Below are 44,654 nucleotides of genomic sequence, written 5' to 3' on the forward strand. Positions count from 1 at the left end.
TCGCCTTTTGGTTGGCATCAGTGTCGCGGTCATTCATTTCGCGGCGCAGCTTTACCCGCCACTCTGTGACCGTGAAGGTAAACCAGACATAGAGAGCGATCGTTCCCACAACCACTGCCAAATACCAGACGTCAAACAGAAAGAAGAATATCCCCGCAACAAGCAGCAATTCCAGAACAAGCGGGCCAACAGAAAACAATAGAAAACGTAGCAAGAAATCAACGCCCTTGACCCCACGTTCAATAATGCGGCTTAGACCACCTGTTTTGCGCGTAATATGATAGCGCATCGAGAGCCTATGAATATGGGTGAAGGTTTCAAGCGCCAGTTTGCGCAGAGCTCTTTGGGCCACCGCCGCAAAGACGCCATCTCTTAGCTGTTGAAATCCTGACGTAAATATACGTGCCATCCCATAGGCGACGGTCAGCCCGACGGCACCGAGAAGGAGGTCTGAAACCCCCTCTTCAGACAAAGCGTTGACAGCGTCACGGTAAATGATTGGCGTGTAAACGGCGATCAGCTTGGATAGGAGCAAGGCCGCCATAGCAATCAACACTCGCCGCTTTACCCAGACTTCACCGTCCGGCCAAAGATAAGGAATGACACGCTTGATGGTGCGCGCACCTGATGCACGTTCTTGTTTTTCTACATCGTCACTCATGCCGATAGGGCCTCTCGCAATTCAAGGCGCAGAGATAGTCCCCTTTCAGGCCGATTGCCAGCCGTGCTCAGTCCGGAAGATCAAAGACTTGCCCGGGATAAATCAAGTCTGGATCACGGATTTGATCTTTATTGGCCTCATAAAGCTGTAGATAAAGCTGTCCTTCGCCATACCTGTCACGCGCAATGGCCCAAAGCGTAGCTCCGGGTTGGACGGTAACAAGCGCCACACCAGCCTCTGAAGTCACTTTTTCGGGGACTTCGCGCTTGAAGGGGGTCTCAACTCGACTTTTTACGAGTCCATCCTCGTCGACCTCGTCGACCCGCAATGTGTATATTCCAGAGTCGACATTGGGCAATTCAGATCGCCACAAGCCATTCGCCTCAATACGCTCTGTCGTCACAGGACGGTTATCGAGGTAGACGCGGACATAGCTATCATTGGAGGCACGGCCTGAAAGCTGGACTTCCCCACTTTCAGAGTAACTAATCGCATCAAGCGCGACTTGGCTCATGATGCTCGGCGCGGCGGGCTGAAGTATTGTAACCCCCTCCGCATCCGCCAAAATCACGGTATTTGACTGGATAGGCGCCGCTGCCTCACGCGTTGTCTGCGTGTTTTCCACAATCGGGTTACCTGCTTGTGTTGGCGCTACGATAATTGTGTTCAGGCTCTCCTGACCACCAGAAGTTCCACGCAAGCTCAAAACACGGGCATCTTGACTGGCAGGCAAATCAGCAAACGCCACAAACTCCCCTGTCGAACCGGCTTGCACCGTCACAACGACATTCCCATCAAGTAAGACCTCAACCAACTCCCCCGGCAAAGCAGTACCAGCAATGAGTGTTTGTCCATTCGGTTCAACCCGTGCGACATCGAATTTGGGCGCAGATTCTCTCAAAGTAGACACGTTTGTCTTTTCTTCAGAAGGCGAAATGGACACGTCTTGTGCAGCGGTGTGCTCTGCCGCTTGGCTGGATGGTTCTTCCAAAGGGCCATCTTTCAAATACATTCCGACCCCTGCCAAAACCAAAACAGCCGCGCCTGATAACGCCAACACAGCCCCATTACTCGCAAAGAAACCCGTTAGTTTGCTCATGGAGTTCCCCAATATTTCCAACCGCGTCTCGCGCGGGTTGAGAGAGCATAGCAAGATGGGTATGAAGGGTCAAAACAAGTCATCAAAAGTGTTAGTGCACCATGACGAAACGATCAATCTGTGTCTATTGCGGCTCACGCGAAGGTGAGAAGGCAGCTTATAAAACGGCAGCGACAGCTCTTGGAGCAGCCTTGGCTGACGAGGGCTGGCGCCTCGTTTATGGGGCTGGAGACATTGGCTTAATGGGCGCCGTGGCCCGTAGCGCTCAAAATGCTGGCGGTGAAACATTCGGAGTGATCCCAACTCATTTGTTAAAGAAAGAGGTCGGCAAAGTTGATCTCACAGAATTCATTGTCACCGAAAACATGCATGAACGTAAGAAAGTTATGTTCATGAATGCTCAAGCAATCATTGTCCTGCCAGGTGGAGCGGGATCGCTTGATGAGTTCTTTGAAGTCTTAACTTGGGGCCAACTTGAGCTTCATTCAAAGCCGATCGTACTGCTAAATGTCGAAAACTATTGGGCCCCACTGATCGCCCTGATGGATCATATCATTGCTGAAGGCTTTGCCGACCCGAGCCTAAAAACTCTTTTTACGGTCTGCATGAGCGTCGATGAAACCGCCGACTATCTACGCGGCGCTCTGTCCTGAAGAAGGCTGGAAGCAGAATATAGTGTTAGGGCGAGCCAAATCAGGCCAAAGGCAATCCCATGCCACAGTCCAAAGGGCTCCCCAAAAATCACCACCGCACAAAAAAATTGCGCAGTCGGGTTGATGTATTGCAACAACCCGACCGTAGAAAGCCTGTTGCGATGCGTCGCATATGAAAACAGCATCAGCGGAGCCGCTGTCAGCACACCTGAAAAAATAAGCATCCCATTTTCCCAAGCTGCGGTTCCAAAATGCCCCTCACCTTTTGAATGAACAAAAGCGAGAACGCCTAATGCGATCGGGAACAAGAGAGCGACCTCTGCAGTAACGGAGACAACTGGCCCCACTAACAGGCGCTTTTTTAAAACGCCATAAATCCCAAAGCTCCCCGCCACCAAAAGCGAAATCCATGGCGCAACTCCTAAACCATAAGTAAGAGTAACAACTCCCAGTGCGGCCAACCCGACAGCGGCCCATTGCGTAGATTGTAATTTCTCTCCAAAGACGAGACGCCCCAGAAGCACGGCAACCAACGGGAAAATATAATACCCCATAGCCGCCTCGACCGCGTAGCCAGCCTGTATCGAGAAAATAAAGGCGAACCAATTTGTGGAAATCATGATCGCCGACAATCCAACCACAAGGACGCCGTTACGGGTCGACAGAAGCGTAAACAATGCCGACAAGCGCCCTTGCGCCAACAAGAGAATAGCAAAGAGAACAAACGACCAGATTGTCCGATGTGCTAAAATTTCAATAGGTGGAATATGCGCCAAGACCTTGTAATATAGAGCTGAGAACCCCCAAATCAGGCAGGCTATGACCATCGCCAATACACCTTTTGTACTTTCGGTCATCATCTTTGATTGTTTCTTTCTGGCTCTGGCTTGCAAATTAAGGTTAACCTGATTTAATTGTTGGAGAATTTTCAACTCGTCGTTATCGTTTGTCGAAATCAGACAGGACATTGGTAAATGCGACACACCTTGCCGCTTGCGCCCCAATTCTACGTGACAGCGCCACAGCCGTGCCCGTATCTCGCGGGGCGGATGGAGCGCAAGCTGTTCACATCGCTTCAGGGCGAGAACGCACAGCAGCTTAATGATGGTTTATCCCAACAAGGTTTTCGCCGCTCCCAGAATGTGTTGTACCGCCCGTCTTGCGCAGATTGTGCTGCGTGCTTATCAGCCCGAATTATTGCGACTGACTTCAAGCCAAGCAAAAGCCAAAAACGTGTCCTAAAAAAGAACACGCATCTTGAGCGCAGAGTCACCTCGCCATGGGCCACAGAAGAGCAATATGATCTCTTCCGTCGCTATCTGGACAGCCGCCACGCAGATGGTGGAATGGCCGATATGGACGTGTTCGAGTTCGCCGCGATGATCGAAGAAACGCCTATTCGCTCGCGTGTGATTGAATACATAGACACAACAACCAAGACTCTCGTTGCAGTCTGCCTCACAGATGTCCTGCAAGACGGGCTTTCAATGGTCTACTCGTTTTTTGACCCTGATTATGAGAGTAGTTCTCTTGGGACATTCATCATCCTTGACCATGTCGAAATCGCTCGTTCAGGCGATTTATCGTATGTGTATCTTGGCTATTGGGTCCCCGGCAGCCCGAAAATGGACTACAAAGCCAAATTTTCAGCGCTTCAGATATACAAACATACCGAATGGACACCGATTGGCAATATCGCCCGTCATGAAGCCGAAACGCACCCACTGTCGACTGCACCGATCGCAGAGCAGGTGGCAAACATATCACTCCCTGACTTGCCAGCCCACAGGATCAAACCTTAACCCTGCCCCAAGGTCTTTGAGCCCTTATTCATCATTTTTCTCAGCCCTCGGCCAGACAGCCCCAAAGCTGATATCCCAAGTACCAGTAAACCACGCAGGTTTGCGGCTGGTAGCGTGCGATTGAGTTCGCAACTGTTATGGCCGAATCCCAAGATCACGCCCCTTTTTTAGATTTTCTGTCCAAAATATTGCCCGCGGCGCAACTTTTGAACAAAAAACATGGCTCCAGAGTTCGATTATTCAGGTTTTGGCGGTTGACGCCCCTAGCAGGCACTTCTAATGTCTCGCAAACGCAGCAAAAAGGCACCCAGCATGGTAGAGCTAGTGGTCATCGTGAGAAAAAGGCGCATGGGCCGGTAACGGAAACCCTTAGGTAACCCCATGCGCCCCCGAAAATCGGGGGTTTTTTTATGCGTAAAACGAAGTTGGAATGGAGCTTGTATATGACACGTCAAATGACCGGCGCAAAAATGATCGTAGAATGCCTGAAAGATCAGGGCGTGGAGGTTATCTTCGGCTACCCTGGTGGAGCTGTGCTTCCCATTTATGACGAGGTGTTCCAACAAAACGGCATTCGCCATGTTCTCGTGCGCCACGAGCAAGGCGCTGTACATGCCGCAGAGGGATATGCCCGCTCGACAGGCAAACCAGGTGTTGTTCTTGTAACATCAGGCCCAGGCGCTACCAACGCCGTAACCGGACTGACGGACGCCCTACTTGATTCAATTCCGATCGTTGTCCTGACAGGACAAGTTCCGACCTTTATGATAGGGACCGACGCATTCCAAGAAGCCGATACGGTTGGCATTACTCGACCCTGTACAAAACACAATTGGTTGGTCCAAGATACGGCCTCCCTTTCAGCAACAATCCACGAGGCGTTCCATGTTGCTACGTCAGGCCGACCGGGCCCAGTTCTGATTGATATCCCCAAAGATGTTCAATTTGCTTCGGCAGACTACACACCCAAGCAGAAAGTCAAAGTAAGCCGCTATCAACCGCCTGTAAAAGGCGACATGGCATCCATCGAGGAACTTGTTGACGCAATCGAAAAGGCTGAAAAGCCAATATTTTATACAGGTGGCGGCGTTATCAACTCGGGCCCAGCAGCCAGCCAACTCTTGCGTGAGCTCGTGGAAGCCACTGGCTTTCCAATCACCTCCACCCTCATGGGCCTCGGCGCCTATCCAGCTTCGGGCGAAAAATGGCTCGGTATGCTCGGAATGCATGGGCTCTATGAAGCCAATATGGCAATGCACGGCTGTGACTTGATGATCAACATTGGCGCGCGATTTGACGACCGCATCACAGGCCGCCTCGACGCCTTCAGCCCCAATTCTCAAAAGGCACATATCGACATTGATCCGTCATCGATCAATAAGGTTATACGTGTAGACATCCCTATTGTTGGTGATGTCGGCCATGTGCTTGAAGATGTTCTCAAAGTGTGGAAGGCGCGCGGCCGCAAAACCAACCGCCCTGCACTTGAGAAATGGTGGTCTAAGATCGAAAACTGGCGCAATGTTGACTGCCTTAAGTTCGAGCAAAAAGGCTCGATCATCAAGCCTCAGCAGGCCCTTGCGCGCCTTGAAGCCCTGACCAAGGATCATGACCGTTACATCTGTACGGAAGTTGGCCAACACCAAATGTGGGCCGCCCAATACCTTGGCTTTGAAGATCCAAACCGCTGGATGACATCAGGTGGCCTCGGGACGATGGGTTATGGCTTCCCTGCGTCAATCGGTGTCCAAATGGCGCATCCTGACAGCTTGGTAATTAACGTAGCTGGTGAAGCAAGCTGGCTGATGAATATGCAAGAAATGGGCACAGCAATTCAGTTCCGCCTGCCCGTCAAGCAATTCATTCTCAACAATGAACGCCTCGGTATGGTCCGTCAGTGGCAAGAATTGCTGCATGGTGAGCGCTATTCGCACTCTTGGAGTGAAGCCCTCCCCGACTTTGTTAAGTTGGCAGAAGCTTTTGGCGCAAAGGGCATCCGTGTGGACGATCCCGCTGATCTGGATGAAGCCATCAAAGAAATGATAGCCTATGACGGTCCCGTTATTTTGGACTGCCTCGTTGAGAAGCACGAAAACTGCTTCCCGATGATCCCGTCAGGAGAGCCTCACAACAAGATGTTGCTCGGTGAATCAAGCACCAAAGATGCAATCGGCACAAGTGGCGCAGTGCTCGTTTGAGCCGCCGAACAGTGTAGAGAAGGAAGGAAGCACAATGTCTGCTCTCAAAATCAAAAAAGGCTCTAACAAGCACTCCGCTTACAACCTGCGCCCAACTTTTAGCGACCACGTTGAAACGCATACTCTCGCGGTCGTGGTGGACAACGAAGCTGGAGTGCTGGCGCGCGTAATCGGTCTGTTCTCAGGGCGAGGCTACAATATCGAAAGCCTGACCGTCGCTGAAATTGATCACGCAGGTCACCGCTCGCGTATCACCATCGTCACAACAGGTACGCCTCAAGTGATTGAACAAATCAAAGCGCAACTGGGACGGATAGTGCCTGTCCACGAGGTGCATGACCTAACAGTGGAAGGCGCGTCAGTTGAGCGTGAGCTTGCATTGCTGAAAGTTGAAGGTACCGGAGATCGCCGCGTTGAAGCGATGAGGCTGGCCGACATTTTCCGAGCCAATGTCGTAGATAGCACGCTTGAGAGCTTTGTTTTTGAAATTACAGGTACACCAGAGAAAATCGACGCCTTTAGCGAACTGATGCGCCCGCTTGGCCTAAGTGAAGTGGCCAGAACCGGTGTCGCAGCGCTCGCACGGGGTAAAATCGCAGGCTAATCCCTTATCTCAGTAAAGTGCAGTTCTAGGCTGTTCGCAATATTGGAAACGGAACAACATTTGAAACAGTTACCTTCAGGGCTTACGAACTTGGAAGCATTGAAGGTGAAGGTTTTTTTGATGTGGGTTCAAGCGCTGCCTTCAAACGTTCGGCGATAGCTGGAGCGTGTTGTTCAGAAATAAGTTCTGGATTGCGCGCCAAGCGCATTGTGTCACCCTCCAAAACTTGGAAATGGACAAGATCTCCAGCGTCCAAAACAGGACCATCGAATACGGAAGAGACGCAGCCTCCATAGAAAGCTAGATCGCCATGATCTTCGCACCAGATCACAGCTTTTTGTTCGTCCGGATCACTCCAAAGAACAACGCCATACATCCAAAAACCCAATCTTTGACAACACATCCTGTTAACACAATTTTTAGAAAATATTCCGCGAAGTGAAACTCTGAAATGAGTGTCGCACTCTTCAAAATTGTGACTCATTCGGAGGCGCCCGACGCTGATTAGCGTCAATGACGACGCGTAATCGCATCGAAAATCATGCAGTTCTTGTTACCATTTAGGTCAATCCCGCGTAAGATTAGATTCGGACAGTGTTAGTATCTCAAGAGTTGATGTTTGTGTCCAAATCACGCGTGCCCCAAAACCCCATTGATCCCGTTCAACTACGAGGTGTGTTCGGCGACAATCTCAAAAAGCTGACAGCGCGCTACCCTTCAGTTGCGAGCCTATGCAGAGAACTCGGCATAAACCGCACGCAATTTAACCGCTACCTAGCGGCCGAGAGCTTTCCACGCCCCGACGTCTTACATAAAATATGCACTTTTTTTTGAAGTTGATGCGCGTATTCTCTTGGAACCCGTCGATAAAGCCCGCGAGGAGCATGACGTTCTTTTCCATCACCCTGCAGTAATAAATTTCCTTGGCAAAACAACTGATCCTGTGTCCTTGGATGAATTTCCAAGTGGATTCTACCGCTTCAGTCGCCCCAGCTTTGTGGAAGACAATCGTTTCGTTATAGGAACCTTTTACGTTTTTCGCACAGACGGACGGGCCTTTGTTAGAGGGTTCGAGTTGCCCGAAGCTATGAATGATCAAGGTCTTTCAATCAGTTCCTACAATCGTGAATTTCGCGGCATCACCCTTAAGCAAGAACAAGGTCTTGTCATATTGGCCGCGCGCCGTGGCGCGACAACATGTTCGTTCAGTTACCTTGCGCGCGTACCGTCTTTTCACAATAATTTCTGGGAAGGCTATGCCACCAGAACTGTCACCGAAAGCATTACCAGCCAGCGCGTGGTTCGCTTTGTCGTCGAACATATCCAAGGTGGTTGGCGAGAAGCTCTTAAAATCACGCGCACCGCAGGTTTTTGCACAGCCGAGGAATTACCAGGCTATCATTCCCGCCTGATGAGAGCGGGGCACCCGTTTCGCTAGGCCCGCGCTTCGGATGCACGGTACAGATGCCAACTGGCATGGCCAAAGAGAGGCAAGACCAGATAGAGGCCTAGGAAAGCAGGCACCATGGCCGCAAACGTGCAAATCGCAATGAATGCGCCCCAAAGCACCATCAGTACCAAATTGCTTTTGACCGCAATAAAGCTAGCAATCATAGCGGTCACAAAATCAACTTCACGGTCCAGCAACATTGGCATGGCGAAAACTGTGATCATAAACAAAAGCAGTGCAAAAAGCCCTCCCACTGCGGTACCCACAGCAAGCATCGTCAGGCCATCAGCAGTGAAATAAACTTCCAAAGAGCTCGACACATTTGTCATCGTGGAAAGCCCTAAAAACAAAGCAAAGATCATGTGAGCGATAAAGAACCAGAATAAGAAAACCATCAAAATAATCACACAAAGGGAAGGCAGTTGGCGGGCAGCCTGGTGCCGCACAACTCCGAATATCTCTGAGAAAACGAGAGGTAGCCCATAGTCTAGGCGATGGCTTACCTCATAGAGCGCAACCGCGGTAAACGGGCCAAAGAGCGGAAACCCGACAGCCGCGAATACAAGCCAATAGCTTTTGCCAGTCGCCATAGTGATCCAGCCCAGCAAAAATCCGAAGGCCACACAGATACTCGCGACGATAACTCCGTATGCTGGAGCCCGCCGCATATCACACCAGCCTTTGTAAATGGCTGCTTTTATGTCGGAAAATGTAACTTGCCCCAGTTCTGGCGCGCCTTGCTCTTTGATGATCATAAGGCCCTCCCCGCCTGCGTTGATCCAGCATAAGACGCAAAGCTGACAATCCCAAAGATGTTTGTTTCAGTCAGCTTTTAACCAAACAATCTCGCGTCAGACACTTATCTCCTAGATCAAGAAAGTGGCGCGCGTGAAAGCGAGTAGTGATAAGCTTTGTGCCAAGCTTGGCCAAGCTGCATGAGCGCAGCATCACTATCACGCGGACCGAAGAGGGAGAGCCCCGCAGGTAGCCCGTTTGCTCCCATATCGAGAGGAATGTTGATACAGGGCAAGCCAATCAGGCCGACAGGCGTAACGATATGCATCCAACGGTGGTAGGTGTCCATCGCCTGCCCTCCTACCTCGTTAGGATAGGTCCACTCGACAGGGAATGGATATAGCTGGGTGGTCGGCAAGACGAGCGCGTCGTATTGCTCAAAAAGCGTTGAGCAAATCTTAAACCAGTCCGAGCGCAGCACTGAAGCACGATGTACGTCCATAGCTGAGAAAGAAAGCCCACGTTCGATCTCCCAGATCGCCTCAGGCTTGAGCTGGTCGCGCTTGGAGGCATCATTGTAAAAAACAGACAGCCCTCCTGCGATCGCCCAAGACCGCAAAGTTGTCCAACTCTCCCAGATCGCGTCAGCTGAAAACGGCGGGGCAACAGGCTCCGCTATGATGCCAAGAGCCTCAAGCTGGGGGATAGCTTCTTCGGAATGAGACATAAGCCCCGCTTCCATTGGAAAGGCTCCACCCCAGTCGCCAAGCCAGCCAATGCGGCGCCCTTTGACAGGCGCATCGATGCTCGGCAGCGTCAAGTCGTATGAAGCCCCATGTGGTTGACGCGGATCAGCACCAGCTTGTGTATCAAGGAGCGCCGCCATGTCACGCGGCGTTCGCGCCATTGGACCCAATGTTGCAAGTTGGTGTAAAAAATTGTCTCCAACAGGCTCGGAAGGCACACGCCCATATGTCGGGCGGAAACCATAGACGTTATTCCAAGCCCCAGGGTTGCGCAGGCTACCCATCATGTCAGACCCATCTGCAACCGAGAGCATCCGCGCGGCAAGCGCCGCTGCAGCCCCGCCAGAAGAGCCGCCTGCGCTCCGTGACAGATCATAGGGATTCCGCGTGGCGCCATGAACAGGGTTGAACGTGTGTGACCCAAGGCCCCATTCTGGTGTATTGGTCTTCCCGATAATAATAGCGCCGGCAGCACGCATGCGCGCAACCACGAGGTCATCTTTGGGTGCAATAGAGTTTGCGAACATTGGGTTTCCCATCGAGGTGGGTAGCCCTTCGGCATTGGCAAGGTCTTTCACGGCCAATGGGATACCATGAAGCCAGCCCTTACGAGGCGTCTCATCCATCACGCGAGCCTCAGCCATCAGTTCATCAGCATCGCGTAAGGACACAATGGCATTGACCTGAGGGTTGACCCTGGCGACCTGAGAAAGTGTCGCTTCCATCAGTTCAGCAGCGCTTAGCTGTCCCTCAGCAATGGCCTGTGACTGATCAAGGGCTGTCATATTTGTGATATCATTCATCGCCGTGTCCTTCTCGCGCATGGTTTATGCTGGCGCGGGTTGGAGCGGAGCGCAAGATACAATCAGACGAAAGCTTCTAAGGCACTAAAGCATTCACTTCAGGTCAGTTAGAAGCTCGCACAAGACAGGCTGTGTACTGGGTTCGGCATGATACTTTGGAGAGCAACAGCGAGCGCTGTTTAAGCAAGCCTCTTGTTAAAAGTCGCCCTGAGCTTCTGAACGAGACTTACCTGCAACATCCATCGCCAGCGTTGCGGCCATCAAGCCGTCAAGATCACCGTCCAAAACCCCTTTGGTATCAGACGTTTCAAAATTGGTGCGCAGATCTTTGACCATCTGGTAGGGTTGCAGGACGTATGAGCGGATTTGGTTTCCCCACCCCGCATCACCTTTGTTCTCATGCATTTCGTTCACAGCAGCGTTGCGGCGATCAAGCTCCATTTGGTAAAGGCGTGATTTGAGCGCTTTCATCGCGATATCGCGGTTTTGGTGTTGGGATTTCTCCGAGCTGGTCACAACAATACCTGTCGGTGCGTGGGTGATACGCACAGCAGAGTCAGTCGTGTTTACGTGCTGCCCGCCTGCCCCAGACGAGCGGTAGGTGTCGATACGGATATCGGCTGGGTTGACTTCAATTTCGATATTGTCATCGACAACAGGGTAAACACCAACTGATGTAAAGGAGGTGTGGCGCTTGGCGGCGCTGTCAAATGGACTAATCCGCACGAGACGGTGCACGCCGCTCTCTGACTTGAGCCAGCCATAGGCATTGTGCCCAGAAATCTTATATGTCGCCGATTTTATGCCAGCCTCTTCTCCCGCGCTCTCGGCTTGGAGTTCGACTTTATAGCCCTTCTTCTCGGCCCAACGCACATACATTCGCGCAAGCATTGAAGCCCAATCGCAGCTCTCCGTGCCCCCTGCACCGGAATTAATCTCCAGGAAGGTGTCATTGGCATCAGCCTCACCATCCAACAGCGCCTCAAGTTCTTTTTCGGCCGCCTTTTTCTTGAGTGATTTCAGAGCCTCTTCAGCCTCTTTTATCACCTCGGCATCGCCCTCCATTTCGCCCAATTCGATCAACTCGATGTTGTCGGACAGATCTCCAGCAATCGTATCATAGCTTTCCATCGCATCAACAAGCGCCTGCCGCTCGCGCATGAGCTTCTGAGCGTTCTCTGGATTGTCCCAAAGAGTTGGGTCTTCCACGCGAGCGTTAAACTCTTCAAGCCTGTGTGGCGCAGTCTCACGATCCATCCGCTGTGCCAAAAGCACCAATGACTTTTCGACTTCGGCAACAATGCCCTGAATTTCTGCGCGCATGGGTCTTCCTTGGATCACGTTTCAGGGACTGATAGCGCAGCCCCGAGCCAGCGGCAAGCGCAGGCTCAGACGCCCGCCTGTTTAATAAAGTCCGCCCGAGCTGAGCGTTCCAAAGCCAGCTTTGGGTCCAACAACGGCTTTTTTGCCCGTTGAGGTCGTGACTTGCTTAGCCGCACCTGTTTCGCGAACGAGAGGCAGATTAGCTCCCATCGCGAAACCACCATCAAAGGTGATCCCGAAGTCGATCTGCTCACCCTCGCGGAAGCATTCGATAACAACATGATCGCCTTCAGCGCTCTCTGACAAACGCGCACCCGTAAAACGGTCGATTTTAATGAATTCGCATTCTTTCGGCGCACGGAATTTACCCGCCCCATACTTCTTGATCGCAGAACTCATGAATCTCTGGAAAACTGGGCCACACATCCCACCACCTGACGCGCCGCTGCCCATCGAGCGCGGATTATCAAAACCAATGTAACAGCCCGCCACGATATTGTTTGTGAAGCCGATGAACCAAACATCTTTGGCATCATTGGTTGTACCGGTTTTACCCGCAACAGGCACACCCAGGTTCACCGATTTGCTCGCCGTTCCGCGAGACACAACTCCTGTCATCATGGATGTGAGCTGATACGCTGTCACAGCGTTCATGACGCGCTCACGGTTGTTTACAATTACAGGCGCTTCAGAGCGTGGCAACGTTGGGTTGACACAGTCCGTACACACTCGGTCATCGTGTCTATAGACGGTCTTGCCATATCGGTCTTGAACGCGGTCAATCAATGTCGGCTCAACACGCTGCCCACCGTTGGCAAACATGGCATAGGCCGACACCATTTTGTAGAGCGTGGTCTCTTCCGAGCCGAGCGAGTTCGCCAAAAAGCGTCCCATTCCGTCATAGACCCCAAAACGCTCAGCATAATCAGCTACCACGTCCATCCCAACTTCCTGAGCAAGACGGATGGTCATCAGGTTTCGCGATTGCTCGATCCCAGTGCGCAGCGGAGTGGGTCCGTAGTAGCGGTTCGAAGCGTTTTGCGGCCTCCAAAGGCCTTGTGGCGTGTTGATCTCAATCGGCGCATCCACAACAATCGTTGCAGGCGTATATCCGCTATCAAGTGCCGACGCATATACAAATGGTTTAAACGAAGACCCTGGCTGGCGCCTCGCCTGTGTGGCGCGGTTGAAAACAGAATGCTGGTAAGAAAACCCACCCTGCATAGCAATCACGCGGCCTGTGTTCACATCCATAGCCATGAAACCGCCCTGCACTTCAGGTACCTGTCTTAGCGTCCAGCGGATAAAGTCTCCGGCTCCTTCGTCGCCGGTTGTCATGCGCCGAACAAGCACAACATCTCCAATTTTGAAACTGTCACCAAAACCGCCGCGCAACCATGAAATATCTTTACGTGGGATAACAAAAGGCTCTGCCTCTGTCTCGCTGATGCCTTCGATACCGATGCGCATGGATTGGTCCGCAATTTCAAGCACAACGGCGGGGAACCAATGGCTCTCCAGACTGATGTCTCGCGGCACGTTGGTTCCGGCCAAGGCCTCTCGCCAATCCGCCTCAGTTCCCAGGTTTTGGGCCGAAATGCTTTTGCCAGTCCCGCGCCAGCGGCCAACACCACGGTCAAACTGCTCCAGCTGGCGCTGAAGAGCCGCCGCCGCAACTTCCTGCATCTCAGGATCAATCGTTGCGCGCACCGTCATACCACCCGTGAAAAACTCTTCTTCACCGAAATCATTTGAGAGCTGCCGGCGGATTTCATCTGTAAAATAGTCGCGCGGAGGCAAGCCGTCTTTGAAGGGCTCAAAGTCGCCGTTCTGAACCGACCGAAGTGGAAGCTCGCGCTCAGATTTGTACACAGCTTCCGAAATGTAGCCGTTCTCAAACATTTCCTTCAGAACAAAATTTCGCCGTTGAAGCACACGCTCTTTGTTTCGAACGGGGTGAAAACGCCCGGGAGCCTTTGGCATAGACGCCAAGGTGGCAGCTTCATGTGGGGCGAGTTCGCTCAAGGTTTTGTTAAAATAGGCCTGCGCGGCTGCAGTCACCCCAAAAGAGTTCTGCCCAAGAAAAATTTCGTTTAGGTAGAGCTCGAGAATACGCTCCTTATCCAGTGTTTCCTCAAGCCGAGTAGCAAGGATAATCTCTTTGATCTTACGTTCGGCTTGGCGGTCGGCCGACAGTAGAAAATTCTTAACGACCTGCTGGGTAATGGTCGAAGCTCCACGCACGCTTCCACCCTTCATCGCGTCAACCGCAGCTGACGCGATACCGCGCGTGTCGTAGCCTTGGTGCACATAGAAATTCTTATCTTCCGCGCTGATAAACGCATATTTCACAAGCAGCGGGATTTCTTCGGCTGGTGTAAACAGGCGGCGTTCGCGCGCGAATTCATCCAGCATGCGCCCCTCACCCGAATAGATGCGGCTGATAGTGGGCGGCTGATACTGTGAGAGGCTCTCATGGCTTGGCAAGTCTTGGCCATAAATGTAAAAAATCGCACCAATAGAAAGCGCCACAGCCATAAGACCGAGGGTGATGAGGCTAAAAAGGCCCCCGAGAGCCGAGAACAAGAATCTAATCACGTGTTTCCCCTGATGCGCGCGCCCTGTCTATACGCCCAAGGCACGACGAGGTCAAAATCAACTGACAGTGAATTTGGGCTGGTTTTCGCCAGTTCCGCCCCCGTGTTGGCAAGCGTGATCATTGACGGACCACGCGACGGATGGCTTCATCTGCGAGGATCCAGGCTTGAATACCATCTCGGATCCCTTCGGCCATTTTACGACGCCATAAAGGATCGACAACATTTTTAAAATCGCGGTCACTCGACAAAAATCCGATCTCCAGCAAGATCGAAGGAATGTCAGCCGCTTTGAGCACAGAAAAAGCAGCTGCACGATATGGCCGCCGGTTGAGAGGCGCCCCCTTTATCTCGAGACCGCCGACAATCGCTTTGGCCAAACGGTCCGTCCTTGGCTGTGTCTCCTGTCGCGCAAGATCGAGCAAAACATCAGCCACCACATCATCTTGACCAGTGAGGTCTGTCCCTGAAAGCATATCTGCCCGATCATGCCGCTCAGCCAACAGAGCCGAAGCCTCGTCACTGGCGTCATCGGCCAACGTGTGGACAGTCGCTCCATGCGCATGACCTTCGCTCAGCGCATCGGCATGTAGCGAGATAAAGATATCAGCCTCCGCTTGATGGGCCATAGCCACGCGGCGCTCAAGTGACACAAAGCTGTCGTCCGTGCGCGTCAAAAGCACGTCGACATTGGGGAGCCGTCTAAGTTCTTCCTCTATTTCACGCGCAAAAGCGAGCATAAGCTCTTTTTCTGTTTGGCCGTCCCGCGAGGCTCCAGGGTCAATGCCGCCATGCCCGGGGTCAAGGACAACCAGAACGCGTCCCGTTTGCTTACGCGGCAGAGAAGCGACGGGATCAGGCCAGACATCGCCCTTGGGCGGACCTGCGCGGCCTGCAAACGTCTCCTCATCGGATTTATCGAGAACAACCGTGAGCACAGCAGTTCCCCTCTGGTCGTCACGGCTCATCTCTGCTGTTCTTAGCGTAAAAGCACCCCCAAGCTCCGCAACCATGCGTGACCATCCGGGACGAAAGCCGCCAAAACGCACGCCCGTCAACGCTTTGGCTTCGGCAAAAAGCTCTTCAGAAACCCCAGCCCAATCTACCTCACGAAAATCAAGCACAAGGCGGCGTGGTTCATCCAACGTATAAACACGATAGGGTACGGGCTGACTGAGCGTCAGTTTGAGCGTCAAGGTCCCTCTCTGCAAGCTTGCATCGCTCAGTGACGGATCAACGCGCGCTAAGCCACTCAGGGACTGGGCGCTCGCAGACGGCACAAGCCAAGAAACCCCACCGATTAGGCCAAACACCACCGTAATAACTGCTAAAAGCCTGCTCATAACCGCCTATTTCTTTTGCTTGAGCATAGCGCCAAAGCCCCCTTCAGGGAAGCTTCTATCTATCAAAATACGCTTTCAGCCGTAGCAAACCTTCGCGGATCTCTTCAGTTGAACGCGCATATGACAAGCGTAGTGTTGTTTGTCCTCGTTCAGGATCAAAATCGATACCAGGCGTCACGGCAACACCAGCTTCTGCGAGTATGTCAGTGGCCAGCGCACGACTATCATTGGTGAGGTGGCTCACATCTACATAAATGTAAAACGCCCCGTCAGGTGGAGCGAAGTTGCTCAAGCCCACCTTGGGGAGCTCTTCAATCATCAACTCTCGATTGGCCGTATAGACCGCCAAATTCGCCTCAAGCTCTTCAGTACACCCAAAAGCCGCGAGCGCCGCAACTTGGCTGGCATGCGGCGCGCAGATAAACATGTTCTGCGCCAGCCTCTCGATCAGACGTACGTGCTCCTCAGGTACAACCATCCAGCCAATGCGCCAGCCTGTCATAGAAAAATACTTGGAAAATGAGTTAATCACATAGCACTCATCGGTAAGCTCAAGTGCCGAGACAGCCTCGCCTTCATACTCAATACCCTGATATATTTCGTCCGAAATAAAAGCTGTTTCGCTCTCAGCACATGCAGCAATAAGGGCCTGCATCGCCTCACGTGTCAGCATCGTGCCGGAAGGGTTCGCTGGCGAAGCCACAAGAAGGCCATCAAGTTCAAGCCCAGCAAAGTCACTCGGCACAGGCTGGAAACGGTTTTCAGCGCTTGTCGGCAATCCGACGGGCTTCACATCGAGCGCTTTCAGGATCTGGCGATAGCTCGGATACCCGGGCTCCCCGAGCCCGACCCGCGCGCCCGCTTCAAAGAGCGCAGTGAAGGCCAATATGAACGCCCCAGAGGACCCAGACGTGATAATCACACGCTCGGGAGACAAGTTCACACCATGTTTGTCATGGTAATGCCGGGCAATACGCGCCCTCAACTCGGGCAGCCCAAGTGCAACCGAATACCCAAGCGGCGAGGCTTCCATCGCCTGAGCCAAATGCGCCCGCGCACCTCTGGGCGCAGCCGTTCCGGGCTGTCCCACTTCCATATGGATAATCGAGCGCCCTGCTGCCTCCGCAGCACGGGCTTCCTCCATGACGTCCATCACAATAAAGGGATCAACCGCGCCGCGCCTTGAGTTCCGCATAACTTTTCTCCTATTCTCTCTTCAAGCTTTTGGAGCGGGTGTCAGGTAAGGTCAATGCAACGCAGTTTGAAATCAACGCTGGCCGCATGCCTGATGGTGGCTCTGACTGCATCTCATGCATGGGCCGTATCGCTGTTGCGTGACCCTGATATCGAACAGAGTCTCAAACAGCTGGCCACCCCCGTGCTCAATGCGGCAGGCTTACCCTCCGGGCGCATGTCCGTTCTTGTCGTCGATGACTCCTCACTCAATGCCTTCGTGATTGACCGCGAACATATCTTTATTCACGCAGGGCTTTTGCTCAAACTCGAAACGGCAGAACAGCTTCAGTCCGTCATTGCGCATGAAGCTGCTCATATCGCCAACGGTCATTTGGCCCGACGCCCTGCCAACGCGCGCGCAGCTCAAAGCCTTGCCGCCTTCGGGCTCGCTTTGGCGGCCGCAGCAGGCGCGGCTGGTGGCTCCGAGGCTGGTGTCGCAATCGGGATCGGCATGCAAAGCGCAGCACAACGCTCGTTCTTCTCCCATACACGTGCCGAGGAAGCCTCAGCAGATCAGTCAGCGATCCGCTACCTGACACGCGCGGGCGTTGATCCTGCAGGCTCAGTTGAAGTGATGGATATCTTTGCTGGTCAAGACTTGCTCGTAGCTGGCCGGCAAGATCCATACGCTCGTTCACATCCGTTGTCGCGCGACCGCCTGCGCGCAATGCAAGCAGCCACCTCAGCTTACCAAGGCCAGTTTGCGAGCAACCCGACGGCAAATTACTGGTTTGCCCGCGCCAAGGGAAAGCTTGGCGCTTTTTATCGCGCCCCAAAATGGACACTGCGCCGCGCAGGTGACAGTGGCCATAAAGACATTACACAAATGCGCAAAGCCATAGCTTGGCATCGGTCAGGCAAAGGCAGTGACGCCCTCAAGACGATGGCGAGCTTGATTGCCGCCGCTCCAAATGATCCATATCTGCACGAACTTCACGGCCAGATACTCTTGGAGCAGCGCCAATATAATGCTGCCCTCTCCGCCTATGCAAAAGCCGTGGCGCTTGCTCCAAGAAACGCCCTGATCGTAGGGCAATATGGACATGCTCTGCTGGTCTCAGGCAATCCCAAAGCCGCCCTGCCCCATCTTGAACGCTCCGCCAATATTGAGCAGCGCGATGCGCGCGTCTTGCGGGATCTTGGTGGAGCATACGCCCAATTGGGCAATGCTGGGATGGCCTCACTGCTGACAGCTGAGCGGTATGCACTGCTCGGGCGGCCAAAAGACGCCACCATCCACGCCAAGCGCGCATTTGACCTGCTCAAACGTGGCTCCCCTGGTTGGCAACGCGCACAGGATGTGCTCTTTGCCTCAGAAAGCGCCATAAATTCACGGAGAAAAAAATGACAAAAACAACAGCAGCCTTTGCTCTTATGGCAAGCCTTACAACAAGCCCACTTGCAGCGCTTGATCTCGCAGCGATGACGGCAGCCGAGCGCGCTGCCTTCCAAAACGAAATTCGCACCTACCTTCTGGAAAACCCAGAAGTAATAATGGAAGCCGTCGCTGTTTTGGAAGAACGTCAGGCAGGGCAGCAAGCCAATGCTGACGCCTCACTTGTTCAGGTGAACGGTGCTGATCTTTTTGAGGATGCCAATTCTTTTGTGGGCGGAAACCTTGAAGGCGGTCTGACACTGGTCGAGTTCGTCGACTATCGCTGCGGCTACTGTCGCAAAGCCCACGACGAAGTCGCCCAGCTCATTGAGGCAGATGGAAACATTCGATTTATCGTTAAGGAATTTCCAATCTTGGGCGAAGCCTCTGTTGTCTCCTCGCGCTTTGCTGTTGCCACCAAATTGGTCGCAGGTGATGAGGCCTATAAAGCTGTCTCAGATGCATTGATCAAATTGAAATCAGACGTTGAGGAGCCGGTATTGAGGGCCTTGGCGAGCTCCCTTTCGCTCGACCCCGACGCAATCCTTGCAAAGATGGAGAGCGACGAGGTGACGGCTGTCATTGCTGAAAACCGCGCTCTTGGGCAGCGCCTCAATATTTCAGGAACGCCGACCTTTGTGATGGGGAACCAAATCTTGCGCGGCTACATGCCACTTGCCCAAATGCAAGAGATCGCAGAAGACATTCGCTCCGAATGAAAAAGAGCCTCTGCGCAGCACTAACGTTTTTCGCAGCACCTGTGTCTTCGCAAACTGACTTCACGGCGCTTTCCGATGGGGAGCGCCGTTTGTTTAGAGAAGAGGTGCGCGCCGTCTTACTCGCACACCCAGAAATCGTAGAGAGTGCCCTGACACCGCAGCCTTATGCAGACGAAATCAACTCAGATCTTGCTTTAATCAGGCTCCACGGACCAACGCTGTTTGCTGGTCACGATATAGCGCTCTTTGTCAGTTCAGACTGTGCAGTATGTGCACGCGCCGAAAAAGAGCTCAGCGCCCTAGCCCAAGCACAAGGCTTGAGTATCAACGTCCTGATCGTCGAGCGGCACGCTGGCCTGCAAGCCGCTCTCGAAATCGACAGTTTGCCGTTTTATGTGCTGCCCGACACAATGTTACGCGGCATGATGCCCGCAACCGTCCTACAGCGGTTTTTAAGCGGCCTTTAAGCCTCGCTAGTAGCGTCGAGCTCCGCAGCACGCTTCTCAACGAGATCAACGATATGGTCGACCATATCATAGTTCCCAAGCTTGTGATCCTGCTTGCCCGCCATATAGACCATTCCAGTCCCAGCGCCTGCGCCGCCACCAGTAAAGCCGACATCAGTCATCAAGGCCTCACCTGGACCGTTCACAACACATCCAATAATCGAGAGGCTCATCGGTGTTTTGATATGCTCTAGCCGTTTTTCCAAAGCCTCGACAGTCTTGATCACATCAAACCCCTGCCGCGCACAGGACGGGCAGGAAATAATGTTCACACCTCTATGGCGCAGCCCAAGCGACTTCAAAATCTCATAGCCAACCTTCACCTCTTCGATTGGATCAGCCGAGAGAGACACACGGATCGTGTCCCCAATACCCATCCACAGCAGACTACCCATACCAATCGATGATTTAATCGTGCCTGAAGTCAGCCCACCAGCTTCTGTGATCCCAAGGTGAATAGGCGCATCGGTAGCATCAGCAAGCTGCTGATAGGCTGCTGCAGCCATAAAGACATCCGAGGCTTTGACAGAGATCTTGAACTCGTGAAAGTCGTGGTCTTGAAGGATTTTGATATGATCAAGCCCACTCTCAACCATGGCATCAGGGCAAGGCTCTCCGTACTTATCTAAGAGGTGCTTTTCAAGGCTACCAGCATTTACACCGATGCGGATCGAGCAATTGTGGTCTCGCGCAGCGCGGATCACTTCTGCCACGCGCTTCTCGTCACCAATGTTACCTGGGTTGATACGCAGACAGGCAGCGCCAGCTTCCGCAGCTTCAATCCCGCGTTTGTAGTGAAAGTGAATATCCGCCACAATCGGAACAGGGCTCTCGCGGACAATTTCCTTGAGCGCTTTGGCACTGTCCTCATCTGGGACAGACACCCGTACAATATCTGCTCCCGCTTCTGCCGCCGCCTGCACCTGCGCTATCGTCGCTTTGGCGTCTGTCGTAAGCGTATTGGTCATTGTTTGAACCGAGATCGGCGCATCCCCGCCAACAGGGACATTGCCCACCATGATCTGACGGCTTTTACGGCGATAAATATTGCGCCACGGGCGAATGGGGTTCAAAGACATTAGGGCCTCATGCTCAGGAAGTCATATACTGCTGAGACATAGGGAGAAAGCGGCGCCAGTGCAATGTGTGGCTTAGTCGCTCATCACACCAAATGCACCATCCGCGTCGATCTGCGCTACTGCACGCGCCAAAGGCTCAATCGCCTCCCAGTCCGCTTGCCTCAGCTCCGCGGTCAATGTTTCGGCAGTCAGCTGTAGATTGTCCGCGACCGCGCCACGTGCACCATATGGCCCGTAGGTATTTCCGTTTGCGGCAAAGTATACCGCGCCGGCATCCCCCGCACGAATGGTGGCTGGTTCACTTGTTTGAGGCACAGTGTAAAAATCGCCGGGTTGCATCACAGCTTCATGAAGGATCGTTCCTGACGCCGCCTTCACACGAAGCCAAACTTCACGTGTTGCAATAACTGTCACAACACCCTTCTGTAGTTCAAATACCTGAGGGACAGCCGCTGTCTCTGTAAGAAGTGTCCCTCCAAGGTCCGCAAGCACCGCTGACAAATCACTGTCACGCGCAATATTGGCCTCTGGCAACGCAGCGCTCACATCAGCTGAAGCCAATGAGAAACTTTCGGTGATCGCGCCGCGCGGACCAGTCGGCCCATAGGTTTTGCCATCGACGGTGTAATAAATAGAGCCGCTCTCACCCACCCGAATGGTCGCCGGCGTCTCGCCGCTTTCGTGTGGAACATCGAAGGTTTCACCCGCATTCAAAATGCCGCTGAACAACTCTGTGCCTTCGCCATCTCGAATACGGACCCAAGCCGGGCGCGCAGCCACGACACGCACACCTTCTGTGATCAAAGCGGTCGCTTCAAACCCAGACTCCGTACTTACCTTAGGTAAGCGTGCAAAAGTCCCGTTCTCGTCAGGGCGCAGCGTCGCAATCGGCGTATCCCGTGCCACGAGCACAGGCACATCAAGTGCCTGCGGACGATAGAGACGATCAAAGCTATCAGCCGCTGCCGTCAGCTCTGGGCTAGTGTCGCCAAGCTCTGGCGCATTATTTTGCCCAGCTTGCGCCAAAGGATCAAGATCGGCCAAAACATCGGGGGTATTTTCTACAGGCGAAAGCTGAACGCGCTGCACCTCGTTGAGAACCGTCCAGCCGCCAAAGCCAAGCGCCCCGACCAAAGCAACCAAAACGAGAAGCGAGCCCACGGCTCCCGGCTCAATGCGAGAGAATATCGATTCAGCCCCTGGTGCAAAAGGGGTTGCCCCGTCAAACATCGGGTCTCGATCTGTACGTTTGCTTTGCTTTTTGGGCTGTGTTTCTTTTCGAACAGACGAAGCCGCGTCAGACATCCCATGCGCCGTCGCAAACCCGCTTTCGTCACAAAAGGCTGCAAAAGCACGGTCAGGGTCCATGCCAAGATAGCGTGCATAGGAGCGCACGTAGCCAGCAATAAAGCCAGGGGTGTCAAAAGCATCTGGGTCAGCATTTTCAATCGCTGCGATATAGCTGGCCTTGATCCGGAGTTCGCGCTGGACATCAAGTAGCGATTTGCCCATCGTGGCACGCTCGCCGCGCATGATATCGCCAAGCCGCAGCTGAAAATCATCGAACCAGCGCGGTTCGACGTTCTCACTTGCATCGCTGCGCTTGTTTTTGCGCCTGATCATGCGTGCTGCCCCTATCGCTTATAGCGAATCGCGCTGCGAAAGCAGCGGCTTGCCCTTTTATTTGTACGTTTTTTAGCACATCTCAAGTAGCAATGCACGAAACAGTGCGTTTAGCCCGCCAATTCGGCGCGATTCAGCGCACAATGGGCCCACAACTCATCCATAGCGTTTACCAGTTTATCCATTTCCCGTGGTCCGTGTACGGGAGACGGTGTAAAGCGCAAACGCTCGGTGCCGCGGGGCACTGTCGGGAAGTTGATTGGCTGGACATAAATCCCGAAGCTCTCCAAAAGCATATCAGAAAGCGCCTTTGTGTGTAGAGGGTCGCCCACGATCACAGGCACAATATGGCTGCCATGGTCGATAATGGGCAGCCCCATCCCCTTCAGCCGCAGCTTCAGTTTAGCCGCCTGTTCCTGATGTTTCTCGCGCAAGCTTTGATCCTGCTTCAGATGCGCAACAGAGGCCGCCGCGCCCGCCGCGATTGCAGGCGGCAAGGATGTGGTAAAGATAAAGCCCGGCGCATAAGAACGGATTGCATCACACATTTTGTCAGAGGCAGCAATATAGCCCCCCATAACACCATAGGCCTTCGCCAATGTACCGTTGATGATATCTATACGGTTCATCAAGCCTTGCTGCTCGGCCACACCAGCGCCGCGGGGGCCGTACATGCCAACAGCGTGCACTTCGTCAATATAGGTCATTGCGCCGAATTCATCGGCCAGATCACAAATCTCTTTGATAGGACCAAAATCGCCATCCATCGAATAAATCGATTCGAACGCAATCAGCTTCGGCGCCGCTGGATCATCTGCCTCAAGTTTGGCGCGCAAATGAGCAAGATCGTTGTGTTTGAAAATTCGCTTCGCACCACCATTGCGGCGCACACCTTCGATCATGGACGCATGGTTAAGCGCATCAGAATATATAATCAGACCAGGAAAAAGCTTTGGCAAAGTGCTCAATGTCGCGTCGTTGGCGATATAGGCTGACGTAAAGACAAGAGCCGCCTCTTTGCCGTGAAGATCCGCAAGTTCCGCCTCAAGACGCTTATGATACACGGTGGTACCAGAGATATTGCGTGTCCCGCCAGAGCCTGCACCTGTGGCTTCAATAGCCTCATGCATCGCTGCCATAACAGCAGGATGCTGCCCCATACCCAGATAGTCATTCCCGCACCAAACAGTGATCGGCGCCTCAGACCCGTCAGGCTTGCGCCATGTCGCATGGGGGAACTGCCCCTGCTTGCGCTCAATGTCGATAAAGGTCCTGTATCGGCCCTCTTCGTGCAATTTGTTCAGCGCTTCGTCGAGCTTGGCAGAATAATCCACGCGCGATCCCCTTTTGGTCTTTTTCTCCTGCGGTCGCAGTCTGCGAGCAGATTCCCGTATTCACAATACTGAATAACTCTACATAGCGCCACCCTAGAGCGACAGGCTACATTTTGCCGCGTGCTTGTTATTTGACCCAGATCAAGAAAACCAGCTTTTCTGCTACATCTTTTAGCGACTGGACATTGCCATCCCCAGAGTTACGGTTGCGTTAAATCCAAATCACGCCAAGGAGCGCCCATGTCTGTCCAATCCGTGTCTCTCAAATCCGTGCTCGACCAGATCGACAACAACCTCCCTGCTGCAACAGACCGCTTGCTGGAGCTTCTGCGCATTCCTTCTGTCTCGACAGACCCAGCTTTCGCGGCGCACTGCCAAACAGCAGCTGACTGGCTCGTTGCCGACCTTCAGAGCATTGGCGCTGAGGCCACAAAGCGTGACACCCCGGGTCACCCGATGGTCGTCGGCCATGTCGCAGGCGAAGGGCCACACATCCTGTTTTATGGTCATTACGATGTCCAGCCAGTGGATCCGCTCAATCTCTGGGATCGTGACCCATTTGATCCCGCCATCGAAGAAACACCTGCAGGCCGCGTGATCCGCGGACGCGGTTCGTCGGATGACAAAGGCCAGCTTATGACTTTCGTCGAGGCCTGCCGCGCATGGCGCGAAGTCAACGGATCCCTGCCCTGTCAGATCACCTTCTTCTTTGAAGGCGAAGAGGAAAGCGGCTCCCCATCGCTCATTCCCTTCATGAAGGAAAATGCCAAAGAGCTGACAGCCGACATCGCTCTCATCTGCGACACGGGGCTGTTTGAAAGCCGCGTCCCCGCGATCATCACCATGCTGCGCGGCCTTGCAGGTATCGAAGTTGAAATCACGGGCCCAGACCGCGATTTGCACTCAGGCATGTATGGCGGCCTCGTACGCAACCCACTGCACGTCATGTCAAACATCATCGCAGGTCTTCATGACGAAACGGGCCGCATCACCCTTGAGGGGTTTTATGACGATGTACCCGAGCTCTCCGACGAAATCCGTGCACAATGGCAGGCGCTCAGCTTTGATCATGCCAAGTTCCTCGGCGACATCGGCCTGACAGAGCAAGGTGGCGAAGTCGACCGTACCCCGCTCGAAAAGCTCTGGTCCCGCCCAACCTGCGAAGTCAACGGCATGTGGGGCGGCTACACGGGCGATGGGTCAAAGACAGTTTTGCCCTCCAAAGCCCATGCCAAATTCACCTTCCGCCTCGTCGGTCAGCAAGACCCAGCCAAGATTGTTGCAGCGCTCAAGGCCTATGTGGAAGCCTCGGTGCCATCCGATTACAAAGTCAGCTATAAGGGTGACAAAGGTGCACCCGCTGCGCAGATGTCGGTCTCTCACCCCGCCTTCGAGCAGGCCCGCAAAGCTCTGTCTGATGAATGGCCAGATGCCGCCGCCTATGTCGGCTGTGGTGGATCGATCCCGATCGCGGGATTTTTCAAGGACATCCTCAACATGGACGCCATGCTGATCGGCTTTGGTAAAGACGACGACCAAATCCACTCACCCAACGAAAAATATGACATGGAGAGCTTCCATAAAGGCATTCGCTCTTGGGCACGCGTCCTTGAAGAGATGACCAAAAAATGAGGCGCTTCGCAGCCTCTGAAGCAGAGATCGCCTATAATGTAGAAGGCAGCGGCCCGCCGCTCCTTCTCTTGCACGGCTTCCCCCAGACCCGCGCGATGTGGCGCACAATCGCACCATTGCTGGCAAAGCACTTCACTGTCGTGACAGCCGATCTGCGCGGTTACGGCGAGTCCTCAAAGCCTGATGGCGTGTCTGCTTACTCTTTCCGCGCAATGGGCCGCGACATGTTGGAGCTTATGGCACATCTCGGTCACGAACGCTTCGCCCTCATCGGTCATGACCGCGGCGCGCGCACAGCCCACCGTATGGCGCTAGATGCCCCAGCACGGCTCACAAAAATCGCGCTCCTGGATATCGTCCCGACCCATCTGCTCTTGAGTGAACTTACAACACAGGTCGCCAAAGGCTACTATCACTGGTTTTTTCTCGCCCAGCCTGCGCCCTTCCCCGAAACTCTGATCAGCCATGATCCAGATCATTACTTCGAAAGCTGCCTGACGGGCTGGGGTTCTAATGTGCTTTCGGATTTTGCCCCCGATCAGCTTTCAGCCTACCGCGCAAGCTGGCGCAAGCCCGAAACCATCACCGCCATGTGCAATGACTATCGCGCAGCGCTCGAGATCGACTTCGCTCTTGATGAGGCAGACTTGGGGCGCCAGCTTGACATACCCGCGCTCATCCTCTTTGGCGCAGACGGCCCAATGGCCAGAGCCTATGATGTGCTCGCGACATGGCAAGACAGGTTCTCAAACGTCACAGGCAATGGGATGTCAGGTGGTCATTTCTTTCCCGACACCGCACCTGAAGAAACGGCAAGAGCGCTTCTGTCTTTCTTAATGCCCTAAATATACTCAGGGTTTGAGGGCGAAACTCCAACAAACAAACCTGTCCGCCAGAGGCACTTGTTTTGATCACAGCAGATCAGTCGTTAAACCCGCGCTCAATTACTTGGTTCATGGTATGTGACGGCGTCGCACAGCCTGCTTCGCCCACGATGCGCGCAGGCACGCCTGCAACCGTTTTCTTTGCTGGAATATCTTCCAGCACAACAGAACCAGCCGCGATCCGCGAGCAATTGCCCACCTTAATGTTGCCGAGCACTTTTGCCCCCGCACCGATCAAGACTCCGTCGCCAATCTTGGGGTGGCGGTCTTCTTCTTCCTTGCCCGTTCCCCCGAGCGTCACGGAATGCAGCATAGAGACATTGTCGCCCACAACCGCAGTTTCCCCGATGACAATAGAATGTGCATGATCAATCATGATGCCTTTGCCGATCCTGGCTCCGGGGTGAATATCTATGCCAAAAGCCTCAGAGCTGCGCATTTGAAAGAAATAAGCGAGGTCTTTATGCCCCTCCCGCCAGAGCCAGTTTGAAATACGGTAGCCCTGAACAGCCTGAAACCCCTTGAAAAATAGGATCGGCTGCAAAAAACGGTGGCAGGCGGGGTCGCGATCATAGACCGCAACGATATCTGCGCGCGCACTCATCGCAAGACCCTCATCCGCGCCATAAGCCTCATCACAAATCTCTCGTAGGATTTGCTCGGACATCTCGCTTGAGGCAAGTTTTGTCGAAATACGATAAGCCAGCGCCTTCTCGATCGAGTTGTGATGCAGAATACACGCATGCACGAGCCCGCCCAAAAGAGGCTCAGACTTCACAGCCTCCTCGGCTTCACCCCTGATTTGTGCCCAAACAGGATCGAGCTTTGCGAGGTTTGTTTTGAGCTGCGGCATGACAGTATCCTTTGCGCTTGCCTCCCTAATATAGCGCCAACCGTACGAGAGTGACAAACCCAAATCACTGTAACACCAATGTGCAGAAACGCACAGAAGCGGCCAAGGTTGCCCCCAACCGCTTCCAAGACATCTAACACCCCTCTTCAGAGGCTTGTATCGACATGTGCGAAAGCACCCACACCATAAACGGCGGATAGTTGCGCAACAGAAAGTTGAAAACCGCCCCCAGCGCCATCCGCCGCCGCCTCGGCCGCTGTGTAGCTCCAAGTCGGGCCTGTCACGACACTCTCGCGCACCACCTGCGCTCCATGGCTCACACGAACGAGATAGCGTTCGCTTTCCTCTCCAAGCGGGACATCAAAGGCCTCCCAGCTATCCCCACCAACGCGTGTGCGTCTGATCCAGCTGGCAACATGTCCAGCGCTGTTTGAAGCCACGCGCAAATGACAGGGGCTAAGCGGCCTGAGGCCGACTCCGTCAAACGCCTGCGACACGCCAGTATAGGACGCATCATCAGAGGCTCGGCTCGCGGGGCCCACACGATAGAACCGCTCAAGCCCGCGTTCTGAGGCCTGCAAATCCACTTGCTTGGGTCGCCCGTCGAGCAAGACAAAGTAACTCCCCGCAGGCCACTCACTCGGCTGCCACGCATCGCTGCCAAGCTGCCCGCGCAACAGCCGTGTAAGCGCATAAGTTTTATCAGCCACCAGCTCAGCGTTTTGAAACTGCACCAGCTCCCAGTTTTCGGGGCTACCATCTCCGATCGCGGCCAAATTTGCCCCGTTCAGCATTGCCAACTCGGTCACCGAGGCCAAACTTCCGGATGTAAGCCGCACATTGACGCGTGATCCTCGGTCATACAGCCCCGAGCAAGCGGCCCCGAGTGGTGTTTCCAGCACACCCAGAGTGCTACGTGCAACAATCAGCCGGTCAAACTGATAACTGTCCCCGTCGCTTGATGTGTATAGCGCCGCCGAGCCGGGCCAAGGCTCTGCGGTCACCGCAAGATACAGTGCGTGAGGCACTTCATCGCCGGGCATGAGCGGCAAATCAAGAAACAGCGGAAAGACAGGTAGAGCTGGCATAAATCCAGACATCAAGGGCGCATCTTCCGCCAAATCTACAGGGTTATATGTCTCAGACTCGATCCGGACCGCCTCGATCATTTGCTCCTTCCCGATTTCGACACGATCGACTCGCAGAAGCTGTTCAACACCGTCAAACTGCAAGCGCAAGACATCGCCCGCCGCGACATCAAGCTTGGACGGTGGCAGCGCAAAGCGCAGAGTGTCTCGGGCTACTCTTGCCTCGGAGAGCCAACGCTCAACAATCTGGCGCCCAGCGCCACGCCGCATCACAAGCGGCAGCTCCGAAACCGCCACAGCCTGCGAGGCCTCATCTGGCAAGACCGCCTCCTCAGCAACTGTTTCAAAATCAGCACCGCTCTGGATAAAGCGCAAACGCACACGGCCCATCAACTCCGCATCCGAAGCGCGCAGCCGCTCTACATCGGCGTCCAGTTCCTCGCTCAGCGCCACAGCGCTGACCTCCAGAGCATGGTCTTGTCGCCCGTCGCGCATCAGAAAAACAAGTTTTCCATCCCGTTCAACAGCGTCAAAGCCGTAGGCCAGCATAAGCGGCTGCAAAGAAGCCCGTGCCTCCTCGACCTGCCCCACGGCATAGCCCTCTACCATGCCCTTGAGATCACTCACATCATAGGCTGTCAGTCCTGCACGTTCGCACAGCTCGGACACAACAGAAGCGAGGCTGCGCGCCGAGGCCCGTGAAGTGATGCACCCGCCCTTGCTCATAGAGCGCGGCAATCGGCTCTGCGCGGGCTGCCTTGCCTTTAGAGGCATGCACTTTTTTCAATGAAATCAGGGGGTCGACCTGTCGGATCACCTGTTAAACCAAGTCCCCCCCCTGATTCACCTCAGCCACCATGCGCTCCGCGTTCCAGCGGTGCATCGCTGAGACAGCCGCCTCAGCCCAAGCCATCGGGCTTGCCCCCTGCACAGTCACATCCTCCAGAATATAGGTGAGCCAGTCCTGCAGAGGGCCCTGCGCCACCACACCCGCCACAACAATTCCACAGGCGTCCGAGCGCTCCGTTCCGCTGACGGGCGGGTCCACCGCCACCACGATACGGCTCATCTCAGGCAGCTCGCGTACGCGCGCAGCCTCAAGCGCCGCAGGCGTCCAAAGAGCGCCCTCTGCCTCCTCGATCAAGACCCCATCAAGCTCTTGTCGCCCCAGCCGCGTTCCTGCATATCTTGCTTGAACTGCGGCCAAGAAACCACTGGCAAGATTGGCTTTATTAGCTTCGGTCTCGGCATGCGTTGTAACACTTCCCTCCGCCTCCAGAAGGTCTTTCAGAAGCCCGATGTTGCGCGGGGTCGTGGTGATACAGACCCGTGGATCCTCCCCCAAACGCAGACCAAACTGGAGCATATCCCAGGTCTCGCGCGCCTTTTTCCACTTCGCCAGCTCATCCACCCACGCACCGTCAAATTGGGGTCCACGTAAGGCCTCTGGCTCATGCGCGGAAAAAACCTGCGCCACCGCCCCGTTTGGCCACAGAAGCCGCCCACGGCTGGCTTGCCATTCTGGCCTGCGGTCTGGCGGTGAGCACGCCAAAATCCCGCTCTCGCCAAAAATCATAACTTCGCGCACCTGCGCCACTGTCTCCCCCACAAGTGCGATCCGCGCACAGCGTCCCGCGTCGCGCGGCCCTGCCCCTTCGACACAGCTGCGCACCCATTCTGCGCCAGCGCGCGTCTTGCCAGCGCCGCGCCCGCCCATGATGATCCAATTGCGCCAGCGTCCCTCTGGCGTGATCTGATGGGGCAACGCCCAGAACTCAAAGAGATAGGGCAGCGCCAGAAGCTCAGCCTCATTCAGACTGCTCAGAAACGCGCTCTGCACTTGTAGCGGCTCGGAGGCGATCCAGCTTGCCACCGATGCTAGCCCGCGCAGCGTCAAGGTCGAGGGCGTGCTCGAAACTGCCGCTTCGCTGGGGGCTTTGGAATTGCTTTTCATAGGTTTCCTCCATTTCAATCGCGATCCCGACCCATTGCGCAATGTCGCTCAGCAGCGAACATACCTTGCGCCCGTCCTGCGCCTCAGGCTCCGCCATCAGCTGGCTCCGCAGGGTCGTTAAGTCGAGTTTCAGCCGTGTGATTTCCTGAACAAGCGCTGTGATAGAGCTGCGCAAATGCAGCACGTCAGCAGCCGTGGTGACCTCAGGGGGGTGTATGCTCATATGATATTTGCCTCATGTCGCTCAGCCCTCCGCCTGACGCGCGGCCCATGCATCCCGCACGGCCCAACACGCCAGCTCCCGAAAGCTAGCGAGACAAATCAAACCCGTAAACAAAGAGACCCGAGCGGCGAACGCTCGGGTTAATTTGGGCTTAATATGATTTAAGATCAGAAACTTAAAAGCCAGCCTTATCACGCAGGAAGGCAAGCGTCACAGTCAGTCCGTCCTGCGCAATCCCGTGCCCCATACCCTGCATGATATGCGCATAGACCTCTTTGAAACCCGCGTTTTGCAGTGCCTCTGCCGCTTCAGGCAGGCTCTGGGGCGGCACAACATCGTCCTGATCGCCATGAATCAGCAGGATCGGCGGCTTGCTTGCAAGCTCGTCTTCAAGCGTCTCAGGGGCAAGCAAGCGCCCTGAAAACGCCACCACTCCAGCGAGCTCATCCTCGCGGCGCGGTGCGACATGCAGCGCCATCATCGTGCCCTGGCTAAAGCCAACCAAAGCCATCTGCTCGGGCAGCAGATCTTCATCGACAAGAATACCGTCCAGAAACGCATTCAGATCATCCGCAGAAGCGCGCATTCCGCGCTCTGATTCTTCCTCCGAGGAGCCATCGATCCAAGGGATCGGAAACCATTGAAAGCCCATCGGGGCTCCGGCACAGGCCTCTGGGGCATCAGGAGCAATGAAAAGCGTGTCAGGCAAATGCTCTCCCAAAGGGTCAGCAAGCCCCATAAGGTCAGCCCCGTTCGCGCCGTAGCCGTGTAAAAACACCACAACAGAACGGGTCTCCCCTGAAACTGGTTCTCTTCGGCCGGCTTGCAATGCGCGTGTCATCGGATTCCCTCTCGGTCTTTGATGTCTTTGTAATAGGCCCAGAGCAAGCGCGCCGCAACCGCCCTCCAAGGCGCCCATTGTGCGGCCATCGCGCGCATCTCCCGCTCCTTCGGCCGTGTCTCTAGTCCATAAAGCACGCGTGCGGCCTCCTGCAGCGCAAGATCGCCACTGGCAAAAACATCTGCGCGCCCAAGGCTGAACATCGCATAGATTTCTGCCGTCCAAGCCCCAATGCCCTTCACAGCAACCAACGTCTTGATCACATCCTCTCTCGGTGCCGCTCGCAAAGCCTCATAATCAATCCGCGCCTGCGCGAGCGCCTTGGCATAAGCGGCCTTCTGGCGGCTCAGTCCAAGGGCGCGCAAATCCTCTTCGCTCATGCGCTCAACCGTTTCTGGCGCATCACAGCCCACCGCAACCAAGCGCGCCCAGATTGCGCCCGCGCTGGCCACGCTCACCTGCTGGCTCACAATCGCGCTCAAAAGCTCGCCAAAGCCTTCAGGCTTGAGCCTGAGCGGCAGCGCCCCCGTCAGCGCATAAGCCTCAGCCATGCGCGCATCTTTTGCGGCAAGCCACTCCGCGCCCTCTGCCACACAGGCAGCCCCAAGGATCACCCGCTCATCCATGCGCCCGCGCCCAGTCCAAAGCCTCTTCAACTGTCGCCAATAGCGTGACACCCTCAGGCGGCGCTGGCCGCGCAATCATCCCCACCTTCAGCCCAAGGTTACGAGCCGCGTGCAACTTGGGCCGCGCGCCCTCCCCACCTGCGTTCTTGACCACAAGCCAATCGACCCCAAGCTGCCGGAAAAGCGCTTCTTCCTCAGCAACGCTAAACGGCGCAACACTGGCCAGATAGCGCCCGCAAGCAAAAGGAAAGGGCTCAGGCGCCACCTCAGCAATCCGCCGCGCAATTACCTCACAGTTACGCAGATTTGCAAAGCCCGCGAGCCCCCGCCGCCCCGTCGCAACAAAAACAGTCGATCCCGCAGGGATATGTGCGGCCGCCTCCGCTTCATTCTCAAGCGCCACCCAGTCGTCTCCCGCCTCAGGCTGCCACGCGGGCCGCCACAAAAGCGCATAGGGCAGCCCCCGCGCCGCACAGCGCGCGGCGGTGCGTGCGCTGATCTCTTCTGCAAAGGGATGGGTCACATCCAGAACCGCAGCAATCTCTTGTTCATCCAGATAGCGCTCAAACCCTGCTGCGCCACCAAAGCCGCCGTGGCGTGTGGGCAGCGCCAGATCGCTCAAAAACCGCCCCGAGCCTTCCAGAGATGCGACCGCCTCAGCGCCCATCTCTGCGAGCCCTTGAGCCACAGCTCGGGCTTCACCTGCCCCCGCCAAAAGCAGGAGCCTCTTCATGCCACCTTCGGAAAAACAAAGCAGCGATCACGGCGGATCGACAGCCAGAGCGCTTTGCCCACCGAGGGCAAAAACACATTCGGAACCGTCACGCGCAGCTTGGATCCGTCGTGATCCATACGAAATTCGACGAGGCTCTCATTGCCCATAAAGCGTGCGCGCTCCACAACGCCCCGCGCCGCAGCGCCGTCGCTCGGCGTCGGATCAGGGCCGCGCCCATCACGGTCAAAATCAATCTTGAAGTGCTGCGGACGAATGACAATCTCCACAGCCTGCCCGTCCGGAACGCCTGGCGCGAGAAACTGCCCAAAAGGCGTATCCGTTAGCGCCCCGCGCACGACGCCGTCGATCACGTTGATATCACTGAAAAATCCTACAGCTTCCTTATCACGCGGCGCATTGTAAATATTGTAAGGGGCACCGCGTTGCACAATCTTGCCCGCGCGCATCAAAGCGATCTCGTCGGCCATGCGCATCGCCTCATCAGGCTCATGCGTCACAAGCAAAACGCCGGTGTCCTCTTGTTTAAGCACATCCAGCGTCTCATCGCGGATTTCGTCGCGCAGGCGGTTATCAAGGCCGGAAAACGGCTCATCCATCAGCATGAGCCGTGGCCGTGGCGCCAGCGCCCGCGCCAAAGCAACGCGCTGCTGCTCCCCGCCTGAAAGCTCGTGAGGATAACTCTCCTCAAAGCGCGCAAGCCCGACCCGTCCCAAAAGCTCACGCACCCGCGCCGCCTTCTCACTTCGTGAACCACTGAGGCCAAAGGCCACATTCTCCGCCACGCTCAAATGCGGAAACAGCGCAAAATCCTGAAACATAAGCCCCGTGTTGCGCCGCTCAGGCGGAATACGAAACACCGTGTCGCAGATCAGCTCTCCATCAACATAAATCTGCCCGCTGTCCTGCATATCCACCCCTGCAATCATGCGCAGCGTGGTCGATTTACCGCAGCCAGACGGCCCCAACAGACAGGTCACCTGCCCCGGTTCAATCGTGAGCGACACATCATCCACAACGACGCGCCCCTCAAAAGAGCGCTTGAGATTGCGAATATCGAGCCTCGGGGGGAGCTTTGTCACAGGGCGCCTCTTGCAGTATCCGACAGGTTTCATCGGGTTTAAAAACCCTTAGCAGCCACATCACAGCCCCGCAAGCGGATCAGAGGCGATGGCCCAAGAGATCAACCCCGTCTTTTTCTTTCCAAAAATATCCATTCCGCCCTCCCAGCACGCACAACGCCAGCGCTCGGCCGCCCGGCTGGGCATAGAAGGCAAAAGGGGCGTGCCAGACCGCAGGTCTGGCACGCCCCCCTTGGCGATGCCGCAGGCAGCGCAATCCCTGAGGTCTCAATCTAACAACAGCTCAACGCTCCGCCCGTTGCCGCATCTCGTTCAAAAGGGCTTTCGCCTCCGCAGCCTTCAAAAATGCCATAGTGCTTTGAAAAATCGCCGATAAACTCAAAGTGCTCGGCGTGGCGCGTCTCCGCCAGCATCTTCCATGTATTGCCACAAACCGCAAAGACCTTCCCCGCCTCCATGTAGTGGTGATCATCAAGTTGAAACCCGTGCGGCGCCGTCTCGATCGTGCCCTTGTAAATCACCGCCTGCCCATAATCCTCGCAAGCGGGCTCCAGCCCCTCGAGTTTAAACAGCCGGTAGGTCGAAGAGTTAAACCGCAACGGCGCAACCCGCGCCTCCAAGGCAAGATTCTCAATCGTCAGCTCGCGCTGTGTCACGAGCCGCGGATCGTCAAAGCCTGCCCGCTTGGCAAAGCTCAAAAAGTCGTTCCAATAAAGCGCCCCCGACAGGCACTCCCCGTACAATACTTCATCCGCAGCCATCGCAGCAGGCACACGGCGGTCGGCATAAACATCGGAAAAATACATCTCGCCCCCTGCCTTCAAAAGCCCGTAAGCCCCGCGCAAAACGGCTTCCTTATCGGTCGCCAGATTGATCACACAGTTGGACACGATCACATCAAAACTCCCTGCCTCAACAGGCAGCTGATCGAGTTTTTCGATGAAACCCTTGTGAAAGCTGGTGTTTTGATAGCCGAATTGCTCCGCATGCCAGCCTTTATGGGCGCGGGCAACGTCAAGCTGCTCATCAGTCATATCAACACCCGTCACATGCCCCTCAGGCCCGACAAGCTGCGCCAGCGCATAGACATCGCGCCCCGCGCCACAGCCCAGATCAAGCACCCGCGCGCCCTTGAGCACATGGGGCATCACGAGCCCACAGCCATAGTAGCGCATCAAGACTTCGTCATGCACCTTGGAGAGCACCCGCTTTACATAGTCAGGCATGTCCTCAGGGCTACAGCAGGCGTTGGTCTGCAAGTCCGCACTGCTCTGCAGCACTTTTCCATAATAATTCTGAACAGATTCGTGCTGCATAGTCTCTCTCCTTCAAGCATTTGCCTGACAGGTAAAGAGAAACGGCAGGCCAAGCAACACAGCCCGCCCTGCCTCACAAAGAGGTTACACCTCGTCATCCCATTTGATCGGAGCGGCGTCAGGATCAGGCTTGCCAATCCCTTTGAAGAGGCCCTTGAACGGAAAGATCCACGCCAGCCCAAGGCCCACATAGACAATCAGCTCGACAAGGAGAGGCAGCCGCCCGAACACGCCTTCCAGCCAGCCAACCGCGCTCACAGCAGCCACAATATAAAGCGGCATCCCGACCAGCAGCACCAGCAAAACAAGCCAGCGCCGCATCTTGAAGCTCAGATTGTCAAACATCCGCCTCAGTCCTGAAACGGGTCAGTGACAAGGATCGTATCTTCGCGCTCTGGGCTCGTGCTGACCATCGCCACAGGGCAGTCGATCAGCTCTTCCACACGGCGGACATATTTGATCGCCTCCGCAGGCAGATCTGCCCAAGAGCGCGCGCCTTCTGTGCTTTCAGACCAGCCCTTCATTTCCTCATAGATCGGTGTGCAGCGCGCCTGCGCGTCTGCCGCAGATGGCAGATAATCAAGGCGTTCACCGTCCAGATCATAGCCCACACAGATTTTCAGCGTCTCAAACCCGTCCAAAACATCGAGCTTGGTGAGCGCAATCCCGTTCACACCGCTCGTCGCGCACGTCTGGCGCAGCAGAGCCGCGTCAAACCAGCCACAGCGCCGCTTGCGCCCCGTTGTTGTGCCAAATTCGTGGCCACGCGTGCCAAGACGCTCGCCGTCCGCGTCCTCAAGCTCTGTGGGGAAAGGCCCCTCGCCCACGCGTGTGGTATAAGCCTTTACAATTCCAAGCACAAAATCAATCGAGCCAGGCCCGATGCCAACGCCCGTCGCCGCTTGGCCCGCGATCACATTGGAGCTTGTCACAAACGGATATGTGCCAAAATCAATATCCAAAAGCGCGCCCTGCGCCCCTTCAAACAAGATCCGCTTGCCAGCTTTGCGCTTCTCGCTCAGCACTTTCCAGACAGGGGCCGCATAGGGCAGAAGCTGTCCTGCAATATCTTGCAGCGCCTTGATCAGCGCCTCCCGATCGACAGGCTCGATACCAAGGCCTTTGCGCAGCGGGTCATGGTGCTGAAGCGCGCGGTCAACACGCGCAATCAGCGTGGCCTCATCCGCAAGATCGGCCACACGGATCGCGCGACGGCCGACTTTATCTTCATAGCATGGGCCAATGCCCCGCCCCGTCGTCCCGATCTTTGTGCCTTTGCTCGCGGCTTCCTCGCGGGCGCGGTCAAGTTCCCCGTGAATCGGCAGGATCAGCGGTGTGTTTTCCGCAATCATCAGTGTCTCTGGGCTGATCTCAACGCCCTGTGCGCGCACAGTCTCGATCTCATTCATCAGATGCCAAGGGTCCAGCACGACACCGTTGCCGATCACGCTCAGCTTACCGCCGCGTACCACACCCGAAGGCAGCGCATGCAGCTTGTAAACTTTGCCATCAATAACAAGCGTATGGCCCGCATTGTGCCCGCCCTGAAAGCGCGCAATCACATCCGCGCGCTCTGAAAGCCAGTCCACAATCTTGCCTTTGCCCTCGTCGCCCCATTGTGCGCCGACAACCACTACATTTGCCATACTGGCCCCCTCAGATTCTGTGTTGAGTTCTCTGTCAAACCCGCGCTCGTATATCGCGCTGCTTCAAGGGGCGAAACACCTAATTCACGAAAACCCGTTCAGGGGCTTGCCAGCAAAACCTCAGATCAGCGCCATGCGTTCTGCGCGCTCGGGGTCTGAAAACGGGCGATAGAGCCCGATGTCGCACTCCCCCACCATCTGATGCATGGTGGTATAGAGCTGCTCGATCTCCTCGTCGGCTTGCTCCGCATAGCGAAACGCCTGATCAAGCTGGGTCATATCCCTGACTTCGATCTCAAGCAGAAAATCTCGTGACTGCGGTGCCCCGAAGCCAAGCTTGCGGCGGCACAAGCGCCAACCCAGAATAACTTTCTGGCTGAGCAAATGCTCCATCCAAGCCTCAACAGCCACAGCAAAGACAAGCGCCTTCGCATTGTCACGCAGGTCAATCTCGCAGTGATAAATATTCATGATCATTCCCTGACAGTTCTCAGCGCATCCTGTCATGCAAAGCCTACCAAAGCCTTAATTGCTCCAAGCCCCCCTCACGCAAACAAGGCGCGCTTTACAGAGCCTGCTCGAAGGTGGCAAAATCTAAAAAAAACGAGGGCATTTTTATGGGTTACATTTTACGCGTCTTGGCCGCCTTTGGCCTATTGAGCCTGACTTGCAATCCAACCCAGTATAATTTTGCCCGCTGGGCCGAGGCCAATTGGAGCGCTCAAATGCCTCTGGCCGTACTTTTCGGGCTTCTGCTCCTTGTCGGCTACATTATCTACCTAAGAGCCACGCTGCGCTCGATCGGCCTCTTTGGTATGTGTCTGGTCCTCGCGCTGGTCGCCGCCCTGCTCTGGGTCGCGTCCGACTACGGCTGGCTCAGTTTTGACAACCCGACTCTCAACATCTGGCTCGCCATCACAGCGCTTTCTGTTGTGCTCGGGATCGGCCTCAGCTGGAGCCATGTGCGCCGCGCGCTCTCGGGACAGGCCGATATGGATGATGTTGACGAATAATGAATCTCCCCCCGACAGCGCACGCTGGATTGATTAATTTTTCCTGACAAAAGCCCCCATTTGGCCAGTGCACGGGTTGTGCACGCATTGTGCACGCTTTTCACCCCCCCCAGACTCGCCGTCCAAGACGCGGATTAACCGAGCCAAACGCTGGCTTAAGCCCGCATTCATCTGTCTCAGGGCCAGACAGTCCAGAACACGGGTTGCGCGCCTTGGGGCTTTCCCCTAAAACCCGCCCAGACCAGTCTCAGGCATCGGGCATTTCATGGAAAACGTCGTTCTTATCGTCCATCTCATTTTGGCTTTGGCCCTCATCGGTGTTGTGCTTATGCAGCGCTCCGAAGGCGGCGGCCTTGGCATGGGCGGCGGCGGTGGCGGCGTGTCAGGGCGCGCAGCTGCGACAGCCCTTGGCAAAGTCACATGGATCCTTGCGATTGCCTTTATTTGTACCTCTATTTCGCTGACAATCATCGCGGCGCAAAAATCTGCTGGTGGCTCCGTCATTGACCGCCTCAGCGATGTGACCGCGCCCGAAGCCGTGGAAGAACAGAGCACAACAGATACGCTCTTGCCCCCCGCAGAAGGCGACGATGCACCGCTCGTTCCATCAGCCGACTAACCACTACACATTGACCCTGCGTTAAAAAGCGCAACATTATGTTGCGTCTCCATTGCCAAGCGGGGCCGAATCTACTATAGCTCAAATCCCGTGATGATGCGGTCTTTTCAGACCGTTTCTGAGCATTTTTGAGCGTCCTTCGCACTGCATTCACGGGAGTTACACACATGGCACGTTACATTTTCATTACGGGTGGTGTTGTTTCCTCGTTGGGCAAGGGCCTCGCCTCTGCGGCCCTCGGAGCGCTCCTGCAAGCCCGCGGATTTTCGGTGCGCCTGCGCAAGCTCGATCCATACCTCAATGTTGATCCGGGAACCATGTCACCCTTTGAGCATGGCGAAGTCTTCGTCACGGACGATGGTGCCGAAACCGATCTTGATCTTGGCCACTACGAACGCTTCACAGGCGTTGCCGCGCGCAAGACTGACTCGGTCAGCTCAGGGCGCGTTTATTCCAACGTGCTCGAAAAAGAGCGCCGCGGTGATTATCTGGGCAAAACCATTCAGGTCATTCCTCATGTCACCAATGAAATCAAAGACTTCATCGAAATCGGCGATGATGAAGTCGACTTCATGCTCTGCGAAATCGGCGGCACAGTGGGCGATATCGAAGGCCTGCCATTCTTCGAGGCGATTCGTCAGTTTTCCCAAGAGCGTCCGCGCGGTCAGTGCATTTTCATGCACTTAACCCTTTTGCCCTATCTTGCAGCATCTGGTGAGCTGAAAACCAAACCAACCCAACACTCCGTCAAAGAGCTGCGCTCCATTGGCCTTCAGCCAGATGTGCTTGTCTGCCGCTCCGAGCAGATCATCCCCGAGAAAGAGCGCGCCAAAATCGCCCTCTTCTGCAACGTGCGCCCCGAGGCGGTCATCCCTGCCTATGACTTGAAGTCAATCTATGAGGCCCCGCTGGCCTATCACCAAGCTGGCCTTGACCAAGCTGTTCTGGACGCCTTCCAGATCAGCCCTGCGCCCAAGCCAGAGCTCAAAGTCTGGGAAGATGTGAAAGAGCGCATCAGCAACATAGACGGCGAAGTGAACGTGGCAATAGTGGGCAAATACACCCAGCTTGAAGACGCCTATAAATCGATCAAAGAAGCCCTTATGCACGGCGGCATGGCCAACCGTGTCAAAGTCAATGTCGACTGGGTCGATGCCGAAGTCTTTGATAAAGGCGACGCCGCCCCCCACCTTGAAGGCTATCACGCAATCCTCGTGCCTGGCGGCTTCGGCGAGCGTGGCACAGAAGGCAAAATCAAGGCCGCCCAGTTCGCCCGCGAGCGCAAAGTGCCCTATCTCGGGATCTGTCTCGGGATGCAAATGGCCGTTATCGAGGCCGCTCGCAACGTGGCCAAAATCAAGGATGCAGGCTCTGAGGAGTTTGACCATGAAGCAGGCAAAAAGCGTTTTGAGCCAGTGGTTTACCACCTCAAAGAATGGGTTCAGGGCAACTATACCGTAACCCGAAAAGAAACTGACGACAAAGGCGGAACCATGCGTCTTGGCGCCTATGACGCCACACTCGCCGAAGGCTCCAAGGTTGCCGAAGTCTACGGCACAACCGCTATCGAAGAGCGTCACCGCCACCGCTACGAAGTCGATGTGAAATACCGTGAACAGCTCGAAGCTTGCGGGCTGACCTTCTCAGGCATGTCCCCCGATGGTCGCCTCCCCGAGATTGTGGAGTGGAAAGACCACCCCTGGTTCATCGGCGTGCAGTTCCACCCTGAGCTCAAGTCAAAACCTTTCGCACCGCATCCGCTCTTCGCTGATTTCGTGCGCGCCGCGGTTGAGACATCCCGCCTCGTCTGAGCGATCAAGGCTTGACGCGCGCACGCATCCGCCGCAGCCTGAGCGCTCTGAAAATAGGGGGGGGGGGAAATGGCCAAAGCTTATTGGGTTGCACATGTCGATGTGTCAGATCCGCGGATTTACGAGAAATACAAAGCCGCCAATGCGGCCCCGTTCGCCGAGTTTGGCGCACGCTTTATCGTACGCGGCGGTGACCAAGAAGTGCGCGAAGGCACGGTCCGCTCCCGCACAGTTGTAATCGAGTTTCCAAGCTATGAGGCCGCGGTTGCCTGCTATGACAGCCCCGCCTACCAAGCCGCTTTTGACATCCGCAAAGAGGTCTCCATCGGCGACATGGTGATCGTGAAGGGCTACGAGGGGTAAAATGGAATTTATCGACCGTATTCTCTCCCGCTTTCACAAGTCCGCCCCTGTGAGGGCCCCGCTGCCCGAGCCTGACGCCAATATGGCCCTCGGCGCGCTGATGATCCGTGTGGCAAAGGCTGACAAAAGCTATGCCGTTGAAGAAATTGTAAAAATAGACAAGATCCTCGCCAAACTCTTCGGGATCAACCCTGTCGAAGCCGCCAAAATGCGCGCCCTCTGCGAGAAGCTGGAGGCCAAGGCTCCGCACGAGGGTAAATTCGCCAAACTCATTCACGACAGCCTCGATGAGGACAAACGTCTCAATGCCTTACGCGCGCTACACGCGGTCATGCATGCTGACGGGATAGACCGCCCCGAAGAAGAAACCGTGCTGCAAGAAACAAGCCTCGCACTGGGCTTTGCCATGCTCCCCACAAACCTGTCCGAAGGCTTTGAACAACAATGATAAAGGGTTTCTTTGAGCGCCTCCTCGGCGCAGGCGACAGTACAGCATCAGACGCAGACGCCCGCCTTGCCCTCACAGCGCTTCTGGTGCGCGTGGCCCGCGCCGACTTTAGCTATGACGCCGTAGAGCAGGCCCAGATCGACAAGGTGATTTCGCGCCGCTACGCGCTTTCGTCCGCCGAAACAGAAGCCCTGCGCCGTGAGGCCGAAACGCTTGAGGCCGAGGCCCCAGACACCGTCCGCTTTACCCGTGCCATCAAAGATGCCGTGCCCTATGACGAGCGGATTGCTGTCGTTCAATCGCTCTGGTCCGTTGTCCTCGCAGATGCAACACGCGACGAGCACGAAGATGCGCTCCTGCGCATGGTTGCAAATCTGCTTGGTGTCTCTGATCGCGACAGCAACCTCGCCCGCCAACGCGCATCAGGCGCATGATCGCCTCTCTGCCGATGTATGATCTGCCCGCGCTTCACAGTGCGAACGATCTTTTTTGGCAAGCCATCCGCGCCACGCTCGGCCATGGGCCGGCGGCTCTCACCCGCACAGGCGATCTCTGGGATCACTGGCAATCACCCGATCTTCTGCTCTCCCAGACCTGCGGCTTTCCCTACCGCGCGCGCCTCCACGGACATGTGCAGCTTGTCGCCACGCCTGACTTCGGCCTGCCCGACTGCCCCGCTGGCCACTACAACTCGGTCTTTGTCGCCCGTCGGACTGACAGGATCAGCGCGCTCGAAGACCTTGCAGGCAAGCGCTTTGCCTTTAACGAGCCAATGTCCCAATCGGGCTGGGCTGCGCCCAAAGTACACCTCGACAGTATCGGCCTCGCCCATGGCCCCCTTATCCAGACAGGCGGTCACGCTCTGTCTGCCGCCGCCGTCGCAGAAGGCCGCGCCGATTTTGCAGCCCTTGATGCCCAGACATGGCGGCTTCTCACCCGCCACACTCCGCTTAGAGCGGCGCTCGGCGTCGTCGCCCAGACCGCGCCCACACCAGCCCTGCCCTACATCACAAGCCTGACCCAAGATGCAGAGGCACTCTTCGCCGCGATGAGCACAGCACTCTCCACCCTTGATTCGGCCACACAAGACGCTCTTGGCCTTAAGGCTTTGATCACCCTGCCGAGCCAAGATTACCTCGCAGTCGCCACACCAAAACCGCCTCAACTCTGATCTTTTCATCAAACCCCTTGCGCAACATAGGGGGCTTCTGGCATCGTGCCCAAAGATTTGATCAAATTATGGCGACCCCATGTTACCCGACTTAAGTTCTCTTCGTATCGCGGCCTCCGACCTCAACGGAAGGATGCGCGGCAAGCGCCTGCCCGCCGATTTTATGCGCAAAGTCGAAAACGGCGCCGTCCGTATGCCCCTCTCGGTTCTCAACGTCGATATTTGGGGGGCAGACATCGACAACAACCCACTGGTTTTTGAAACAGGCGACCGTGACGGCTACATGCAGCCCACAGGCCGCGGCGCTGTTCCGATGCCATGGTTGTCTGATGACGCCTATCTCATGCCCGCAACTATGCTCAAAGAAGACCAGACCCCCTTTGAGGGCGACCCGCGCCGCGCGCTTGAACGCGTGCTTGAGCGCTACACCGCCAAAGGCTGGGAGGTCCGCGCCGCCGCGGAAATGGAATTCTATCTTGTCGATGACAGTGGCGAAACGCCCGTGCAGGTCAAGAACCCGCGCACTGGCCGCGCACTGGTCGGCGCCAATATCCTCTCGCTCGCCGAGCTTGACGCCTTCGAACCCTTCTTCAACTCGCTTTATCGCGCCTGCGATATGATGGATATCCCCGCGCAAACAGCGATCTCAGAAGTCGGAACAGGCCAGTTCGAGATTGATATCAATCACCGCGAAGCCATGGAAGCCGCTGACAACGCTTGGCTTTTCAAGACCATGGTCAAAGGCATCGCGCGCCAGCACAATATGGCGGCGACCTTCATGCCAAAGCCCTTCGCAGGCGACGCTGGCACAGGCCTCCATGTGCATTTCTCGGTTGTGGATGCTGACGGCAATAACGTCTTTGATGACGGCTCAGAGGAAGGAAATGATACCCTGCGCCATGCGGTTGCAGGCTGCCTTGAGGCCATGCGCGCCTCGACACTCGTGTTTGCGCCTCACGGCCCAAGCTATGACCGGATCGTACCGGGCGAACACGCTCCTATTTCGGTTTGTTGGGGCTATGAAAACCGCACTGCCGCAATCCGTATCCCCGCAGGCCCGCCCGCTGGGCGGCGCATCGAGCACCGTATCGCTGGCGGAGACACCAACATCTACCTTCACCTCGCCGCTGTGCTTGGGGCCGCCATAGACGGGATCGAGCGCAAGGCGACACCCCCTGCCCCGATCACAGGCAATGCCTATGAAGGCGCGCACCCCGAGCTTGTGACCAATTGGAACGACGCCATTGATCTCTTTGAAAATGATCCACTGATCGCCCAAATCTTCCATCCTCGGTTGATCGAGAACTTGGTGATGACCAAGCGCCAAGAGCTGCGGCTGCTGGCCGATATCCCGCCCGAAGACCATTGGATGACATATCTGGAAACTGTTTAAGCCCCTCTTGCGCGGTTCATCAGGCCGCAATAGTCTGGGTTTGATCAAATAGGTGACACATGAAAATCGGTATTTTGCAAACGGGGCATGCACCCGACGAGCTTCTGGCAACAGAAGGCGATTATGACGCTATGTTCCGCAGCCTTCTCTCAGGGGAAGGCTTCACGTTTGAAACTTTCAATGTCGTTGATGGCGCATTTCCGAGCGGGCCAGAGGCCGCAGATGCGTGGCTCATCACAGGCTCAAAGCACGGCGCTTATGAAGACCACGCCTGGATCCCGCCCCTCGAAGACCTGATCCGCGCGATCAGCGCCACAGCAAAGCCCCTGATCGGCATCTGCTTTGGTCACCAGATCATCGCGCAGGCGCTTGGTGGCAAGGTTGAGAAATTCTCAGGTGGATGGGCCGTAGGTCGTCAAACCTATGATATGGAGGGCAAAAAGCTCGCCGTAAACGCATGGCACCAAGATCAAGTTGTCGCCCTGCCTGCTGACACCAAAGTCCTCGCGGGCAACGCCCATTGTGAAAACGCCGTGCTGATGATCGGTGAAAGCACCCTGACAATCCAGCCACACCCTGAGTTTGGCGCAGGTGTCATCGCGGGGCTGATCGCCCATCGCGGCGGGGCCGTGCCAGCCGAGCTTCTGAACGCGGCAAAAGCCGAACTTGAATACACAACAAACCGCGGCATCTTCCGCGATATGATGGTCGCGCATCTCAAACGCCAGACAGCAGAGGCCACATCATGAACGATGAATGGACAAGCCAACTTCCCGAAGCCGCCCAAGCCTATCTCGAAGGCCGTAAACTTGACGAGGTCGAGTGTATCATCTCCGATCTGCCAGGCATCGCCCGCGGCAAGGCTGTTCCTGCAACAAAATTTATGCGGCAGGAGTATTTCCACCTTCCAGACAGCATCTTTTACCAGACCATCACAGGCGACTGGGGTGAAGCTGCAGGCGACGACGGATTTATCGAGCGCGACATGATCCTGCGCCCTGACATGAGCACAGCAACAGCCGCGCCATGGACAGGAGACTGGACCCTCCAGATCATTCATGACGCCTATGAT

The 44,654-nt window shown here is 55.5% G+C and carries 44 protein-coding genes and 2 pseudogenes; 21 read left to right on the top strand and 25 right to left on the bottom strand.

Annotated features, from left to right (window positions below; genetic code table 11):
• A partial coding sequence (locus tag P8O11_RS07440; RefSeq protein WP_300293255.1) for an ABC transporter transmembrane domain-containing protein occupies positions 1-661 on the bottom strand: 661 nt, incomplete at its 3' end.
• Between the two features lie 67 nt (positions 662-728).
• Positions 729-1,760, bottom strand: a complete 1,032-nt coding sequence (locus P8O11_RS07445; protein WP_300293258.1) for a LysM peptidoglycan-binding domain-containing protein — start codon at positions 1,758-1,760, stop codon at positions 729-731.
• A 101-nt stretch (positions 1,761-1,861) separates the two neighbouring features.
• Here P8O11_RS07445 and P8O11_RS07450 point away from each other — a divergent pair, with 101 nt between their 5' ends.
• On the top strand, positions 1,862-2,413 hold the full coding sequence (locus P8O11_RS07450; RefSeq protein ID WP_300293260.1) for a TIGR00730 family Rossman fold protein: 552 nt from the start codon (positions 1,862-1,864) through the stop codon (positions 2,411-2,413).
• Here the strand turns inward: P8O11_RS07450 and rarD are convergent.
• Positions 2,389-3,381 (bottom strand): EamA family transporter RarD, encoded by a 993-nt coding sequence (rarD, locus tag P8O11_RS07455; RefSeq protein WP_367186851.1) that lies wholly within the window; start codon positions 3,379-3,381, stop codon positions 2,389-2,391. The two genes, P8O11_RS07450 and rarD, sit on opposite strands and share 25 nt — an antisense overlap.
• Before the next feature lie 6 nt (positions 3,382-3,387).
• Here rarD and P8O11_RS07460 point away from each other — a divergent pair, with 6 nt between their 5' ends.
• The 3 genes from P8O11_RS07460 to ilvN all read left to right on the top strand — a co-directional run bounded on the left by P8O11_RS07460 (position 3,388) and on the right by ilvN (position 7,017).
• The gene (locus P8O11_RS07460) at positions 3,388-4,215 is read left to right on the top strand and encodes an arginyltransferase (protein ID WP_300293262.1); all 828 of its coding nucleotides are present in this window, start codon (positions 3,388-3,390) and stop codon (positions 4,213-4,215) included.
• Positions 4,216-4,658: 443 nt separating this feature from the next.
• Entirely contained in the window at positions 4,659-6,413 is a 1,755-nt protein-coding gene (locus tag P8O11_RS07465) for an acetolactate synthase 3 large subunit (RefSeq protein ID WP_300293264.1), read from the top strand.
• Between the two features lie 34 nt (positions 6,414-6,447).
• A complete protein-coding gene (gene ilvN, locus P8O11_RS07470) occupies positions 6,448-7,017 on the top strand; it encodes an acetolactate synthase small subunit (protein ID WP_300293266.1) in 570 nt (189 codons plus the stop codon).
• Between the two features lie 82 nt (positions 7,018-7,099).
• Here the strand turns inward: ilvN and P8O11_RS07475 are convergent, their stop codons facing one another.
• Positions 7,100-7,501 (bottom strand): hypothetical protein, encoded by a 402-nt coding sequence (locus P8O11_RS07475; RefSeq protein WP_300293268.1) that lies wholly within the window; start codon positions 7,499-7,501, stop codon positions 7,100-7,102.
• Between the two features lie 131 nt (positions 7,502-7,632).
• Between P8O11_RS07475 and P8O11_RS13770 the strand changes: the two genes are divergently transcribed.
• Both P8O11_RS13770 and P8O11_RS07480 read left to right on the top strand, forming a co-directional pair.
• On the top strand, positions 7,633-7,851 hold the full coding sequence (locus P8O11_RS13770; protein ID WP_367186852.1) for a helix-turn-helix domain-containing protein: 219 nt from the start codon (positions 7,633-7,635) through the stop codon (positions 7,849-7,851).
• 19 nt (positions 7,852-7,870) lie between these two features.
• Positions 7,871-8,455, top strand: a complete 585-nt coding sequence (locus tag P8O11_RS07480; RefSeq protein WP_367186853.1) for an XRE family transcriptional regulator — start codon at positions 7,871-7,873, stop codon at positions 8,453-8,455.
• Here P8O11_RS07480 and P8O11_RS07485 read toward each other — a convergent pair.
• From P8O11_RS07485 to P8O11_RS07510, 6 genes are all read right to left on the bottom strand, one after another.
• Entirely contained in the window at positions 8,452-9,222 is a 771-nt protein-coding gene (locus P8O11_RS07485) for a DUF2189 domain-containing protein (RefSeq protein WP_300293270.1), read from the bottom strand. The two genes, P8O11_RS07480 and P8O11_RS07485, sit on opposite strands and share 4 nt — an antisense overlap.
• A 116-nt stretch (positions 9,223-9,338) precedes the next feature.
• Positions 9,339-10,772, bottom strand: a complete 1,434-nt coding sequence (locus P8O11_RS07490) for an amidase (protein WP_300293272.1) — start codon at positions 10,770-10,772, stop codon at positions 9,339-9,341.
• Positions 10,773-10,946: 174 nt separating this feature from the next.
• Entirely contained in the window at positions 10,947-12,074 is a 1,128-nt protein-coding gene (prfB, locus tag P8O11_RS07495; RefSeq protein WP_089890300.1) for a peptide chain release factor 2, read from the bottom strand.
• A gap of 81 nt (positions 12,075-12,155) precedes the next feature.
• Positions 12,156-14,672 carry a penicillin-binding protein 1A gene (locus tag P8O11_RS07500; protein WP_300293276.1) on the bottom strand — a complete coding sequence of 839 codons (2,517 nt, stop codon included), beginning with the start codon at positions 14,670-14,672 and terminating at the stop codon, positions 12,156-12,158.
• Between the two features lie 118 nt (positions 14,673-14,790).
• Positions 14,791-15,867 carry an N-acetylmuramoyl-L-alanine amidase gene (locus P8O11_RS07505; protein ID WP_300293278.1) on the bottom strand — a complete coding sequence of 359 codons (1,077 nt, stop codon included), beginning with the start codon at positions 15,865-15,867 and terminating at the stop codon, positions 14,791-14,793.
• 202 nt (positions 15,868-16,069) lie between these two features.
• The gene (locus P8O11_RS07510) at positions 16,070-17,209 is read right to left on the bottom strand and encodes an aminotransferase class I/II-fold pyridoxal phosphate-dependent enzyme (RefSeq protein ID WP_300293280.1); all 1,140 of its coding nucleotides are present in this window, start codon (positions 17,207-17,209) and stop codon (positions 16,070-16,072) included.
• A 54-nt stretch (positions 17,210-17,263) separates the two neighbouring features.
• On the opposite strand from P8O11_RS07510, the gene P8O11_RS07515 reads away from it, so the two are divergent.
• The 3 genes from P8O11_RS07515 to P8O11_RS07525 are packed head-to-tail and all read left to right on the top strand — an operon-like array spanning position 17,264 to position 19,811.
• On the top strand, positions 17,264-18,598 hold the full coding sequence (locus tag P8O11_RS07515) for a M48 family metalloprotease (RefSeq protein WP_300293283.1): 1,335 nt from the start codon (positions 17,264-17,266) through the stop codon (positions 18,596-18,598).
• Complete coding sequence (locus tag P8O11_RS07520) at positions 18,595-19,344, top strand: DsbA family protein (RefSeq protein WP_300293285.1); 750 nt, start codon at positions 18,595-18,597, stop codon at positions 19,342-19,344. The genes P8O11_RS07515 and P8O11_RS07520 overlap by 4 nt, the downstream gene beginning before the upstream one ends.
• The gene (locus tag P8O11_RS07525; RefSeq protein WP_300293287.1) at positions 19,341-19,811 is read left to right on the top strand and encodes a disulfide bond formation protein DsbA; all 471 of its coding nucleotides are present in this window, start codon (positions 19,341-19,343) and stop codon (positions 19,809-19,811) included. Before P8O11_RS07520 ends, P8O11_RS07525 begins: the two co-directional genes overlap by 4 nt.
• On the opposite strand, the gene ispG is transcribed toward P8O11_RS07525, so the two are convergent.
• The 3 genes from ispG to hemA form a co-directional block, all read right to left on the bottom strand.
• A complete protein-coding gene (gene ispG / locus P8O11_RS07530; RefSeq protein ID WP_089890279.1) occupies positions 19,808-20,929 on the bottom strand; it encodes a flavodoxin-dependent (E)-4-hydroxy-3-methylbut-2-enyl-diphosphate synthase in 1,122 nt (373 codons plus the stop codon). The two genes, P8O11_RS07525 and ispG, sit on opposite strands and share 4 nt — an antisense overlap.
• Before the next feature lie 72 nt (positions 20,930-21,001).
• Positions 21,002-22,552 carry a helix-turn-helix domain-containing protein gene (locus P8O11_RS07535; RefSeq protein ID WP_300293289.1) on the bottom strand — a complete coding sequence of 517 codons (1,551 nt, stop codon included), beginning with the start codon at positions 22,550-22,552 and terminating at the stop codon, positions 21,002-21,004.
• Positions 22,553-22,662: 110 nt separating this feature from the next.
• Complete coding sequence (gene hemA, locus P8O11_RS07540) at positions 22,663-23,886, bottom strand: 5-aminolevulinate synthase (RefSeq protein WP_300293291.1); 1,224 nt, start codon at positions 23,884-23,886, stop codon at positions 22,663-22,665.
• Positions 23,887-24,141: 255 nt separating this feature from the next.
• Here hemA and P8O11_RS07545 point away from each other — a divergent pair, with 255 nt between their 5' ends.
• Together P8O11_RS07545 and P8O11_RS07550 are read left to right on the top strand one after the other, a co-directional pair.
• On the top strand, positions 24,142-25,518 hold the full coding sequence (locus P8O11_RS07545) for a dipeptidase (protein WP_300293332.1): 1,377 nt from the start codon (positions 24,142-24,144) through the stop codon (positions 25,516-25,518).
• A complete protein-coding gene (locus P8O11_RS07550) occupies positions 25,515-26,363 on the top strand; it encodes an alpha/beta fold hydrolase (RefSeq protein WP_300293293.1) in 849 nt (282 codons plus the stop codon). The genes P8O11_RS07545 and P8O11_RS07550 overlap by 4 nt, the downstream gene beginning before the upstream one ends.
• Before the next feature lie 76 nt (positions 26,364-26,439).
• Here P8O11_RS07550 and cysE read toward each other — a convergent pair whose 3' ends face one another.
• The 12 genes and pseudogenes from cysE to P8O11_RS07610 all read right to left on the bottom strand — a co-directional run bounded on the left by cysE (position 26,440) and on the right by P8O11_RS07610 (position 37,235).
• Positions 26,440-27,255 carry a serine O-acetyltransferase gene (gene cysE, locus P8O11_RS07555; protein ID WP_300293295.1) on the bottom strand — a complete coding sequence of 272 codons (816 nt, stop codon included), beginning with the start codon at positions 27,253-27,255 and terminating at the stop codon, positions 26,440-26,442.
• A 146-nt stretch (positions 27,256-27,401) separates the two neighbouring features.
• A complete protein-coding gene (locus P8O11_RS07560; RefSeq protein WP_367186854.1) occupies positions 27,402-29,117 on the bottom strand; it encodes a phage tail protein in 1,716 nt (571 codons plus the stop codon).
• A pseudogene (locus tag P8O11_RS07565) lies at positions 29,032-30,141 on the bottom strand (DNA-packaging protein); the annotation flags it as partial. The gene P8O11_RS07560 and the pseudogene P8O11_RS07565, both read right to left, overlap by 86 nt.
• 10 nt (positions 30,142-30,151) lie before the next feature.
• Entirely contained in the window at positions 30,152-30,520 is a 369-nt protein-coding gene (locus P8O11_RS07570; protein ID WP_300293297.1) for a hypothetical protein, read from the bottom strand.
• Between the two features lie 175 nt (positions 30,521-30,695).
• A complete protein-coding gene (locus tag P8O11_RS07575) occupies positions 30,696-31,361 on the bottom strand; it encodes an alpha/beta fold hydrolase (protein ID WP_300293299.1) in 666 nt (221 codons plus the stop codon).
• Positions 31,358-31,987 (bottom strand): DNA-3-methyladenine glycosylase 2 family protein, encoded by a 630-nt coding sequence (locus P8O11_RS07580; protein ID WP_300293301.1) that lies wholly within the window; start codon positions 31,985-31,987, stop codon positions 31,358-31,360. The genes P8O11_RS07575 and P8O11_RS07580 overlap by 4 nt, the downstream gene beginning before the upstream one ends.
• Positions 31,980-32,720 carry a precorrin-6A/cobalt-precorrin-6A reductase gene (locus P8O11_RS07585; RefSeq protein WP_300293303.1) on the bottom strand — a complete coding sequence of 247 codons (741 nt, stop codon included), beginning with the start codon at positions 32,718-32,720 and terminating at the stop codon, positions 31,980-31,982. The genes P8O11_RS07580 and P8O11_RS07585 overlap by 8 nt, the downstream gene beginning before the upstream one ends.
• Positions 32,717-33,802 carry an ABC transporter ATP-binding protein gene (locus P8O11_RS07590; RefSeq protein ID WP_300293305.1) on the bottom strand — a complete coding sequence of 362 codons (1,086 nt, stop codon included), beginning with the start codon at positions 33,800-33,802 and terminating at the stop codon, positions 32,717-32,719. The genes P8O11_RS07585 and P8O11_RS07590 overlap by 4 nt, the downstream gene beginning before the upstream one ends.
• A gap of 272 nt (positions 33,803-34,074) precedes the next feature.
• The gene (locus tag P8O11_RS07595; RefSeq protein WP_300293307.1) at positions 34,075-35,118 is read right to left on the bottom strand and encodes a methyltransferase domain-containing protein; all 1,044 of its coding nucleotides are present in this window, start codon (positions 35,116-35,118) and stop codon (positions 34,075-34,077) included.
• 84 nt (positions 35,119-35,202) lie between these two features.
• Entirely contained in the window at positions 35,203-35,463 is a 261-nt protein-coding gene (locus P8O11_RS07600) for a DUF2842 domain-containing protein (RefSeq protein WP_089890209.1), read from the bottom strand.
• A 5-nt stretch (positions 35,464-35,468) separates the two neighbouring features.
• Positions 35,469-36,764 (bottom strand): adenylosuccinate synthase, encoded by a 1,296-nt coding sequence (locus P8O11_RS07605; RefSeq protein WP_089890206.1) that lies wholly within the window; start codon positions 36,762-36,764, stop codon positions 35,469-35,471.
• Positions 36,765-36,884: 120 nt separating this feature from the next.
• Positions 36,885-37,235 (bottom strand): DUF6614 family protein, encoded by a 351-nt coding sequence (locus tag P8O11_RS07610; protein WP_300293312.1) that lies wholly within the window; start codon positions 37,233-37,235, stop codon positions 36,885-36,887.
• A 146-nt stretch (positions 37,236-37,381) separates the two neighbouring features.
• Between P8O11_RS07610 and P8O11_RS07615 the strand changes: the two genes are divergently transcribed.
• The 10 genes and pseudogenes from P8O11_RS07615 to P8O11_RS07660 form a co-directional block, all read left to right on the top strand.
• The gene (locus P8O11_RS07615; RefSeq protein ID WP_300293314.1) at positions 37,382-37,777 is read left to right on the top strand and encodes a DUF6524 family protein; all 396 of its coding nucleotides are present in this window, start codon (positions 37,382-37,384) and stop codon (positions 37,775-37,777) included.
• Between the two features lie 265 nt (positions 37,778-38,042).
• Entirely contained in the window at positions 38,043-38,396 is a 354-nt protein-coding gene (secG, locus tag P8O11_RS07620; protein WP_089890203.1) for a preprotein translocase subunit SecG, read from the top strand.
• 167 nt (positions 38,397-38,563) lie between these two features.
• Positions 38,564-40,207, top strand: coding sequence for a CTP synthase (locus P8O11_RS07625; RefSeq protein ID WP_300293317.1), 1,644 nt, complete (start codon positions 38,564-38,566; stop codon positions 40,205-40,207).
• Positions 40,208-40,276: 69 nt separating this feature from the next.
• Entirely contained in the window at positions 40,277-40,570 is a 294-nt protein-coding gene (locus P8O11_RS07630) for a DUF1330 domain-containing protein (RefSeq protein WP_300293319.1), read from the top strand.
• A gap of 1 nt (position 40,571) precedes the next feature.
• Positions 40,572-41,018: a TerB family tellurite resistance protein gene (locus P8O11_RS07635; RefSeq protein ID WP_300293321.1), complete on the top strand. Its 447-nt coding sequence runs from the start codon at positions 40,572-40,574 to the stop codon at positions 41,016-41,018.
• Positions 41,015-41,452, top strand: a complete 438-nt coding sequence (locus P8O11_RS07640; RefSeq protein WP_300293323.1) for a TerB family tellurite resistance protein — start codon at positions 41,015-41,017, stop codon at positions 41,450-41,452. The genes P8O11_RS07635 and P8O11_RS07640 overlap by 4 nt, the downstream gene beginning before the upstream one ends.
• Complete coding sequence (locus tag P8O11_RS07645; protein ID WP_300293326.1) at positions 41,449-42,189, top strand: PhnD/SsuA/transferrin family substrate-binding protein; 741 nt, start codon at positions 41,449-41,451, stop codon at positions 42,187-42,189. The genes P8O11_RS07640 and P8O11_RS07645 overlap by 4 nt, the downstream gene beginning before the upstream one ends.
• 79 nt (positions 42,190-42,268) lie before the next feature.
• Positions 42,269-43,582 carry a glutamine synthetase family protein gene (locus P8O11_RS07650; protein ID WP_300293327.1) on the top strand — a complete coding sequence of 438 codons (1,314 nt, stop codon included), beginning with the start codon at positions 42,269-42,271 and terminating at the stop codon, positions 43,580-43,582.
• Positions 43,583-43,641: 59 nt separating this feature from the next.
• Positions 43,642-44,331 (top strand): type 1 glutamine amidotransferase, encoded by a 690-nt coding sequence (locus P8O11_RS07655; protein ID WP_300293329.1) that lies wholly within the window; start codon positions 43,642-43,644, stop codon positions 44,329-44,331.
• Positions 44,328-44,654, top strand: a pseudogene (locus P8O11_RS07660) (glutamine synthetase); the annotation flags it as partial. The gene P8O11_RS07655 and the pseudogene P8O11_RS07660, both read left to right, overlap by 4 nt.

The sequence above is a fragment of the Lentibacter sp. genome, assembly GCF_029254145.1.
In the GTDB taxonomy this organism is placed as follows: Bacteria; Pseudomonadota; Alphaproteobacteria; order Rhodobacterales; family Rhodobacteraceae; genus Lentibacter.

Coding starts and splice junctions, on each gene's coding strand:
- P8O11_RS07600 (WP_089890209.1), bottom strand. CDS start 35,463: ATGTTTGACAATCTGAGCTTCAAGATGCGGCGCTGGCTTGTTTTGCTG.
- P8O11_RS07575 (WP_300293299.1), bottom strand. CDS start 31,361: ATGACACGCGCATTGCAAGCCGGCCGAAGAGAACCAGTTTCAGGGGAG.
- P8O11_RS07510 (WP_300293280.1), bottom strand. CDS start 17,209: ATGCGGAACTCAAGGCGCGGCGCGGTTGATCCCTTTATTGTGATGGAC.
- P8O11_RS07465 (WP_300293264.1), top strand. CDS start 4,659: ATGACACGTCAAATGACCGGCGCAAAAATGATCGTAGAATGCCTGAAA.
- P8O11_RS07560 (WP_367186854.1), bottom strand. CDS start 29,117: ATGCCTCTAAAGGCAAGGCAGCCCGCGCAGAGCCGATTGCCGCGCTCT.
- ilvN (WP_300293266.1), top strand. CDS start 6,448: ATGTCTGCTCTCAAAATCAAAAAAGGCTCTAACAAGCACTCCGCTTAC.
- P8O11_RS07570 (WP_300293297.1), bottom strand. CDS start 30,520: ATGAGCATACACCCCCCTGAGGTCACCACGGCTGCTGACGTGCTGCAT.
- P8O11_RS07645 (WP_300293326.1), top strand. CDS start 41,449: ATGATCGCCTCTCTGCCGATGTATGATCTGCCCGCGCTTCACAGTGCG.
- P8O11_RS07585 (WP_300293303.1), bottom strand. CDS start 32,720: ATGAAGAGGCTCCTGCTTTTGGCGGGGGCAGGTGAAGCCCGAGCTGTG.
- cysE (WP_300293295.1), bottom strand. CDS start 27,255: ATGCCGCAGCTCAAAACAAACCTCGCAAAGCTCGATCCTGTTTGGGCA.
- P8O11_RS07475 (WP_300293268.1), bottom strand. CDS start 7,501: ATGAGTCACAATTTTGAAGAGTGCGACACTCATTTCAGAGTTTCACTT.
- P8O11_RS07520 (WP_300293285.1), top strand. CDS start 18,595: ATGACAAAAACAACAGCAGCCTTTGCTCTTATGGCAAGCCTTACAACA.
- P8O11_RS07580 (WP_300293301.1), bottom strand. CDS start 31,987: ATGGATGAGCGGGTGATCCTTGGGGCTGCCTGTGTGGCAGAGGGCGCG.
- P8O11_RS07625 (WP_300293317.1), top strand. CDS start 38,564: ATGGCACGTTACATTTTCATTACGGGTGGTGTTGTTTCCTCGTTGGGC.
- P8O11_RS07605 (WP_089890206.1), bottom strand. CDS start 36,764: ATGGCAAATGTAGTGGTTGTCGGCGCACAATGGGGCGACGAGGGCAAA.
- secG (WP_089890203.1), top strand. CDS start 38,043: ATGGAAAACGTCGTTCTTATCGTCCATCTCATTTTGGCTTTGGCCCTC.
- P8O11_RS07640 (WP_300293323.1), top strand. CDS start 41,015: ATGATAAAGGGTTTCTTTGAGCGCCTCCTCGGCGCAGGCGACAGTACA.
- P8O11_RS07550 (WP_300293293.1), top strand. CDS start 25,515: ATGAGGCGCTTCGCAGCCTCTGAAGCAGAGATCGCCTATAATGTAGAA.
- P8O11_RS07460 (WP_300293262.1), top strand. CDS start 3,388: ATGCGACACACCTTGCCGCTTGCGCCCCAATTCTACGTGACAGCGCCA.
- ispG (WP_089890279.1), bottom strand. CDS start 20,929: ATGTCTTTGAACCCCATTCGCCCGTGGCGCAATATTTATCGCCGTAAA.
- P8O11_RS07595 (WP_300293307.1), bottom strand. CDS start 35,118: ATGCAGCACGAATCTGTTCAGAATTATTATGGAAAAGTGCTGCAGAGC.
- P8O11_RS07515 (WP_300293283.1), top strand. CDS start 17,264: ATGCAACGCAGTTTGAAATCAACGCTGGCCGCATGCCTGATGGTGGCT.
- P8O11_RS07630 (WP_300293319.1), top strand. CDS start 40,277: ATGGCCAAAGCTTATTGGGTTGCACATGTCGATGTGTCAGATCCGCGG.
- P8O11_RS07450 (WP_300293260.1), top strand. CDS start 1,862: ATGACGAAACGATCAATCTGTGTCTATTGCGGCTCACGCGAAGGTGAG.
- P8O11_RS07615 (WP_300293314.1), top strand. CDS start 37,382: ATGGGTTACATTTTACGCGTCTTGGCCGCCTTTGGCCTATTGAGCCTG.
- prfB (WP_089890300.1), bottom strand. CDS start 12,074: ATGCGCGCAGAAATTCAGGGCATTGTTGCCGAAGTCGAAAAGTCATTG.
- P8O11_RS07535 (WP_300293289.1), bottom strand. CDS start 22,552: ATGATCAGGCGCAAAAACAAGCGCAGCGATGCAAGTGAGAACGTCGAA.
- P8O11_RS07445 (WP_300293258.1), bottom strand. CDS start 1,760: ATGAGCAAACTAACGGGTTTCTTTGCGAGTAATGGGGCTGTGTTGGCG.
- P8O11_RS07655 (WP_300293329.1), top strand. CDS start 43,642: ATGAAAATCGGTATTTTGCAAACGGGGCATGCACCCGACGAGCTTCTG.
- P8O11_RS13770 (WP_367186852.1), top strand. CDS start 7,633: ATGTTTGTGTCCAAATCACGCGTGCCCCAAAACCCCATTGATCCCGTT.
- P8O11_RS07490 (WP_300293272.1), bottom strand. CDS start 10,772: ATGCGCGAGAAGGACACGGCGATGAATGATATCACAAATATGACAGCC.
- P8O11_RS07650 (WP_300293327.1), top strand. CDS start 42,269: ATGTTACCCGACTTAAGTTCTCTTCGTATCGCGGCCTCCGACCTCAAC.
- P8O11_RS07610 (WP_300293312.1), bottom strand. CDS start 37,235: ATGAATATTTATCACTGCGAGATTGACCTGCGTGACAATGCGAAGGCG.
- P8O11_RS07485 (WP_300293270.1), bottom strand. CDS start 9,222: ATGATCATCAAAGAGCAAGGCGCGCCAGAACTGGGGCAAGTTACATTT.
- P8O11_RS07525 (WP_300293287.1), top strand. CDS start 19,341: ATGAAAAAGAGCCTCTGCGCAGCACTAACGTTTTTCGCAGCACCTGTG.
- P8O11_RS07635 (WP_300293321.1), top strand. CDS start 40,572: ATGGAATTTATCGACCGTATTCTCTCCCGCTTTCACAAGTCCGCCCCT.
- rarD (WP_367186851.1), bottom strand. CDS start 3,381: ATGTCCTGTCTGATTTCGACAAACGATAACGACGAGTTGAAAATTCTC.